The sequence below is a fragment of the Pseudomonas reactans genome (assembly GCF_013387025.1).
Classification (GTDB): Bacteria; Pseudomonadota; Gammaproteobacteria; order Pseudomonadales; family Pseudomonadaceae; genus Aquipseudomonas; species Aquipseudomonas reactans.
On record NZ_JACAQP010000006.1, the window covers coordinates 168,587 to 224,648 of the forward strand.

Genomic DNA, 56,062 nt, shown 5'->3' on the forward strand with positions numbered 1-56,062 from the left:
GCCTACCTGCTGAGCTTCCTGAAAATGCCTGGCCTGTTGCTGGCGTTGTTGATCGGGCACGGCAGCCTGCTGTTCCTGTACCTGTACGACATCCTGCGCGAATACCGCGCCGAGAAGATGATTGCCTTCGATTTCCTCAATCGTCGCAACGTCTTCCTCAGCCTGTTGGTGACGGGGTTCTTCTACAACTTCGGCATCTGGGTCGACAAAATCCTGTTCTGGTTCAACCCCGGCACCTCCAACGCGGTCATCGGCCCGCTGCGCGCCTCGATTCTCTACGACATGCCGATCTTCATCGCTTACCTGGCGATCATCCCCGGCATGGCCGTATTCCTGGTGCGCATCGAAACCGACTTCGCCGAATGGTACGACCGCCTGTTCCGCGCCATTCGCGACGGCGAGACCTTGCAGCACATCGGCTCGCTGAAAACCGAAATGACCCTCTCCATCCGCCAGGGCCTGCTGGAAATCTGCAAAGTCCAAGGCCTGACCGTGGTGCTGCTGTTCCTCTTCGCCCCACGCCTGCTGGAGTGGATCGGTATCTCCAGCTACTACTTGCCGCTGTTCTACATCGACCTGATCGGCGTGAGCATCCAAGTGGTGTTCATGGCGTTGCTCAACGTGTTCTTCTACCTCGACAAACGCCGCGTGGTGCTGGAGTTGTGCGTGCTGTTCGCCGTGCTCAACGCCGCCCTGACCCTGCTCAGCATGCACCTGGGGCCTAGCTTCTTTGGGTATGGGTTTACGCTGTCGTTGCTGGTGTGCGTGTTGCTGGGGCTGGCGCGGCTGTCGTCGGCGCTGGAAGATTTGGAGTATGAGACGTTTATGTTGGCGCGGTGATTGGCGGGTCGTGGATGTGAAAAAGGCACTTGCCCGGTTTGGGTAAGTGCCTTTTTTGTTGCTGAGCGTTTTGGCGATGAATCTTGACCTACTGACTTGTGAATTGATCGGCATCCGTTTGGAGCCTGTAGTAACCTTAAAGGCTGTCGATGCCTGTGAAAGGCGGTTTGTATAAAAATTGCATGCGAGTTATCAGTGTGCAGTATAAAAAGGAGTGGTTTTTTGGAAAGGATTTATTATTTTAAGAATTTGGTTATTGGTTTGGTTTTGTTTGCTATATGTGTTTACGCTTCCAAGTCGAGCGGGTATCAAGCTCTATATTTTATAGTGGCTTGTATAAGTACATTTTTATTTCCGCTTTCGAAACGCCTGATAGAAAACATCGCTTTCCGGTATGCAGGGAAAGACGTTTGGAGTTCCGCTCCACTCATGACGGGTGCTAGGAGTGGAGGCTACGCACTTTTATGGTTGTTGTGTTTCGGTTTTGCTATTCCGCTTGGAGGCGGGTATCTGATATGGCTGTGTGTAAAAAAATAACGCTGCCATAATGGCAGCATTATTTTTACAGGCTGGAAACGAATTTGTTTAGTTTTTCAGCGAAGTTATCATCGATAGCCGCTCCAGTAGCTGCAACAATAAAAGCAAATGCCAATATGCCCATTGGCGTTGTTGCGATAAAACCAAACGCAATTCCAACAAACGCTGTTGCAGCAAGGCCAAGCGCAATGGATTCGAGCTTCAAGAAAAATGGCTTCCAGTCACCTGACTCCATCGAGTTGGTAAATTCAATTATACTGTCTTTAGCGTCAATGACGGGGCCGACGTATCCCAAACCTTTGCTGAACTTGGTTGCCGCTTTGCCTATTGCTTCATAGTCTATTGAATCAATGTATTTAGCTGCTGCTGCTCTATCTTTAACGCTAAACTTTTTATCCAGCTCGTTTTTGTATTTGTCGAATGCTTTGAACGCCTCGTCTGCGCTACGTATTTTCTTTCCTTGAGCGCTATCGGCCAAATCACTCGCTAGCTTTGACGCGCTATCACCGAACCTAACCCCGGCTTCTGCGTAAAAATCTGATGTGAATTTAATGGCGGCTTCAATATCAACGACCTCGGTTCTTACCTTATCTTTATATCTCGCTGCAACATCAGTGACATCGTTGAGCCGCTTAACCCCATAAGCGGCATGAAGGGATTTCTGCCACTCGTCAAAACTGGTTTCTGGAGCGGCTATCCGATATGCCAAGCGCGCAGCCGCTTCTGTAATAAATTTAGTGACAGGCTGGTCGAAAAAGTCGCGTCTGTAAAAACTGTTTGCTACCGATTGAAGTGAAATAACATCCAGAGAGGTCTGCGAGATAACGTTCTCCATTGACCTGATCTCACTCCACAGGTTGGCAACTCGATCATCCGTTTTAATACCGTTGATGCGCTTGTCTGATTTTTCACTGACTTCCTTTTTAGCATTCGCCGCGACTTTTCGTCCTATCGCGCTATTCCCAAAATCGTCGCTGTAGCCGCCGCCCACTGGCCCACTTCCATACGTTTGTTCCTTATAAGCGGTGATTCTGACGGGGCCGATTTCCATTGCTTCGCTCATGACCGTTCCCCTTTACGAGTTCGTTTTGTCATGACTTGGCCACTCACGCAGCAACGGATGGAAATGGATAGTTCATTCAGTTGAGTGCCGAGAGGCCCAGGGCACTTGCTGCCCTAACGTAGGTAGAGCATGCGGCCCTCCCGGTTGTATCGCCGGGTGCAGGATATCCAGAACCGCTTTGCCCATTTCCCACAGATATTGCGCGGCAAAGGCGAACTTCGCCTTATTTGCGACGCATTTCATGATGAACGGCGGTGACATCGTGACTCTTCAGCTTGTGCTTGGGCATGCTTCCTGGACCATGACTCAGAAGTAAGAGCATTTCAGCCCCGGTCACATGGAGGACGTTGTTTTGTTGAATCCGCTAGTGGGAGCTTTTGAGAGGAAGAGGGGGGGAAGACGTCCAGAAATGAAATTGGACCGATTTTGGACGGAATGGGGTTAAGGAAAAGTCATTTTCCAAACCCCAGAAACCACAAAGCCCCGCATTGCGGGGCTTCGAGATATGGTGCCGGCACCAGGAGTCGAACCCGGGACCTACTGATTACAAGTCAGTTGCTCTACCAACTGAGCTATACCGGCGTGTTAGGGCGACGATTATAGCGATTGGCGAGGTTCTGTAAACCCCTGAATTCTGACTATTTTTGCAAATCTGCAGGTTTTTTCATCTGGCGCGGTTTCCGGGCTGTGGCGAGGCTTCTTTCGTCAGCTGCCGTCTGCGCAGTTGTCGGCGAATTTGCTGTAGTTCAGCACGCGTTTTTGGCCGTGGGAGTCGAGGTAGGTCATGTGGGCATTGACCACGCCGCAGGAGCCGGAGTTGTCCTGCGCGGTGGCGACGATGCGTTGGATGTCCGGTTTCGGCTTGGTGTCTGCGTGGGCGTTGAGGGTGAAGGCAAACAGGCTGGCGGCGATGAAGATGTTCCAGTTGTTGGGGTTCATGGTTGCGTCCTCGGTGCAGATCAACAGTGGGTGTGGGTCCTATTGAATGCTCGGGAGGTATATGGGGTGTGTCGTGAAGCGCGGGTTTTGTCTCGTTTTGTATGAGGCGTCTGCATAGTTACATGGGAATACGCATCAGGCTGAATTCTTGATAACTTGATCAAAAATTGCGCTAAATAATCATAACTAAATGATTTTTATCATAAAAATAATAAGCCATATAAATGGCGCCAAGCCGCTCATCTGAAACAAGTTAGTTAAAATCATCAAAATACTGACACTATCAAGGTGATATCACACAATGCGCGCCTTATTTATTCAACCACTCAGAGGGGGGAGCAGGACAGTGAGTCGCGCAGATGATATTTCCAAACTATACGACGCACTGAATGGCGCTCTCCGTGTTGATCGGCCTCAGGTCGATGAGCCGATTTCGCCTGGTCTGCAATGTTTGCTCGACCAGTTGAATCAGGGCGCAACCCAGCATCTTCAGCCGCCCGAATTGGTGGAAGGCCCGCTTGGTGAGGTGTACTCGGACCCATCGGCGCCCAAGGTTGTGGTGGTGGTCTCTGCCAAGGGTGGGGTTGGCCGCACGACGCTCGCGGCGGCAATCACCAGTGGTTTGCAGCGCCAGGGCCATCCTGCGCTCGCGCTGGACCTGGACCCGCAAGACGCCCTGCGTCATCACCTGGCGCCCGGTGTGAATATGGCGGGTGTCGGCGCGACCAGCCTGCTGAACAAAACCTGGGAAGCGTTACCGGTTCGGGGTTTTGCCGGATGTCGCATGGTGGCGTTCGGTGAAACCGACCCTGTGCAACAGCAAAGCTTGAATCGTTGGCTGGGCCAGGATCTGGAGTTTCTGACCAAGCGCCTGGGTGGGATGAAATTGAGTGGCCGGGACACGGTGATCATTGATGTGCCGGCGGGAAACAGCGTGTACCTGAGCCAGGCCATGTCGGTTGCCGACGTGGTATTAGTGGTGGCGCAAGCGGATGTCGCGTCATTTCGCAGCCTGGCTCAAATGGACAGTGTGCTTGCTCCTTACCTGGCTCACGCGAAATCGCCGTACCGTTTCTATGTGATCAACCAGGTTGACCCTGCTCATCGGTTCAGCGAGGACATGGTCGACGTGTTCAAGCTACGCCTGGGGGATGCCGTGCTTGGAACGGTCCAGCGCGACCCCTCGTTTATCGAGGCTCAGGCTTACGGGCGCGATCCCCTTGATCCGGTCAGCAACAGCGCCGGATGCCAGGACTTGAGCAGCCTCTGCCGTAGCTTGCTTGAGCGAATCAATTAAGCGCGTCTAGGGTCAAAGCATTGCTGGCCATTAAATTGACGATTTGCCGTTTGTCTAAAAAATATACAACTATCTCATCAAAATAATGACACTTTTGCTGTCCTGAAGCAGACTGCTTGCACTAGGGCGACCACAAAAAGACCTGCGGTAAGCAGTCGTATCAGCTGACCTTTTCACGTCTTTGAGCTTCGCCGTGATGAGGGGTTTGTTATGGGCATTACTGATGGTCTTTTAGCCTTGCTCGGCAAAGATGTTTGCCAGGATGAGCGTGGCATGGCGTCGCGTTTGCACTTCTTCGGCAGCATTCCCAGCCGAGACGATGGCGCTGCCAACGAAAGCGCCCAGCCCACGCCCACCTTGGCCTTGAGCCCGAAAGTGGTAGCGCTGGTGTCGATCAATGGCGGTGTTGGCCGCAGCACACTGGTCACCGCCCTGAGCAGTGGTCTGCAGCGCCAGGGCGAGTCCGTCGTGGCGCTGGACCTGGACCCGCAGAACGCCTTGCAACATCACTTCGGGGTCAGCTCGGCATTGCCGGGCATCGGGCGCACCAGTCTGGAGCATGGGCAATGGAGCCAACTCCAACAGCTCAGCTTTGCCGGTTGCCAGGTGATCACCTTTGGCGAGATCGATATCCCGCAGCAGGAAAGCCTGGAGCGCTGGCTCAAGCACGAGCCGCGTTGGCTGGCTCAACGCCTCGCATCCCTGGGCTTGAGCGCTCGACATACGGTGATCATCGATACCCCTTCCGGTAACAACGTTTACTTTCATCAAGCGCTGAGTGTTGCCGACGTGGTGCTGGTCATCGTGCAGGCGGATGCCGCTTGCCTGGGCACCCTCGACCATCTGGATGTACTGCTTGCCCCGCACTTGGAGGGTGAGCGCCCGCCCAGTGTGCAGGTGGTGATCAACCAAGTGGATGAACGGAATGCCTTCAGCCTGGACATGGTCGAGGCGTTCAAGCAGCGGCTGGGCAAAGAAACGCTGCACGTGCACCGCGATCTAGCGATTAATGAAGCGTTGGCCTTTGGTGTCGACCCGTTGGATAGCGTGGCGAAGAGGCTCGCGGGAGACGATATCAACGACCTCTGCCAGTTGCTGAAGGCTCCAGGAAAACGCACCTGAAGCGCGGTTTATACGCTTAACCCCAGATGCTTATGCACAATCGGTTGGATGGCCATGTCACGAAAAAGCCATTTTGTGGAGCCGTTCTCATCACGCCGCAACTGCCTGTTTTGTGTGCGTTTTATTTTATGAACAAAAAATGACCAGCGCGGTTTATGACCTGCAGCGCAGGTGGCTACAGGCCCCGTAAAGAATTCATCAACAGAGTTATCCACAGGCTGCGCTGCGACAATTTTGCCCCTTAATCGCGCTCGGCAAGCACCATCAAGTTGCGCGGTGTCAGTGCGGACTCGCAGAAGGTGCCTATCTCGACCTTGTAGCCGTTCTGGGCAAGGAATAATGCCCGATCCAACACCAGCCATAGTTCCAGTGGGCGCCGAAACAAACCTCGCACCAACTCCAGGTTTCTGACTTCGGCCAGACGGCGCCAGCCGTACGCTTCCAGCGCCGTCCAATCCTGTTTGCCTGTGGATAACCCTTTGAGACTTGCCAGCTCCTTGCAGTAGTCGGCAAAGGGTTTGTCCAGCCAGCTGGTGGGCAGGGAGGGTGTAGGCAGGTATTCGTCGACGCCGCGCAGTTCGCGTTGCAGTTGATCGAAGCCCAGGCGTCGCGCCATGGACGTGTCCCGTTGCAGACGTACCCGCTTGCCTGCGGTAATGGTTTCGCTCAGCGGCAGGCCTAGGTCATCGATCGACAGTTGTAGGCATGATGCGCGACCTGCATTGGACAGTGGCTGGTAGGTGTCCGCGTTGATGCGGTTGTAGCAGCAGGGTGCCAGTGCCAGCTGTTTGCAGCCGACGGTGCTGGCCAGTTGCAGCAGGCGCACATGCAAGTCGCCACAGGCATGCAGGGCGACGGGCGTATGTTCGGGGCCGATTGCCACGTCGGCCATCACGTCTTGCAGGCGATGGGTGACCGGCAGCCCATGATGGTCGCTCAAGGCCTGACCTGCGGCGATCAGCGCCGGGTCGTATTCCAGGCAGGTCAGTGCTTGATCGTTTTGTACCAGGCGACGGCCCAGATGACCCTTGCCAGCGCACCAGTCCAGCCAGTGCGTGGGCGTTTGCTTGAAATGCAGTGCGGCGCCGAAGGCTTCGATCTGTTCCCACTTACGGCCTGGAACATCGACGTTCAGCCGATGGCGAGCGGGTGCGAGGGGCTGTGTCGATAACTTATCCACAGCACTGAGCTGGCGAGCATGTGCGGCGAGTTGTGGAAAAGGTGCCGGCGCCGGCAGGTCATGGGGTAGGTTATGACTGGCTTCAGCGTCGTCCAACGAGCGTTGGCGCAGCCACTGGGCGAGATCGGGATGCTCTGTTTCCCAAGGGAGCTGACGATGGGTAAAGGGCCGTGGTTTCCACAGCCCTTGGTGCTCGATCAGGAACGCATCCAGTGCCTGGAAGCGTGCCTCAACGTCCTTGGCATGCATCGACGCGCAGCCAACGTTCCAGCAGTTTGAAGCCGCGTACCAGGATGTAAGCCATTAACAGGTAGAACAGACCGGCGGCGAAGAAAATCTCAACCGGCAGGTAGGTTCGGGCGATGATGGTCCGCGCCATGCCGGTCAATTCCAGCAGGGTTACGGTACTGGCCAGGGCGCTGGCCTTGAGCATCAGAATCACTTCATTGCTGTACGCCGGCAGGCCGATGCGCGAGGCGCGCGGCAGGATGATGTAGAACAGCGTCTTGAGTTTGGACATGCCCAGGGCTCGCGCCGCTTCAATCTCGCCTGGCGGAATGGCCTGGATTGCACCGCGCAGGATCTCGGCAATATAGGCCGCAGTGTGCAGGGTCATGGTGGCGGTGGCGCACCAGAACGGATCGCGCAGGTAGGGCCACATGAAGCTCTCGCGCACCGCGTCGAACTGCGCCAGGCCGTAGTAGACCAGGAACAACTGCACCAGCAACGGCGTGCCACGGAAGAAGAAAATGTAGGCGTAAGGCAGCGCGCTGACATACCAGCGTCGTGAGGAGCGCGCGATACCCAGCGGGATTGCCAGCAACAGGCCGGCGATGACTGCAATGGCCACAAGCTCAAGGGTCAGGATGGCGCCTTGGGCCAATTTGGGAAGCCACTTGATGATCACGGCCCAGTTCAGGCCCAAGTCGAAATGCGCCAGCCAACTGTAGTCGCCGCTCATTGGGTGCTCCTTGCAAAGCCGCGGGCGGCGCGTTTTTCCAGGAAGTGCATGCCGGTCATCGCCAGCACGGTCAGGCCCAGGTACATGAAGGCGGCGACCATGAAGAAGGTGAACGGTTGCTTGGTCACGGTCACGCCGATCTGCGCATGGCGCATGATTTCTTCCAGGCCGATCACCGACACCAGTGCGGTGTCTTTCATCAGGATCATGAACAGGTTGCCCAGGCCCGGCAGGGCGATGCGCCACATCTGCGGCATGATCAACCGGGTGAAGATCCTGAATTTCGACAGGCCCAATGCCACACCGGCTTCGCGGTGGCCCTTGGGAATGGCGAGGATCGCGCCACGGAACACTTCCGTGGCGTAGGCGCCGAAGCACAGGCCCAGGGCAATGACCCCGGCGGCAAAGGCGCTGAGGGAAAGGTCGGGGTTACCAAAAAACTCCCCGAGGGCACGCATCAGGTTGACCGTGCCGAAGTAAATCAGCAGCACCCACAGCAATTCGGGAATGCCACGAACGATGGTCGAGTACGCACCGCCCACCCATTGCAGTGGCTTGTACGGCGAAGTCTTGGCCAAGGCCCCGGCAAGGCCGAGCACCAGCCCCAGGCACAGGGCCGTGAGCGCCAGTTTGACGGTCATCAGCGCGCCAGCGGCGAGCGCCGGGCCGAATCCGTAGAGATCGAAATTCATGGTGTTTTCATATCGCGGCAGGCAGTGCAAAAAGCCGACGCGCTCAAGTGAGCGCGCCGGGCATACCGTTCAGATCATTCGATGCTGAAAGGGAAGTACTTGTCGTTGATCTTCTTGTAGGTGCCGTCTGCCTTGATCTCTGCCAGGGCTTTGTTCAGGCGCTCGCGCAGTGGGTCGCCCTTGCGTACGGCGATACCGATCTTGTCGCTTTCTACGACCGGGTCGCCTTTGAACTCGTAGGCCGAACCGTCTTTGCTCTTGAGCCATTCGTACTGCACGTACTTGTCGGCGAGGATACCGTCCAGACGACCGGAGGTCAGGTCGAGGTAGGCGTTTTCCTGGGTGTCGTACAGCTTGGCGGTGGTGTCCGGCAGCTTGTCTTCCAGGTAGGTGCCGGCCAGCGTCGCGCGTTGTGCGCCGATGGTCTTGCCCTTCAGGTAAGTCGCGTCGGTCTTGAAGTCCGCAGTGGCTTTAGGCGCGATGAATTGCAGCTTGTTGGAGTAGTACGGGTCGGTGAAATCGACGGCCTGCTTGCGCTCATCGGTGATCGACAGCGACGACACCAGGAAGTCGAACTTCTTGGCGTTCAGGGCCGGGATGATGCCGTCCCAGTCGGATACGTACACTTCGCACTTCTCGACTTTCATCTTGGCGCACAGGGCGTCGCCGATGTCTTTGTCGAAGCCGACGACGTTGCCGCTGGCGTCTTTATTGTTGAACGGCGGGTAGGCCGCTTCGATCCCCATTTTCAAGGTTTCTGCCATGGCCGTGGCGCTGAACGCCATCGAGACGGCCGCGGCCAGAAGGAATTTTTTATAGTTCTGCATGCATGTTGCTCCGTTAGCGGTTGCTGGACATGAATTGTTTGCAGCGCGCCGAAAGCGGGTTTTCAAACACCTGCTGTGGCGATCCTTGCTCTTCGACCAGGCCCTGGTGCAGGAACACCACCTCACTGGACACCTGGCGGGCGAAGCCCATTTCATGGGTGACCAGCAGCATGGTGCGGCCTTCTTCGGCCAGCGCGCGGATCACATTAAGTACTTCCTGAACCATTTCCGGGTCAAGCGCCGAAGTGGGCTCATCGAACAGGATGACTTTAGGCTGCATCGCCAGGGTGCGCGCGATGGCCGCCCGTTGTTGCTGGCCGCCGGACAATTGCGCGGGGTAAGCGTGGCGCTTGTCGGCGATGCCGACCTTGGCCAGCAGGGCTTCGGCCGTTTCGATGGCCTCGGCTTTGCTTTGGCCAAGCACACGACGAGGGGCCTCGATGATGTTGTCGAGGATGCTCATGTGCGGCCACAGGTTAAAGTTTTGAAACACAAAACCGATTTCGCTGCGCAGGCGGTTGATCTGCTTGCCGTCGGCGGCCATCAGTTCGCCGTTTTTCGCGGCCTTGAGCTTGAGTTCTTCGCCGGCCACCAGGATCTGGCCCTGGTGCGGGTTTTCCAGCAGGTTGATGCAGCGCAGGAAGGTGGACTTGCCGGAACCGGAGGAACCCAAAATCGAGATCACATCGCCGTCGCGAGCGGTCAGCGAGATACCTTTGAGTACCTCCAGCTCACCATAGCGTTTATGCAAGTTGCGGATTTCAAGCGCGGGCGTGGCCTCGGCCATGTGGGGTCCTCATTGTGTTCGTTGCAATCCTGCTGTTGGGCCGCCTTCCTGGCGAGGCGCCAAGCTAGCATAGCGTCTTGATGGCAGCCAACAGCATGGCCGGCGGTAAACAGGTGGTGTGCGGCAGGGTGTCGCATCGGCACAGCAGTGTGTCGCGCCATCAACAACCGAACATCCGTTTGAACCCGAAAAACCGCAGGCTTCGCGTAAAAAAGGGCGCGATGGTGCCAGCTTTGGCCGGGTGTTGGAAGGGTTAACCGGGCAAACGGTGCATATCAGCCCTTTTGTGGGGCGTCACGTACTTTTTGTGTGTGTTTATGGTGCGTTTATTCGTCCTGAATGTGAGTCGCACGGTAACGCTATAGCGGAATGCCATTGTTCTCAATGACTTGCGAGTCTTGTTGAAACGTCCTACAGCCCGCGTCAATCGCGGCTCTGTAACATTTTGGCGCAAATCTTGCGTAAAAAATAAAGAACGCCCCGTTGGTTTCTTTTCACGAGAGAGATCCCGGGCCGGGCGGACCGTTTTCGCAATTCCTCGTAAAGGTGTGTCAATGAGTAGTACGCAAAGCTCCAATGACCTCGAACAGGGGCTCAAACCGCGTCACGTCACCATGCTGTCGATTGCCGGCGTCATCGGTGCCGGTTTGTTTGTCGGCTCCGGCCACGCGATTGCTGCTGCCGGCCCGGCTGTACTGCTGGCGTACGCCGCGGCGGGTACGCTGGTGGTATTGGTGATGCGCATGCTGGCCGAAATGGCCGTGGCGTCACCAGACACCGGTTCGTTCTCCACTTACGCCGACCGGGCGATCGGTCACTGGGCCGGTTTCACCATCGGCTGGTTGTACTGGTGGTTCTGGGTGTTGGTGATTCCACTGGAAGCCAACGCCGCCGCGACTATCCTGCATGCCTGGTTCCCGGACGTGGCCATCTGGGCATTTACCCTGGTCATCACCCTGTTGCTGACCGCGACCAACCTGTTCAGCGTGAAGAACTACGGCGAGTTCGAGTTCTGGTTCGCGTTGATCAAAGTCGTGGCGATTGTGGGCTTCGTGATCCTCGGTCTGGCCGCTATTTTCGGCTTCCTGCCGACCAGCCAGGTCAGTGGCGTTTCGCACCTGTTCGACACCCAAGGTTTCATGCCCAACGGCATGGGTGCGGTATTGGCTGCGATCCTGACCACCATGTTTTCCTTCATGGGCACCGAGATCGTCACCATCGCCGCCGCTGAATCGAAGAACCCAGGCCAGCAGATCACTAAGGCCACCAACTCGGTGATCTGGCGCATTGGCTTGTTCTACCTGTTGTCGATCTTCATCGTGGTGTCCCTGGTGCCATGGAACGATCCGACCCTGGCGGCCGTAGGTTCCTACCAGACCGTGCTGGAACGCATGGGTATCCCGAATGCCAAGCTGATCGTCGACCTGGTGGTACTGGTTGCCGTGACCAGCTGCTTGAACTCGGCGCTGTACACCGCCTCGCGCATGCTGTTCTCCCTGGGCCGTCGCGGTGATGCACCGGCGGTGGCCAAGCGCACCAACAAGAGCGGTACGCCTTACTGGGCGGTGTTGTTGTCTACCGGCGCGGCGTTCCTGGCGGTATTCGCCAACTACGTGGCTCCGGCTGCGGTGTTTGAGTTCCTGCTGGCCAGCTCCGGCGCCATCGCGTTGCTGGTGTACCTGGTGATCGCCGTATCGCAACTGCGCATGCGCCAGAAACGCACGGCGGCGGGCGAGAAGATTGTCTTCAAGATGTGGCTGTTCCCAGGCCTGACCTACGCGGTAATGGTATTCATCGTGGGCACGCTGACCATCATGCTGTTCCAGGAAGCGCACCGCATCGAGATCATTGCGACCGGCGTGTTGAGCTTGCTGGTGGTGGCGGCGGGGCTGATTGTGGCGAGCCGTCGCAAGGCGCAGAGGGTAGGCGCTGCGGTGCTGAATTGATGTGCTGAAAAAACAAACAAGGGAGCCATTTGGCTCCCTTGTTTGTTTATGGGGTCAGTCAGATGAACTTGCCAGTGCTTGTGACGCCGCGACGTAATCCGCCTGGAACTGCGGCGACTCGATCCACGCCAGGGCTGCGGCCTCATCATCGGTCTCCGTAGCCCACTGCCGATACTCGATCAGCGCCGCCAGGATAAAGTCGGTGGCTTCTTCTTCGCCTTCCTGTTCCAGCACCAGTGCCAGCAGCGGGTGGGCCAGGAACGCGGCGCACAAGGCCTGTTGACTGGTGTCGCCGGCGCTACGCATCTCTACGAACAGCTCGGTCAAATCCACTGACTCAAGGTCAATGCGGCTGTCATCGCCGGCAAACGCATCCGGCTTGGTCGCGACGGCGCGCTGGGTACGGTTTTGCTTGGCCTTGGTCTTTGCCCGTTGGGCGCGTTTTTGCTGCTTGTTTGGCGAGGCCATGGGCTCAACGTCCTGGAGTGCTGGGTGGGATATTGAAGCGCAGGTTGGGGGAAATCCCAAGGGTATCTTCAGCGAATCGACCGTTTTGAAGCCACGCCAGTGCAACAGGCCACAACCGATCCTGATACTCGCTGCGAAAAAATGCGAAATGCCCGACTTCTTTTTCGCCTACATCTTCCGGTGTAATTCGCAGGTGTGTCCGCTCGCTGTTGTCGAAATAACCCAGTAGCCGTTCGATGGCGGCCACGGTCCCGAATGGGTCGTCGGTGATGCTGATGGCCAGTATCTGCGCGTTTACACGACTGAATGGCAGTTCGCCCAAGGCCCGCCCGCTAGGCCGTGTTTCGTAGCTGGGCGTCGGTGTGCTCCAGTCCCGCACCACGCCCGCAGGTGTGTCTTCCAGCCAGCCCAGGCGCTTGCCGGGGAAGTATCCGCAGAGGGCTGTCAGCAACGGCATTGCCACATGCCACTTGGCAAACATTCGCCAGCGTCCGCTCGCCGCGTAATCGCGCCAGTAAGCAAACTGTGCGCCCACCGTCACCATTCGCCGAATGACCCCGCCCGACACCCCGAGCCCCGCCGCGCAGCCACCGAAGCTGTGGCCGACGACATCAATCGGCTGTCCTGGAAACTCCCGTTGCGCGCGCTGCAGCATCGCCTCGAAATCCAGTGCGCCCCAATCCGACCATGAGGCCTTGAAGCCGCGCAATGAGCCGCTGCGGGACTCGCCGATGCCACGGTAGTCGTAGGTGATGACGTCAAAACCGTTGGCGAACAGGTAGGCGGCAAAGCGGGCGTAGTGACGGCAGCGGACGGAGGTGGCGGCGTTGATTATCACCACCGGTCGCGTGGGATCGGTTCTGATGTGGCGCCAGGTGAACCCACCGAGGCGGTGGCCGTCGGCGGCGGTCTCCTTGAAAGCTTCGCCGTGGTCGCGCGTAGATGAGGCCGAGGGTAATTGCAAAGAGGCGTCGTTCAAATTCATTGGGTTCTCGGCCTTTATAGGTTTCTTATTTTTTTAGTGACAGTTCACCAGTTTGCCAGTAGTTGCACCGCGTCTGGCAAGGTCATTAACCTTCAATACCCGCTGATAAAGCCATACATCCGAGAGGAACGACAGCAAGCCATGGACCGATTAGGCTGGCAGGCATCCATTAAGGAGGTCTCTATGAGCATGCCACTATCTCCCATCGTTTCAGAGTTTGAAACTGAAGAGCAGGCTGCCAGCTATGACCGTTGGTTCCGTGCCAAGGTGCAGGCTTCAATTGATGATCCTCGACCTAGTATTCCGCATGATAAGGCGATGGCTGAGGTTGAGAGGATGTTAGAAGAGAGGCGCAAGGCTCGCCGTGCTGCTTGTTAAGTGGCGACCCGAGGCTATTGTCGTTCCGCTCCACTCGACCTTACGCCAATAGATACATAGGCTTACACCTTTGCGATCTACCAAGGCGTTTTCATGACCCGCGATACCCTCGAACGCAACCAGATCCCTTTGTACTTCGTAGTCGTGCTGCTGGCTGCCGGTTTCGGTCTGTTCGTCCCCTCATTCGCCCACCACCTCAGCGCACTGGTCACACCCACCATCGCGGTTCTGATGTACGCAATGTTCCTGCAAATCCCCTTTCTGGACCTGCGTCAAAGCCTGAATAACAAGCGCTTCCTGTCAGCGTTGCTGTTCGCCAACTTCATCCTCATTCCGTTACTGGTATGGGCATTGACCCAAGGCCTCGCAGGGCGCCCGGCACTGCTGGTGGGGGCGTTGCTGGTACTGCTGACGCCGTGCATCGACTACGTGGTGGTGTTTACCCATATCGGCAAGGGCGATTCGCGGCTGATGCTCGCGGCGACTCCGGTGCTGTTGTTGCTGCAGTTGGCGCTGTTGCCGATCTATTTGAGCGTGATGCTTGGAGCGCAGTCCGACGTGGTTGTGGAAGTGGGTCCGTTTATCGAGGCGTTCTTCCTGCTGATCGTGGTGCCGATGGTTCTGGCAGTGCTAACGACTTCCCTGGCACGGCGATCATCACTCGTCAGTGCTTGGAACGGCGGCTGGGCGTGGATGCCGGTGCCAGCGATGGCGTTGGTGCTGTTTGTGGTGATCGGCTCGCAAATCACCTCGGTGGTGCGGGATATCAACCTGTTGCTGCCGGTAATCCCGGTGTACGTCGGTTTCCTGTTGTTGGCGCCGTTGATGGGCGCGCTGGCATCGCGGCTGTTTGCGCTGCCTGCGGTAACGGCCAGGGCGGTGACGTTCAGCGCATCGACGCGCAATTCGCTGGTGGTACTGCCCTTGGCGCTGGCGCTGCCTGAGGACGTGCGCGGGTTGGCGGCGACGGCAGTGATACTGCAAACCTTGGTCGAGTTGGTGGCTGAGTTGATTTACGTTCGATGGATCCCGAAATGGGTGTGGCCCGTGGGTCGGTAAAAACGGGAATATTCAGGTCTGTTCAGGCGCTATTCAGCAGGGCAGCCGGCACCATAAGTCGGCGCCCCTTACCTGACAGGTCTACCGATGGATCACCGCAATCGCTTTCGCCTGGAGTCCCTGGGCATTTTCCTGTTTGCCTTGCTGTTGTTCACCCTGGGTATCTGGGATCAGCAACCCCAAGGGTTTGACGGACGCTGGGCGCTGTTCCTGCAAGAAATGTTTCGCCATGGTGCGAGTCTTTTTCCGACCACCTACGGCCAGCCCTACGCGGATTACCCCGGCACCGCGACGTTCTTCAGCTATGTGTTTGCCAGACTGTTTGGCGCGCCGAACCACCTGGCGAATGTGCTACCCACCGCCCTGGCGTCGGCTGGGGTGGTCGCTGTGATCTATCGCCTGTTGGTCCCGGCGAATCGCCAGTGGGCGCTGCTTACTGTGCTGTTGACCTTGCTCACGACTCAACTGCTCGAAAAATCCCGCTCGGTCTGCCTGGATCAGATGGTGGCGTTGTTGTGTGTGGGAAGTTTCTACCTGCTGCACAGCGGCGGGCGCTGGAGGCGTCTTGCGGTTTTCCCGCTGTTCATCCTGGGCTTTGCGATACGCGGACCGCTGGGGTTGATCGAAGTCTGTGGCGTGGTCTGCGTGTACTGGGCGTTGGGAAAGCCTGGGGAGCGGGTGAAGCAGGTGCTGATTCACGGCGCCGCTGGCTTGGTGTTGCTGGCTGCCTGTTGGTGGCTGTTGGTGAAGTTGGCGCGCATCAGCGGGGGGGATGCGTTTGCCGATGAGGTGTTCAAGATGCAGGTGGGCGGACGTCTCGATGAAACCGGCGAGCCGTTCTATTTCTACTTCCAGCTGAGCCTGTACCGCTACTTCCCGGTGGTGCCGTTGGCGCTCGCCACAATGATTGCCCTACGGCATCGCTGGTCCGAGCGATTTGAAGGAGAGATGCAATTGGTGGTGCGCCTCGGTGCCTGCGGCTTGATGATCTTGCTCGGGCTGTCGGTGCCGCACTTCAAGCGCGCCTATTACATCCTGCCAATGGTGCCGATGTTTGCGGCTGTCGCGGCCTATGGGCTGCTACAGGCGCAAGGCTGGCTTGCGGGCATGCGCCGATGCTACGAAGGGCTGGTCGTGGCGCTGCCGACGTTAGGCGTGGTTGCAGTCTTGGTCTGTCGGCATGGGTGGCAGAAGCATGGTTACTGGCCTGACGTTTCGCTGCCGCTGCTGACCGGCGTACTGGTAGTGCTGCAGGTGGCGGCGTTGATCGCCTGGCGGCGTGCGGGGCGATTGGTGTGGCTCAGCCTGATCGCGTTGGTGGCGCAGTGGTTAGTGTTGGTGATGGTGGTGGAGCCATCCAAGGATATGCAGTTCGACACCCGCAAGTTTGTCGGCCAAGTGGAAGCGCTGCGTGTGAAGCAACCGGGGCCGCTGGTGTTTATCAATCTGGGCCGGGACACCTGGGCGGTGCGCTACATGATGAACTTGGACCATGACGAGCAACCGATCTTTATCGGAGGCAGCGAGATCGAGCGACTGGGAGCTTTGCCTCGGCCAGCCTGGGTGATTGTGTCGCGCAAGGAAACCGCGTTGCTGCAAGGAACGGATCTGGAATCGCTGGTACCAAGGTTTGAAGGGCGTCTGAGCGACAATCCGCTGATGGTGTTCTTGTTGAAGTGATAGAGGCTGTTCGTTTCGGGGTGGCGTAGGTCGCCCCAAGACAACGCAATAAATCCCAGGCAACAAAAAACCCGCACTAGGCGGGTTTCTTGATTGCTTTCACGTGATGTTGACACCACCTGAAAGCTGAAGGTGGTGCCCAGAGACGGAATCGAACCGCCGACACGGGGATTTTCAATCCCCTGCTCTACCGACTGAGCTATCTGGGCAACGGGGCGCATTAAACGGGTTTTTCAGGGGGTCGTCAAGCAAGTTTTCAAAAAATATTTAATTATTACCGTCGCTTACGTGCAGACCCCGGTTTTTGATCAATTATTGAGCAGGCGGCACGTAGCCGTCGGCCTTGGCGTAATCTTCGCCGGAAAAGAACTTGTCCATCTCGCCCGCCAGGTATTTACGGTCTTCGGCGTTCATCATGTTCAGGCGTTTTTCGTTGATCAGCAGGGTCTGGTGTTTCAGCCAGTCGGCCCAGGCTTTGGCAGAGACGTGCTCGAAAATGTCCTGGCCCTTGGCGCCCGGGTACGGAGGGCGTTCGAGGCCTGGCAATTCTTCTTTGTACTTGCGGCACATGATGGTGCGGGTCATGACGGAACTCCTGCATTCAATACGTCGGCCGCGCGCTTCAGCAGTTTTTTTACCGGGGCGGCAAGGCCCAGGCGCGGCGGGGTGGCGAGGTTATACCAGAGCCAGTCGGCCTCGGCCACGTGATGGGCGGTTTCCTCGACCTGGACCAGCCAGGGTTCGATGGCGAGTTGGAAGTGGCTGAAGGTGTGGATCAGCCCTGGCAGCGCCTGTTGCTTGCCCAGCTCCAGCGCGTGCTGGTGGGCCAGGTGTTCCAGGTCTTGCAGGTCATCCAGCTCCGGCAAACTCCACAGGCCGCCCCACAGGCCGGTGGAAGGGCGACGGTAAAGCAGGATTGCGCCCTCGGCATTCGCCAGCAACGGCATCAGTGTGCGCTTCTGCGGGATGGTCTTGCGCGGCTTGGGAATCGGGTAGCGCGTTTCCAGGCCGAGCATGTGGGCTTCGCAGCCTTTTTCCAGTGGGCACAGCAGGCAGCTGGGTTTGCTGCGGGTGCAGAGCGTGGCGCCCATGTCCATCATCGCCTGGGTGTAGGCGTTGACCCGATCATGAGGCGTAAAGCGTTCTGCAGTGGCCCACAGCTGCTTGGCCACCTTGGGCTCGCCTGGGTAGCCCTCTTGCGCGGTAAAGCGTGCCAGCACGCGTTTGACGTTACCGTCGAGGATTGGCGCCCGCAAGCCCATGCTCAGGCTGGCGATCGCACCAGCCGTGGACAAACCTATGCCGGGCAGCTCGGTGAGCTTCTCGACATCCTTGGGAAACTCGCCGCCGTATTCGGCCACGACAATCTTTGCGGTCTTTTGCAGGTTGCGCGCCCGGGTGTAGTAACCCAGGCCGGTCCACAAGTGCAGCACTTCATCTTCCGGCGCAGCGGCCAAGGCCTCTACCGTTGGCAGCGAAGCCATGAAACGGTCGAAATAGTTGAGCACGGTGCTCACCTGGGTTTGCTGCAACATGATCTCCGAGACCCATACCCGGTAAGGCGTGATGCCCTGTTGCCAGGGCAGGTCATGGCGACCGTGGCGGTCGTACCAGTCCAGCACCGCCGTTGAAAACTGCTCGTTTCTCATCGTTTGAACAGGCCTTTCAAAGCGTCTTTGAGCTGTGGATTAACCTTGTCGAGCTTCTCTTCCAGCTTCTCGTTCAGGCGGTTGCCGGCCGCCTTGATCGCGACCTGGCCGAGGCCGTCCTTGTCCAGGCGGCAGGCCTTGGCGCCCAGTTCCAAAGGGCCACGGCAGCGCAACGGCACTTCGATGCCCTGGAAGTTCGAGCCCACCTGGCAGGCCGGGTCCGGGGTTTCGCGCTGGTCGCCTTCGACGATGATGCCGACGCGGTAGTCCATGCCCAGCACGCGCAGGTCGACGTCGCCGTTACCGTTGACGGTCAGGCCCGGGATGCGCACTTTCAGGTCAGGGTTGCTGGCCACGCCGTTACGGAAGGTCAGGTTGCCCTTCAACTCCTGGAACGGCGTGTCCTTGCCTTGCGGTGTGCTGCTCAAGGTCTTGCGGTTGAGCAGGGCAATACCGGTGCACAGTTGCTGTTCAAGATTGGCGTTTAGCAACACGCCGTTGTTGATCACAAAGCTGGCGGTGCCGTTGAGGCTGTCGATCAGGGCTTTCTGGCTATTGCCGCGACCCGTGAGGTTGCTGTCGAGGGTGATCTGGCCCTTCACCGGCGGGTTTTGCCCCTGGGCTTGCAGGATGCGTTCGACCGGCACTTGCTTGATATGGCTTTGCAGCGCCAGTACCGGAATATCCTGGCGCACATCAAGGCTGCCGTTGGCCTGGAAAGTGCCGTTGTAGAGGCCACCGCTCAGGGTCTCGAGCTTGAGCTGGCCATTGACGCCCGACGTCTTGAGCGCTGCATTCTGGATCGGCAGCTTGCTCAAGGTCAGTTGGCCGAAAGCCAGGTCGGCATCCACATCCAGCGTGCGCAGGCGCGCCAGTGGCAGCAATTTGTCGGTGCTCCAGGCGCCTTTGGTCGGCGCGTCGGGCAGCGGCGTGGTGCCACCGGCCGCCATGGCACCGGCTTCGCTGTTCTGTACTTCGGCCTGACGGGCTGCGGCTGCGCCCTTGGCAGATTCAGACTTGGCCGGCAGGTAGTTGTCGGCGTTGAAGGTATCGCCCTTGAGCTGGACGCGCAGGGATTGCTTGGCAAAATCCTCCACGGCGAGGCGACCGGTGAAGGTGCTGCCGTCGAGTTTCAGGTTCAGGTCTTCCAGGGCCAGGCTGCTCGGCGTGCCCTTGAGGCGGCTGACCAGTTCGACCTTGCTCAGGCTGCCCTCGGCCATGGGTGGCAGCGGATGGCCAACGCCGTCGAGGAACTTGGCCAGGTCAAACTGAGCGATGGACAGCGCGCCGCTCAACTGCGCAGTCTTGTCCAAATCGTTGACCTTCAGCTCGCCCAAGGCGCGCAGCTGGTTGGCCGACAACTTCATGTTGGTCCATTCGGCGATATTGGCCGCCTGGTCCACCAGCAACTGGCCCTGGGTGGAGAACGTCACGGTCTTGCCTTGCAGCGGCTCGCCCGTGGCTTCGCCGCTGATCTTCATGTCTTCAAGCTGATAGCGCTTGAGCGCACGCTGGATGCGCAGGTTGCCGTTGAGCTCGGTCTTGACGCGCATCACCGGCTGGTTGCTGCCGAAGAACGCAGTGAGTTTCACCGGAATGCTGGCGCCTTCGTGCACGGCGCCGGCGCTCAGTTGAATGCTTTCGGCGCTGAACTGCTTGCCGGTCTGCTCGTCATTGTATTCGACGCGGGCGTTGTTGACCGTCAGGCTGTCGATGTCCAGGCGGATGGGCTTCGAGGGTTTTTCCGGTTCGGTCTCGGCAGGTTGCTCGGTCGAGCCAGGGCTGCCGACGGTCGCCTCGGTCACGTTCTTGCCGATGTCTTCCCAGTTGCCGTGGCCTTGCTTGTCGCGGGTGAGGCGCAGGTTGAGGCCTTCGACACGCACATCGCTCATCTGAACTTCGCGGCGCAGCAGCGGCAGCACGCGCACAGAGAGGCCGAGCATCTGCAGGTCGGCGAATGGCTGGGTCGGCGCGGTCAGGGTCGCCACGCTGGCTTCGTGCAGTTCCAGGCCAAGCCAGGGGAACAGGCTCCAGCCGATATCGCCATTGAGCGTCAGCTCGATGTGGGCCTTGTCGCGGGCAATCTGGCGAATCTCGTCTTTATAGTCGTTGGGATCGAAGAGATGGGTCAGGGCAAAGCCTAGAGCCACAATGATCAGCAACAGCCCGAGAAGTACCAGACCCAGGATTTTGCCGAACGCTTTCATGGGCGAGTCCTTGTATGTCGATTTCAAAATTTAGCCGCAGAGTATAACGCCCGACGGCCTGCGTCAGTGCCCCGATCGTTACATTGTATCCAGGGGCGGGGAAACGGGTTTTTGGCGTCAAACAAAACAGATTTCCTGAAAAAGGTGATATCAGTTTGGTTTTTCTGTCATCCACAGGTGCTAATCTGCGCAGGTTCGTCTGCCTTCTGCGACATAGCGTCGCGCTTAAATGGAGCTTTACTCAACAACAACGGCCAACGCTTTGCGTGCAAGGCCGAGGGAGAGAGCGCCTGACGGACACATACTAACAACTGGGGGAAACACCAATGAGCACTAGCACTGCGGCGGGTTCAACTGCCGCACAGCCTGCGTTCCTGTCCAAGGAGCGCATCATCGCCAAGCCCGGCTTCAACCGCTGGCTGGTTCCACCGGCCGCCCTGGCCATCCACCTGTGCATCGGCATGGCCTACGGCTTCTCGGTGTTCTGGCTACCACTGTCTAAGGCGCTGGGCATCACCAAGCCGGTCGCCTGCGCGCCGGACATGAGCTTCATCGCCCAAGTCTTCTCGTCCCAATGCGACTGGCCCATCTCCATGCTGGGCTGGATCTACACCCTGTTCTTTATCTTCCTGGGCTGCTCGGCAGCGATCTGGGGCGGCTGGCTGGAACATGCCGGGCCACGTAAGGCCGGTGTGGTATCGGCATTGTGCTGGTGTGGCGGCCTGCTGATCTCGGCGTTGGGTATCTATACCCACCAGATCTGGCTGATGTGGATCGGCTCCGGGGTCATCGGCGGTATCGGCCTGGGCCTGGGCTATATCTCGCCCGTGTCGACCCTGATCAAGTGGTTCCCGGACAAGCGTGGCATGGCCACCGGCATGGCGATCATGGGCTTCGGCGGCGGCGCGATGGTGGGTGCCCCGTTGGCAGCAGCACTGATGGGCCATTTCGCCACCCCAGACAGCGTGGGCGTGTGGCAGAGCTTCCTGGTAATGGCTGCGATCTACTTCGTGTTCATGATCGGCGGCGCCTTGTCTTACCGCGTTCCGCCTACCGGCTGGAAGCCTGAGGGTTGGACCGCGCCGGCGAAAAAGGCCAGCAACGCGATGATCACTCACCGTCACGTGCACGTGAACGTGGCGTGGAAAACTCCGCAATTCCGCCTGGTCTGGCTGGTGCTGTGCCTGAACGTATCCGCCGGTATCGGCATCCTCGGTATGGCTTCGCCACTGCTGCAGGAAGTGTTCGGCGGCAAGCTGCTGGGTGTGGATGTGCCGTTTGGCCAACTGGATGCGGGCCAATTGGCTTCCATCGCGGCCATCGCGGCGGGTTTCACCGGTCTGTTGAGCCTGTTCAACATCGGTGGCCGGTTCTTCTGGGCGTCGTTCTCCGACTACCTGGGTCGTAAAAACACCTACTTCGTGTTCTTCGCGCTGGGCTTTGCCCTGTACGCGTTGATCCCGAACCTGGGTCACCTGGGCAACGTCGCGCTGTTCGTGGCGGCGTTCTGCATCATCCTGTCGATGTACGGCGGTGGTTTTGCGACCGTTCCGGCCTACCTGGCCGACCTGTTCGGTACGCAGATGGTCGGTGCGATTCACGGTCGCCTGCTGACTGCCTGGGCTGCGGCCGGCGTGCTGGGTCCTGTGTTGGTGAACTACCTGCGTGAGTATCAGCTGAGCATCGGCGTTGAACGCGCCGCCGCCTACGACATCACCCTGTACATCCTGGCCGGCCTGCTGGTGTTGGGTTTCATCTGCAACCTGCTGGTCCGCCCGGTGGCCGACAAGTACTTCATGACCGACGCGGAACTGGCCGCCGAACAGGCACTGGGCCACGACAAAGGCGCGGACGCGACTACTTCCCTGGAGTGGAAAGCGGCTCCTGGCACCGTGCCGTTGGCGATTGCCGCCTGGCTGGTGGTGGGTATTCCGTTGGCGTGGGGTGTGTGGGTGACCCTGCAGAAGACGGCGGTACTGTTCCACTAAGTTGAATGCAGGCAGGTGCACCATCCTGGAGCACCTGCTTGTATGCACATGTCTATCCCCGACATTCCTCGCTTCAACTCGTCAGTCTTATCCCCTCCGATGTTTCTGTTTAGCGCCCGCGCCCCTATAATGGCTGCCTTTTTCGCCCAATGATTTTGCGGAGCTGGTGATGGCCGAACGTAAGGCGTCCGTCGAGCGCGACACTCTGGAAACCCAGATCAAAGCCTCGATCAACCTGGATGGCACCGGAAAGGCCCGATTTGATATCGGTGTACCTTTTCTTGAGCACATGCTGGACCAGATCGCCCGTCACGGGCTGATCGACCTGGATATCGTCAGCAAGGGCGACCTGCATATCGACGACCACCACACGGTGGAAGACGTCGGTATCACCTTGGGCCAGGCATTTGCCAAGGCCATCGGCGACAAGAAAGGCATCCGTCGCTACGGCCACGCCTATGTCCCGCTGGACGAAGCGCTGTCGCGCGTGGTCATTGACTTCTCCGGCCGTCCCGGCCTGCAGATGCACGTGCCCTACACCCGCGCCACCGTCGGCGGCTTCGATGTCGACCTGTTCCAGGAATTCTTCCAGGGTTTCGTCAACCACGCACTCGTCAGCCTGCACATCGACAACCTGCGCGGCACCAATACCCACCACCAGATCGAAACCGTGTTCAAGGCTTTTGGCCGCGCGCTGCGCATGGCTGTCGAGCTGGATGACCGCATGGCTGGGCAAATGCCCTCGACCAAGGGCGTCCTGTAATGCAGACGGTCGCGGTTATCGATTACGGCATGGGTAACCTGCACTCGGTGGCCAAGGCCCTCGAACACGTAGGGGCCGGCAAGGTGCTGATCACCAGCGATGCCAGCGTGATTCGCGAAGCTGACCGGGTAGTGTTTCCTGGCGTTGGCGCGATTCGCGATTGCATGGCCGAGATCCGCCGCCTGGGCTTTGATAGCCTGGTGCGCGAAGTCAGCCAGGATCGTCCGTTTCTCGGCATCTGCGTGGGCATGCAAGCCTTGCTCGACCGCAGTGAAGAGAACGACGGCGTCGACTGCATCGGCCTGTTCCCCGGCCAGGTGAAGTTCTTCGGCAAGGACCTGCATGAAGACGGCGAACACCTGAAAGTTCCGCACATGGGCTGGAACGAAGTCCGCCAGACTGTGGATCACCCGCTGTGGCACGAAGTGCCGGACATGGCGCGCTTCTACTTCGTGCACAGCTACTACATCGCTGCCGGTAAGCCGGGCCAGGTGGTGGGTGGCGGGCACTACGGCGTCGACTTCGCCGCCGCGTTGGCCGAAGGTTCGCGCTTTGCCGTGCAGTTCCACCCGGAGAAGAGCCATACCCATGGCCTGCAATTGCTGCAGAACTTCGCCGCCTGGGACGGACGCTGGTAAATGGCCAGGAAGCCGAAGTTGCCGATCTTGAACCTCACGCCTGAACAGGAGAGTGAGGCTACCCTCAAGATCAAGCGCTTCATGGAGGACCGCTTCGAGCTCAAATTGGGCTCGTTCGAGGTCGCCGAGATTCTTGAGCTGTTTTCCACCGAAGTGGCTCCGCATTATTACAACCGGGCGATTTTCGATACGCAGACGCTCCTTAAAGAAAGGTTCGAAAGCATCGAAAGCGACCTGTGGTCGCTTGAGAAACCCTGATTTCCCAAGCATTGCTGAATATCGAATAAGGTTTGCCAGATGCTGATTATCCCCGCTATCGATCTCAAGGACGGCGCCTGCGTGCGTCTGCGCCAAGGCCGCATGGAAGACTCCACCGTGTTCTCCGATGACCCGGTGAGCATGGCCGCCAAATGGGTGGAAGGGGGCTGCCGTCGTCTGCATCTGGTGGACTTGAACGGCGCTTTCGAAGGCCAGCCGGTCAACGGCGAAGTAGTGACCGCGATTGCCAAGCGCTACCCGAACCTGCCGATCCAGATCGGCGGCGGTATCCGCTCCCTGGAAACCATTGAGCACTACGTCAAAGCCGGCGTGAGTTACGTGATCATCGGCACCAAGGCCGTGAAAGACCCGGCGTTCGTCGCCGAAGCCTGCCGCGCGTTCCCTGGCAAAGTGATCGTGGGGCTGGACGCCAAGGACGGATTTGTCGCCACCGACGGCTGGGCTGAAATCAGCACCGTGCAGGTCATCGACCTGGCCAAACAGTTCGAAGCCGACGGCGTGTCCGCCATCGTTTATACCGACATCGCCAAAGACGGCATGATGCAGGGCTGCAACGTACCGTTCACCGCCGCGCTGGCCGCTGCGACCAAGATCCCGGTGATCGCTTCCGGCGGTATCCACAACCTGGGCGACATCAAGTCGCTGCTGGACGCCAAGGCGCCCGGCATCATCGGCGCCATCACCGGCCGTGCGATTTACGAAGGCACCTTGGATGTCGCTGAAGCCCAGGCTTACTGCGACGCCTACAACGGCTGAGGACTGACCATGGCGCTGGCCAAACGCATCATCCCTTGCCTGGACGTCGACAACGGTCGCGTGGTCAAGGGCGTCAAGTTCGAGAACATCCGCGATGCCGGCGACCCGGTGGAAATCGCCCGTCGCTACGATGAGCAAGGTGCCGACGAGATTACCTTTCTCGATATCACCGCCAGCGTCGACGGCCGTGACACCACGTTGCATACCGTGGAGCGCATGGCCAGCCAGGTGTTCATCCCGCTGACTGTGGGCGGTGGCGTGCGTACCGTGCAAGACATCCGCAACCTGCTCAATGCCGGCGCGGACAAGGTCTCGATCAATACCGCCGCCGTGTTCAACCCGGAGTTCGTCGGCGAAGCCGCGCAGCATTTCGGTTCGCAATGCATTGTGGTTGCCATCGACGCCAAGAAAGTCTCTGGCCCTGGCGAAACCCCGCGCTGGGAGATCTTCACCCACGGCGGTCGCAAACCCACCGGCCTGGATGCGGTGGAGTGGGCGATGAAGATGGAAGGCCTGGGCGCGGGTGAAATCCTGCTGACCAGCATGGACCAGGACGGCATGAAAAACGGCTTCGACCTGGGCGTGACGCGCGCCATCAGCGATGCGCTGGGGATCCCGGTGATCGCCTCCGGCGGCGTCGGCAACCTGCAGCATTTGGCCGATGGCGTCATCGAAGGCCACGCCAGCGCGGTGCTGGCGGCGAGTATTTTCCACTTTGGCGAATACACCGTTCCCGAGGCAAAAGCGTACATGGCGGCGCGCGGTATCGTCGTTCGCTGAATGCTGCTGGACACCATGGCAAGTGCGCGGCACTCTTTGCGCTTGCCATGGATTCCGGTAGCCCTTCATGTTCAAACATCTTCTGCTTGCCCTCGCCAGTACGTCCATCTTTTTGGCGGGCCCGGCCCACGCCGAGGAGCTGTCTGACACTTCCCTGGTGTTGCTGACGGAAAACTTCCCGCCGTACAACATGGCGAAAAACGGCAAGAATTTCGCCAAGGAAGACAACATCGAAGGCATCGCCGTGGATATTGTGCGCGAGACCTTCAAGCGTGCCGGCATTTCCTACAACCTCACCCTGCGTTTTCCTTGGGAGCGCATCTACAAACTCGCCCTGGAAAAACCGGGTTATGGCGTGTTCGTGATGGCGCGCCTACCGGACCGTGAAGCCCTGTTCAAGTGGGTCGGCCCCATCGGCCCGGACGATTGGGTGCTGCTGGCCAAGGCTGACAGCAAGATCCAGCTGACAGACCTTGAGCACGCACGGCGCTACAAGATTGGCGCCTACAAAGGCGATGCCATTGCAGAAACGCTGGACAAGCAGGGACTAAATCCGGTCGTTGCCCTGCGTGACCAGGACAATGCGCAAAAGCTCGTGGATGGCCAGATCGATCTGTGGGCTACCGGCGACCCGGCGGGCCGCTACCTGGCCCGTCAAGTCGGAGTAACCCAACTCAAGACGGTCTTGCGCTTCAACAGTGCCCAGTTGTACCTGGCGCTGAACAAAGATGTGTCGGACGAGGTAGTGGCCAAATTGCAGGTGGCGCTCGATCAGTTGCGTAAAGACGGCGTTGTGGACCGAATCATGGCGCACTATCTCTAGCCCTTAACGCGGCTTGAGCAGGTCTTCTCGTAGAGTCGAGCGCTGATCGGCCTGATCGAACGCATAGGTGCAGACCTTTATCGGCTGGTTATGAGTTGAAATGAACTGTGCATATTTTTCTGCTGGAGCGTCCGGAGCCTGATTCTGCGGGGGCATGCCGTAGAGGTCGAGGGCTTCATCCAGGTCGTCGCTTTCGGTAGGCGGCAGTGGTTGGTAGCCTTCTGGCATCATGCAATCGGTCTCGGTTATCGGGCCATATTTGTAGATGACGCGGTTTATGAAAGGCGGTGCCATGTGCCAGAGCACGGTGTAGTTCTGCAAGACATGTTTGTCGAGTACGACCTTTACGTCCGGTTCGCGGGCAGTTGCTGGATCTGCCAGTTCCACGGCCAAGGTCACGGCGTTTCGCATCGAGTTCCAGCTCACGCCCTGGTCTGACTCGACTCCCAGGATGCATAACATGTGCATGCCGATCTGGGGGCCGATGACATCGCGGATAACGGCATCTTTGCTTGGGAGCGGAACGCTGTAGTTGACCGGGCTTTCGCATTCACGGGCCTGGCGTGTGACTTTGTAACGGTATAGCGCGGTGTTGGTGGTAAACGCCACGTTCCAGCGCGGTGTGATGCTCTGGCCTTGGTCTTTGGCAGTTTTCACGAAGTATTGCTGTATCGGTTCGGGGTTTGTGACGGTGATCGAGGTGGCGGGGTAGAGGTCGCAGGTCTGCGCGTCGGCAGTCAGCACGCCCTTGACGAAGCACTGGTTGAGAAACGTGACAGGGCTGCCGTAGTTGCTGTCGGCATGCCAGCTCGCCTGGCCATTCTTGACTTCGCACGGCGTGTCGCGCTGGCATTTTTTTTCGACGTCGCGGCCGATGGTGGTCGTGCTGACGATGCCGAACAGGGTGTTGGTGGCGCGGTCCAGCAGCGGCCCGCCGAATGCGCCTGGCTCTATACCCTGGCATTGGTTTTTCATGGTCGCGCGCCAGACAAACGGCTGCTCAACTATCTCTTCGGAGCTTTGTTGAATGCACGCCGACAGGTGCAGCGTGTTCCAGGCCGGTGCGCTCAGGGCCAGGATGTTGGTGCCGTCGGCGGGCACTGCGTCCGCCAGCTTCAAGGGTTCGATACCGTCGCTGATCAACTTGGCCAGTGGGCTTTCGAGTTCGATCAGTGCCAGGTCGACTCCTTGACTGCTGCCCCATTTCAGGGTTTTGAGTGGGTAGATCTTGAGCTTTTCCAGGGTGTCATCGAAGTAATTGAACGTGATGCTGCCCTTGAGCGGCAGGTCCTTGGTCACCGCACCGCTGACGCGGTGAATGCAGTGGCTGCTGGTGATGACATAGGCGGGGCCGGAATTGCCGCGTTCATCGCGGGTATCGAGCAGCGTCGCGGTACAGAGCGCGAGGGAGTCATTCCTGATACGGCCAACGCCGCTCCAGTGGTTGTGTTGTCGGGTAGCGTTCTTGAGCAGTCGTGGCGGGTTGGCGTTGGCGAGGCCCTCGCCGAAATCGCTGGGGGTTGCCCACAAAGCCAACGGCAGGGTTGCCAGCAGCGCGCAGGACAAAAGCGAGTAAGGTCTATTCATGGATCGATCCGTTGACGTGAGGTGGCCCAGAGAACCCTGGGGCTGGTGTCAACTATCAAAGGATCGACAGTGGAAGGGGCTGTACTTATTTGCCGAGTGTCAGCGGTAAGTCCCATCTTTGCCGTGCCCGGCCATTGCCCGGTTACTGCGCACGCTGATCATCAGCTTGATATCAATCCACTCCACGCCCTGGGCCTTGAGCTTGGGCAATTCGCGCTCCAGCACCGCCAGGGTTTGTGGATAAGGGTGACCGATCATCACTGCGGAGCCTTGTTTGTGGGCCAGCTTGATCGCGGTCTGCAACTGCGTAGTGATCGCCGCTTCGGTGCGCTCGTCATCGAGGAATACATCCCGCGACACGCTGGCCAGGCCAATTTTCTGTGCCTCGGCTGCGGCGACGGTTTGTGCGCTGGTACGGCTGTCGACAAAGAACTTGTTGCGCCGTTGCAGTTCGGCCATCAACCAGGCCATTGCAGCCGGTTGTGCAGTCATGCGGCTGCCCATGTGGTTGTTGATACCGGCGGTGTAGGGCACGGCTTTGAAAGCGGCGTCCAGGCGCTTGCCGAGTTCTTCGATGGGCAGCTCGGGGTGCCAGGCGAACGGACCGGTGGCCGGATCCATGGGCATATGCAGGATCACGATCTTGCCGGCCTTGTGCGCTTCGCGGGCGAATTCGGCAGCGTGAGGCGTGTCAGGCATGATTGCAGTGGTGACAGGCCCTGGCAGGGCCAGCACACGCCGATCCCTGGGCAGGTTCTGCCCAAGGTCGTCGATGATGAGGGTCAGGTAGGCTTTATGCGGCTCGCTGGCCGGGGTCGCGTGGGCGACTCCAGCCAGGCTGCACAGCACAGCGATGATCAGGGCAAAACGCATATCAACGGCTGCGCGTGATGCTCAGGCCCTTGAGCAGGCTCAGCGCCTGGGCCAGCTGGTAATCGTCGTCCTGCGGCATCGGCTTGGCTTTCTTGCCGCTGCCGGTTGGCTGGTCGGCACCGCCGTTGCCGTTGCCCAGGTGACCTTGCAGGTCTGCCTCTTTGTAGTACTCGCTGTCGATCTCGTTGGTGATCTTGGCCTTGCGCACTTCGATGTCCGGCACGATGCCCTGGGCCTGGATCGAACGACCATTCGGCGTGTAATACAGCGCGGTGGTGATTTTCAGCGCGCGCTCGTTGTTCAGCGGCAGCACGGTTTGTACCGAGCCCTTGCCGAAGCTGGTGGTGCCCATCAATACACCGCGTTTCTGGTCTTGCAGGGCGCCGGCGACGATCTCAGACGCCGAGGCGCTGCCGCCGTTGATCAGCACGGCCAGTGGCACGTTTTCGCTGAGGTCGTTGCCGGTGGCCGAGAAGCGCAGCTCGGAGTTGGCGATACGGCCCTTGGTGTAGACAATCAGCCCTTTGGTGATGAAGTGGTCGACCACTTCAACCGCCGACTGCAGCACGCCGCCTGGGTTGTTGCGCAGGTCGAGCACGATGCCGTTGAGTTTCTTGCCATTGTCTTTGCGCAGCTTGGCCAGGGCCTTGGCCACTTCGTCACCGGTCTTGACCTGAAACTGGGTGATGCGGATGTAACCGTAGCCCGACTCCAGCAGTTGGCTCTTCACGCTCTTGACCACAATGGTCGCGCGGGTCAGCGTCACGTCGAACGGGTTGCCGCCGTCGCGCACCAGGGTCAGGGTGATTTTCTGGCCGATCTTGCCGCGCATCTTATCGACGGCTTCGGTCATGGTCTGGCCACGGGTCGGCTGGCCGTTGATCTTGACGATGAAGTCACCGGCCTGGATACCGGCCTTGGACGCCGGGGTGTCATCGATCGGCGAGACCACCTTGACGTTGCCGTCTTCGGAACCGACTTCAATGCCCAGCCCGCCGAACTCACCGCTGGTGCTTTCCTGCAGTTCGGCGAAATCTTCCGGGCCCAGGTAGGCGGAGTGCGGGTCGAGGTTGCTGAGCATGCCCTTGATGGCATTTTCCAGCAGGGTCTTGTCATCTACGGGTTCGACATAGGCGGCTTTGATCCGGTCCATGACCTCGGCAAAGGTGCGCAGCTCGTCCAGCGGCAACGGCGCCTTGGTGGTCGCGGCCGTGCTGGCCGGGGCAGCCTGGTCGGCGAAAGCCAGGGGCGCGCCGATCACCAGGGCGATCGTCAGGGCCAGCGAAGTGAGGCGGGACAAATGCAGCATGTCGAACGAACTCCTAATGTAGATGCGCCCCTATCCTTGGGAGCGGCACCATTGTGCGGGATCGCTCGGGCGACCCTGCTGACGAATAGCGAAGTACAGCGCCGGCGTATCCTGGCCACCACTGTTACCGACAGTGGAGATGGATTCACCGGCTTTTACAACGTCACCTGCCGACTTGAGTAAAGTCTGATTGTGGCCGTAAAGGCTCAAATAGCCATTACCGTGGTCAAGAATCACCAACAAACCGGCGCCGCGAAGCCAATCGGCGAACACCACGCGCCCACCGTGGACGGCGTGCACCTGGCTGCCGGCGGAGGCGCTGATCATCACGCCATCCCACTTCGCGCGGGTGTCATCGCCACGGGTTTCCCCGAAGCGTGCCAGTAATCGACCATCAACGGGCCATGGAAGTTTGCCGCGGGCTGAAGCAAAAGGGCCGCCGAAGTTCTCACCGGCGCTGGAAACCAGCGGGCCAGGCGCTGCATGTGCCGGTTTACGCGGTGCCGGCGCGTCCGAGGTGGCAGCCAGTTCGGCCTCACGCTGGCGCTTTTTTTCGGCTTCCTGCTGGGCGATCAGCGCTTTCTGCCGCGCTTCTTCGGCCTCACGTGCCTGGCGGGCCAGGGTTTCTTCGATGGTCTTGAGCACTTTGGCCAGGTCGGCCTGGTCCTGCTCGCGGGCCTGCAGCTTGGCGTCACGGGCCTTTACGTCATCATTGAGTTTGGCCAAGGCCAGTTGGCGTTCCTTGCGGACCTTGTCCAATTCGTTGCGCTGAGTGTCGAGGGCGACTTTCTGGTCTTGCAACTGGGATTGTTGGTTGCCGATCTCCTGTTCGACATTGACCAACTGGCGCAGGGTCTCATTGAAGCTTTTCAGTTGCTCCAGGCGGGCCTTGCTCAGGTAGTCGTAGTAGGTCAGGGTGCGCGCGAATTTTTCAGGGTTCTGCTGGTTGAGCAGCAGCTTGAGGTATTCCTGGCGGCCGTTCTGGTAGGCGGCACGGGCCTGGATCGCGATCAGGCGTTGTTGTTCAACGCGTGCGCTCTGGAGTTTTTTTTTCTCAGCGTCGAGTCGCTCCAGTTCCGACTCGCTCTTCTTTAATTCTTTTTGCAGCTCCTGGACCTGTTTCTCCAGCTTGCCCATCTCGGTTTCCGTGCCGCGCAGGTCTTTCTGCACCCCGGATTTCTCTTCCTGGAGCTTGCCGAGCAGTTTTTTCAGCTCGGTAATGTCCTGACGCGTAGCGTCCAACTGTTGTTGGGTTTGTGCGCGCTCATCGGCAAACGCCGGTTGGAGCAGGCAGACAAGAGCAAGGGTAATCAAGGCGCGAAGCATAGAGGCGGGCGACACCAGGGAAATGGACGGCCTAGTATGCCCGCCAAGCGCAGCAAAAAAAACGCCTCAAAGCCAACTGCTTTGAGGCGTTCGTCATAAAAAGCCGTTTAAGGCGATTTAATCGGTTGGTTTAAGGGTTTAAACAAAATCGACGAAACGCCTTGAAACGCTCCGCTTGAACGGAGTTTTGGTTCTGGGAATAGACTCTCGAACCCGCACATAAGGTAGTCGGCCCGATCGGTAATGCCCCGTATTCATGAACTCAAAGGCCAGAAAACTTGGCTTGATCACGGCTTGCCCGACTTGCGTAGCCTCGACCGGGCTCTTCGGTCCTGTTCGCTTGAGGAAGTGACGACAGGCAAGGACATTGCTGATGCTGTTGAAGTCGTGGCTTCCAACTTGGGATTTACCGATTCAGCGTCCTCAGAAATTCGTATCGTTTCTCCGTTGGGAGAAGTGTTGATCCGGCGTGTAACCCTGCGGCACATAGTTGAAAAGCGACAAGATGCCAGAGAGCGATATGTAAAGTTCGCGCTGGATACACTGACCGGGCCTCTGGAAATTTGGCGTGTCGCTTACAGTGATGGCTCGACTCGTTTGGCCTTCATTGGCGCTTATGAAACCAAACGGCAAATGCTGGTGGTTGTGAATATCCAGGCAGGCAATCTGCTGTGGAATTTCATGCAGACCGATGCCAAGGCCTTGAACAAGCACCGTCATGGCGAACTGATCTACAGGCGCTACCAACTTTTATAGCAGGCAAAGAAAAGGGCAGTTCGAGAGAACTGCCCTAAATGACGTGCTTGATATTCATATACACACCCTCAAGCGGGGGTGTGGAGGTCTCACCCTACGCTGATGTCCAGCCATCGACGGGGTTCCTACGCCAGTTATCGCCGCTGGAGGCAACTGGTTTCGCGCTCAGGTCTATTATTGACGGGCTGCTCGCATTGAGCAACCCCTGAAGTATTTCAGACCAGGATTGAGGTGCCAGTCATCTCCACCGGCTTCTCCAACCCCATCAGCATCAGCATGGTCGGCGCCACATCCGCCAGCACGCCGCCATCACGCACCTTGAAAGCACGCTTGCCGACATAGATGAACGGCACTGGCTCGGTGGTGTGAGCGGTGTGAGCCTGGCCGGTGGATTCGTCGGACATCTGCTCGCAGTTGCCGTGGTCGGCGGTGATCAGTGCTTCGCCGCCGACCTTTTCCAGGGCGTCGACGATACGGCCGACGCACAGGTCCAGGCATTCCACGGCCTTGGTCGCGGCTTCCAGGTTGCCACTGTGGCCGACCATGTCGCCGTTGGCGTAGTTGACCACAATCACGTCGTAACGCTGGTGTTCGATGGCGTCGACGATCTTGTCGGTGACTTCCGGTGCGCTCATTTCCGGCTGCAGGTCGTAGGTGGCGACCTTTGGCGATGGGATCAAGATGCGTTCTTCGCCTGGGAACGGCTCTTCGCGGCCACCGGAGAAGAAGAAGGTCACGTGGGCGTATTTTTCGGTTTCGGCAATGCGCAGCTGGGTCTTGCCGTTTTTCGCCAAGTAATCGCCCAGCACGTTGTCCAGGCTGCCCGGGGCAAAGGCGGCGGGGGCCGGGATGCTGGCGGCGTACTGGGTCAGGCCCACGTACTGCACTTTCGGCTGGCGGGCGCGTTCGAATTCCTTGAAACCGTCTTCGACAAACACACGGCTCAGCTCGCGGGCGCGGTCGGCGCGGAAGTTCATGAACACTACGGCGTCGCCGTCTTCTACTTTCACCGGCTCACCAATGGTGGTGGCCTTGACGAATTCGTCGCTCTCGCCACGGGCGTAGGCGGCTTCCAGGCCTTCCTGGGCGGTGGCGGCGTGGAATTCGGCCTGGCCGTCGACGATCAGGTTGTAGGCCTGGGAGACGCGGTCCCAGCGGTTGTCACGGTCCATGGCGAAGTAACGGCCCACCAGGCTGGCGATGCGCCCCTTGCCCAGCGCTGCGAAGGTGGCGTCGAGCAGTTCGATGGACGACTGCGCGCTTTTCGGCGGGGTGTCGCGGCCGTCGAGGAAGGCGTGCAGGTAGATCTTGTCGGCGCCGCGTTTGAAGGCCAGTTCGGCCATGGCGACCAGGTGGTCCTGGTGGCTGTGGACGCCGCCATCGGACAGCAGGCCCATGAAGTGCACGGCCTTGCCGGCGGCTACTGCTTTATCTACCGCGGCGCAGATGGTGGGGTTCTCGAAGAACTCGCCATCGCGGATCGCTTTGGTCACGCGGGTGAAGTCTTGGTATACCACTCGTCCGGCGCCGAGGTTCATGTGGCCGACTTCCGAGTTGCCCATCTGGCCGTCCGGCAGGCCTACGTCCATGCCCGAGCCGGAGATGAGGCCGTTGGGCACGGTGGCAGTCAGGCGGTCGAGTACCGGCTTCTTGGCCGCGTATACCGCGTTGTCGTGGTGGCTTTCACTGTGTCCGAAGCCATCGAGAATTATCAGGACCAAAGGTTTAGGCGTAGTAGTCATAGATCCTCTCGCGGCGGTAATAAAGGAAGACAATTGAAAAGGGAGTGGCAGTTTAAAGCGAAGTTCCGACCACGTCACCGCTTTACGGGGGTTGGCCCCCCCTGACGGCTGTGTATACTTACCGCCATTTTAACGCCCTGGAACCTCCTTGATGGTTGATCACCTGATTGCATTTGCCACTGCCCACTACCTGCTTGTGGGTGCCTTCGTCATCCTGCTGGCGCTGCTGATCGCTCACGAATTGAGTCGCGGTGGCCGCAGCCTGAGCACGGCGGAGCTGACCGCGCTGGTCAACAAGGACGAGGCCGTTGTCGTGGACATCCGCCCAGCCAAGGATTTCGCCACCGGCCACATCGTCGGTGCCCTGAACATTCCGCAGGACAAACTGATCGCGCGCCTGGCCGAGCTGGAAAAGCACAAGGCCAAGACCATCATCCTGGTCGACGCCCAAGGCCAGCACGCCGGCACCCACGCCCGCGAAATGCTCAAGACCGGTTTCACCGCTGCCAAGCTGTCCGGTGGCATCAGCAGCTGGCGCGCCGATAACCTGCCGCTGGTGAAGTGATATGACCCAGGTTGTCGTGTATTCCAGCGATTGGTGCCCTTACTGCATGCGAGCCAAGGCTTTGCTTGAGAAAAAGGGCGTTGCCTTCGAAGAGATCAAGGTCGACGGCAAACCCCAGGTGCGCGCCGAAATGGCCCAGAAGGCGGGGCGCACGTCCGTGCCGCAGATCTGGATCGGCGCCAAGCACATCGGTGGTTGCGACGACCTGTTCGCCCTTGAGCGCGCCGGTAAACTCGATGCGCTGCTGCTCGTCTGACTCCTAAACCCTAAAAGACCCCAAGATCACAAGGATCTGCGATGACTGACCAACAGAACACCGAAGCTGCAGAAGCCCAAGCGCCACAGTTCTCGCTGCAGCGCATCTATGTGCGTGACCTGTCGTTCGAAGCGCCGAAAAGCCCGGCCATCTTCCGCCAGGAGTGGACCCCAAGCGTTGCGTTGGACCTGAACACCCGCCAAAAAGCTCTGGAAGGCGACTTCCACGAAGTGGTGCTGACCCTGTCCGTGACCGTCAAGAATGGCGAAGAAGTGGCCTTCATCGCTGAAGTGCAACAGGCCGGCATCTTCCTGATCCAGGGCCTGGACGAAGCGTCCATGAGCCACACCCTGGGCGCGTTCTGCCCGAACATCCTGTTCCCTTATGCCCGCGAGACGCTGGACAGCCTGGTCACCCGTGGCTCGTTCCCTGCGCTGATGCTGGCTCCGGTGAATTTTGATGCCTTGTACGCCCAAGAGCTGCAGCGCATGCAACAGGAAGGTTCGTCGACGGTTCAGTAAACCGTCGATGTAAAAAAGCGCCCTAACCGGCGCTTTTTTATTGGACACGATCTTTGTAGGAGCGAGCTTGCTCGCGAAAAACGTCAACGATGACGCGGGCATTCTGGATGCGCGCGCTGTTCTGGAGTTTTTCGCGAGCAAGCTCGCTCCTACAGTGAAAAGGCGGTGTTATTTGAAGCCGAGTTGGCGCCAGCCTTCGTAGACTGCAACCGCCACGGTGTTGGACAGGTTCAGGCTGCGGCAGCCCTCGCGCATCGGCAAGCGCAGGCGGTGCCCGTCGGGCAGGGCGTCAAGCACCTCGGCCGGCAGGCCCCGGCTTTCCGGGCCGAACAGGAAGGCATCACCTTCGGCAAAGCTGACATCATGGAACGGCTGCGAGCCCTTGGTGGTGAACGCGAACAGCCGCGGATGCCCCAGGCTTTCCAGGCAACTGGCCAGGTCGGCGTGGCGCTTGAGTGTGGCGTACTCGTGGTAGTCCAGACCAGCACGGCGCAGGCGCTTGTCGTCCATGTCGAAGCCCAAAGGCTCGATCAAATGCAGGTGGCAGCCACTGTTGGCGCACAGCCTGATAACGTTGCCGGTATTCGGCGGAATTTCTGGTTGAAAAAGGATGACGTGAAACATGCACGGCTCCGAAGGTAAAGATGCGCTGCATTCTACCCCCGAAGAGGACCCAAGACCGAAGCTAATGCCACGGGTCATGGGCTCTTTGGCAATTGTCGGCTTGATGGTGGGCCTGATGATCGGCCGCCTGACCACGCCGGACCCGGTCGAGCTGCAACAGGTCGAGACCGCAGCGGACGGCGTAGTGGTGTGGTTCAACAGCGAACCCAAGCTGCACGGCGAGCATATCGACGGCACCGTGGCGCTGCTGTTCGACGCGCAAGGCAAGGCAGCCAGTGGGCAACTCAAGATCAATGACAAGGATGTGAACTGGCGCGTGCGCAAGACCGATGGCGGCCTGCTACTGAACCTGGTGGCAGCTCGGCCGTTGCGCGGGGAATGGAAAGGGGAAAAGACTGAAGGCCGCTGGCGGCTGGAGATCTATCTCCAAGAGCAATAAAAGAGGGAGTTCCCGGCCTGCCTGTACCAGGGCTCCCAAAACGGGGTGAAGCTGTTAAAGCTTCGGTGTTAAAGAGGGAATCCCCGGCCTGCCTGTACCGAGGTTCCCCAAAGCGGTGTGGAGCGCGACGCGATTCGCATCAAGCACCCCGGGTGTAAAGAGGGGATTCTCGGCCTGCCTGTACCAAGGTCCCCGAAACTGGGTAGTACAAGGGTTATTGCAGGGCGCGTGCCAGAGTCGCCGAAGTGTGCCAAAAAATTTCTCCAGAAAGCGCAAAGCCCCGGAATACGGGGCTTTGGTGTTTTTGGCTTTCAGATTTTTATCAATAAGACTGAGACTTTAGGTGTTGGATCCATGCCCAATGCCGGTTCATGGTGCATTGAAGCGGTGCACCTTTAGCCCTCGTCACCCTCGTCATCGTCACCACCGTCGACCTTCATCCCCAGTTCCTTGATCTTGCGAGTCAGGGTATTGCGGCCCCAGCCCAGCAACACGGCGGCATCGCGACGGCGACCGGCGGTGTGCTTCAGGGCGGTTTCGATCATGATCCGCTCGAACGCCGGCACGGCGCTGTCCAGCAGGTTCGACTGACCGCGTGCCAGGGCCTGGTCGGCCCATTGGCGCAAAGCCTGCTCCCAGTTGGTCACGGGGGCGGAGTCCTGCGGCAGGCTCAACAGCTCCGGCGGCAGGTCGCTGATGTGCACTTCGCGCCCGGACGCCATCACCGTGATCCAGCGGCAGGTGTTCTCCAGCTGGCGCACGTTGCCCGGCCACGGCAGGTTCTTCAGGTATTCCTCGGTCTCGCTTTTCAGCAGCTTCGGCTCGACGGCCAGCTCCTGGGCAGCGCGGCTGAGGAAATGGCGGGCCAGGGTGGGAATATCTTCGCGACGGTCCGACATCCGTGGAATGTGAATGCGGATCACGTTGAGGCGATGGAACAAGTCCTCACGGAATTTGCCCGCGTGGACCAGAGTTTCCAGATTCTGGTGGGTCGCCGCGATGATGCGCACGTCGACCTTGACCGGCGTGTGCCCGCCGACCCGATAGAACTCACCGTCGGCCAGAACGCGCAGCAGGCGTGTCTGAGTGTCGGCTGGCATGTCGCCGATTTCATCGAGGAACAGCGTGCCGCCGTCCGCCTGTTCAAAGCGGCCACGGCGCAGGTTGGCTGCGCCAGTGAACGCGCCTTTTTCATGGCCGAACAGCTCGGACTCCATCAGGTCCTTGGGAATCGCCGCCATGTTCAGCGCAATGAACGGCGAGGCCGCCCGTGGGCTGTGGCGGTGCAGTGCATGAGCGACCAGCTCTTTACCGGTGCCCGATTCGCCGTTGATCAGCACGGTGATGTTGGAATGGCTCAAGCGCCCGATAGCGCGAAACACTTCCTGCATCGCCGGCGCTTCGCCGATGATTTCCGGGGTGCGGGTCAGGGCCGGTGGGGCTTCCTGGCTCTGCTGTTCCTGGGCGTGCTGGTTGGCGCGCTTGACCAGCGCCACCGCCTCGTCCACGTCGAACGGCTTGGGCAGGTATTCAAAGGCGCCGCCCTGATAGGACGCGACAGCGCTGTCCAGGTCCGAGTGCGCGGTCATGATGATCACCGGCAGGCGCGGGTGCTGTTCGCGGATGCGCGCCAGCAGGTCCAGGCCACTGGCGCCGGGCATGCGGATGTCGGAGATGATCACGTCGGGCTGCTGCCGCGCCAGGCGGCTCATCACGCCGTCGGCGCTGTCGAAGCTCTGGGTGGTCATGCCTTCCTGTTGCAAGGCTTTCTCGAGGACCCAGCGGATAGAACGGTCGTCATCGACGATCCAGACAGTTTCACTACGGCTCATGTCGATGGGGCTCCTTGTTCCAGTGGCAGAAAGATCGAGAAGGTGGTGTGGCCAGGATGGCTCTCACATTCGATCAGGCCCTGATGCTGGCTGATGATGTTCTGGGTAATGGCCAGGCCCAGCCCGGTACCGTCCGGGCGACCACTGACCATGGGAAAGAAAATGGTTTCCTGGAGTTCCGCAGGAATGCCCGGGCCGTTGTCGATGATCTCGACCTTGGTCACCAGGCGATGGCGCACGTGGCCGATGGTGAACTGGCGCAGGGCGCGGGTGCGCAGGCTGATGCGGCCCAGGCGCAGCTCGTTCTGGCTGCTGATGGCCTGCATGGCGTTGCGTACGATATTGAGCACCGCCTGGATCATCTGTTCGCGGTCGATCAATACGTCGGGAATGCTTGGGTCGTAGTCGCGCACCAAGGTGATGCAGCCTTGGCTTTCCGCCTCGACCAGTTGGCAGACACGCTCCAGCACTTCGTGCACGTTGGTCATCGCCAGCGACGGCAGCTTGTTGGAGCCGAGCATGCGGTCCACCAGGTTACGCAGTCGGTCGGCTTCTTCGATGATGACGTTGGTGTAGTCCTTGAGGTTCTCGTCCGGCAGCTCGCGGGCCAGCAATTGGGCCGCGCCACGGATGCCGCCGAGTGGGTTCTTGATCTCATGGGCCAGGCCGCGCACCAGCATCTTGCTGGTCTCCTGCTTGGACAGCTGCGCTTCTTCCTTGGTGATGCGCAGCAGTCGGTCGCGGGGATGCACTTCCAGCAGCAACAGGGTGGCGCCGTTGCTCAGGATTGGGGTCACGGCGTAGTCGACGGTCAGCGTCTGGCCGGTAAGGGCCGTGAGCATCGCTTCGCGTTTGGTGAACGGGTGTGCCTGCTCCACCGCCTGGCGCAACGAACTCAAGGCTTCGGCCGACTCGGTGAACAATTCGCTGATGAACTGCCCATGGCTGCGCTGGCCGCTGATGGCCAGAAGCATCTCCGCCGCCGGGTTCATGTACTCAAGACGCAGATCGTCATTGAGCAGGATGGTCGCGGTGGTCAGGTTGTCGAGTAGCAAACGGTGCAGTGCATCGCTGATGGTCATCAGGACCTCTTTTGGAGCAAGGCGCGGGCTTGAGGCACACGCTGATACAAGGAAAATGCAAAAACCAAACCAAGGCTCCGAAAAGAAGCGTGCAAGCCCTGAAATGGGGGGTTTAGGCGCGAAACTGTGGCGTTCTGCCAGCTTGCTCGGGAAGTTTCGAACCAAAATGGGCTGGACAGGTGGGAAGGGTGCAGCCTATCGCACCAATATAGTGCGATTTTGTGAAGGTTGTTCAGGAAGTGGTGAGCGGACCGTTTTCTATATGAGGTGAAAACGATCCGCAGCGATCAGTGTTGCTCTGACAGCGGCATGCCCGGTGTGCCCGCGTAAAACACCAGAAGCTCAACCGGAGTATCTCCGGTGACGCCGCGATGTTCGGTGCCCACCATCTCGGCCAGGGTTTGGCCTTGCCTCAAGGTGCGCGTAGCCCCACTGCTGCGGGCTTCAACGGTCAACTCACCCGAGACGATGTAGGCGGCGTTGGGCATGGGGTGGGTGTGCCAGGGCAGTTGTGTGCGCGCAGGGATCTTCAGGCGTATCAGCGTGAGCTGCGCCGGGCCGGAAGGGTAGGCTTTGTAGGGTGTGCCATCCCACGACTCGCTGCGTTCAAGCAAAACCTCTTTCTCGATCTGTGCCGCATCCCTTGCCTGTGTGCCGCAGCCCAGCAGCGACAAGCCTACTGCAGCAGCAATCAAGCACTTGAAGGTGTCCATGGTTCCATCCTGTTCAGTGAGTGAACGCTCAGGCTATGGCTGCCGGCCCAGGTGAAGATGCAGGACGGTTCTTCAAATCAGGTAGGCCGAATGCAGAGCTCGGCTGTTGCACGGATCATCGCCAACTGACGCAGCGGATCGTTCAGCGGCTCATGCACGGCTTCGGCCAGCCATTGTGGGCACTGCGGATCGGTGCGCTGCGGGGTGAAGTCAGCCAACTGCTGCAGCAGGCGTTTTTGCAGTTCGTCCAACTGCGGGCGGATCTGTTTCACCAGGTCGGGGCGCGGGTCGTCAGGCGCCTTGCCCTGGAACTGCCAGTCGGACAGGTGGGTGTACTGCACCAGTTTGTTCGCCTCGATCTGCGCCGAGAAAAACTGCTCGACGGTGGCAGGTGCCAATGTGTAGCTCGGTGCCTGGGCGACGACGCTGGCGATCACTTCTTGTTCGCGCTTTTTGTCCTCTACCGGCTTGTGGCTGTCCCATTTGCTTAGCGCTACCTGGTCGGCGATCTCCAGGCGTTCGGCGATGCTGTTGAGCAGCGGGGCGAGCGTGGCGGGCGCCGCAGAGGCGTTGGCGCTGATCAATAGCAGGGCAAAGGCGATTCGAAGTTTCAAGGTCGGTGTCCTGGTCGAGTGGTTGGGCGAGGCCTCAATAGTGAGGCTGTCAGGCTTTTATGTCAGGCAAAAAAAAGACCTCCCGAAGGAGGTCTTTTTCATCACGCTACGTTAAATAGCGCTACCGGATCAGCAGCTGTAGTACAGCTCGTATTCCAGTGGGTGTACGAAGGTGCGAACCTTGATTTCTTCTTCGCTTTTCAGGCCGATGTAAGCGTCGATGAAGTCGTCGCTGAACACGCCGCCTTTGGTCAGGAACGCACGACCCTTGTCCAGCTCTTCCAGGGCTTCTTTCAGGCTGCCGCACACTTGTGGGATCTCTTTGGCCTCTTCAGGCGGCAGGTCGTACAAGTTTTTGTCGGCGGCGTCGCCTGGGTGGATCTTGTTCTGGATACCGTCCAGGCCGGCCATTACCAGGGCTGCGAAGGCCAGGTACGGGTTGGCTGCTGGATCCGGGAAGCGAGCTTCGATACGGCGAGCGCGAGGGCTGGACACGTAAGGAATACGGATCGAAGCGGAACGGTTACGCGCCGAGTAGGCCAGCATTACCGGGGCTTCGAAACCTGGGACCAGACGCTTGTAGGAGTTGGTCGACGGGTTGGTGAAGCCGTTCAGGGCCTTACCGTGCTTGATGATACCGCCGATGAAGTACAGGGCAGTGTCGGACAGGCCGGCATAACCTTCGCCAGCGAAGGTGTTCTTGCCATCTTTGGCGATGGACAGGTGAACGTGCATACCCGAACCGTTATCGCCGTACAGAGGCTTCGGCATGAAGGTAGCGGTACGGCCGTAAGCTACGGCAGTGTTGTGTACGCAGTACTTCAGGGTTTGAACTTCGTCAGCCTTGGCAACCAGGGTGTTGAACTTCACACCGATTTCGTTCTGACCGGCAGTGGCCACTTCGTGGTGGTGCACTTCGATGACCAGGCCCATGTCTTCCATGGCGTTGCACATGGAGGTACGGATTTCGTGGTCGTGGTCGAACGGCGGAACTGGGAAGTAGCCACCTTTGATGCCTGGACGGTGGCCATGGTTGCCGCCTTCCACGTCTTGGTCGGACATCCAGGAGCCTTGTTCGGAGTAGATCTTGAACATGGAACCGGAGATGTCGGACTTGAACTTCACTTGGTCGAAGATGAAGAATTCTGGCTCTGGGCCTACGAATACGGTGTCACCGATACCGGTGGACTTCAGGTATTCCTCGGCACGCTTGGCGATCGCACGTGGGTCGCGGTCGTAGCCTTGCATGGTCGAAGGCTCGATCACGTCGCATACCAGGATCAGGGTCGGCTCTTCGGTGAACGGGTCGAGTACGGCAGTGCTGTCGTCCGGCATCAGGATCATGTCGGAGGCTTCGATGCCTTTCCAGCCAGCGATGGAGGAACCGTCGAACATTTTGCCTTCTTCGAAGAAAGCTTCATCCAGCGCGTCGCGAGCCGGCATGGTCACGTGGTGCTGAGTGCCTTTGGTGTCCGTGAAGCGCAGATCAATCCATTTAACGTCATGATCTTTGATGAGTTGAACCGACTTCGACATAGTGTCCTCCGGGTGGCTTCGGGCTGGGGTAGTGGAGTTAGCCCTTAGAATGTGGGTGATGCCGGCGCGGATAGTCCGCCATGGCAACCTGCCTCACAAGAGAGCAAATTGCATGCCAGTGCGCCAACATGGGTTTTCTGCTCCAAAAACGCCCCTATAAAGGTGCATTGCGACAAAAGCCCAAAAATAGCGCACCGCAATGTAGCGCAAAGGCGCATAAATGCACCTCTTTAGTGCGTTGCGCTTGCGATGCATATTAACTGGTTAAACCTTGAGCGATTTCCGCTATAATCCGCGCCCCCCTTTTTCAGCAGGCCCGGCGCGCGCTGTTTCCATGAAATTAATCGTTAAAGTCTTCCCCGAGATCACCATCAAAAGCCGACCGGTACGGACGCGTTTCATCCGTCAATTGGCCAAGAACATCCGTGCCGTGCTCCGCGATCTGGACCCGGCTGTGGTGGTGAACGGCGTGTGGGACAACCTCGAGCTGGAAACCCGCGTCACCGAGCCCAAAGCCTTGAAGGACATGACCGAGCGCCTGAGTTGCATGCCTGGCATCGCGCATTTCCTGCAGGTGGATGAGTACCCGCTGGGCGACTTCGACGACATCACCGAGAAGTGCAAACAGCACTACGGCAGTGAGCTGGAAGGCAAGATCTTTTCGGTGCGCTGCAAGCGTGCCGGCAAGCACACTTTCAGCTCCATGGATGTCGAGAAATACGTCGGCAGCAAGCTGCGTCGCGAGTGCGGCGCCGCCGGAATTTCCCTGAAAGCGCCGCAAATTGAAGTGCGCATGGAAATTCGCGACCAACGGTTGTTTGTCATCCACAGCCAGCACAACAGCATCGGCGGCTACCCGCTGGGCGCCCTGGAACAGACCCTGGTCTTGATGTCCGGTGGTTTCGATTCCACGGTTGCCGCTTACCAGATCATGCGCCGTGGCCTGATGAGCCACTTCTGCTTCTTTAACCTGGGCGGGCGTGCACACGAATTGGGCGTGATGGAAGTCGCGCACTTTATCTGGAAGAAGTACGGCAGCTCCCAACGCGTGCTATTTGTGAGCGTACCGTTCGAGGAAGTGCTGGGCGAAATTCTCGGCAAAGTCGATAACGGTCATATGGGCGTGGTATTGAAGCGTATGATGTTGCGCGCCGCGTCGCAGATTGCCGACCGCTTGCAGATCGACGCGCTGGTGACTGGCGAGGCGATCTCCCAGGTGTCCAGCCAGACGCTGCCGAACCTGTCGATCATCGACTGCGTTACTGAGAAGCTGGTGTTGCGCCCGCTGATCGCCAGCCACAAGCAGGACATCATCGACCTGGCAGAAGAAATCGGCACCGCCGACTTCGCCAAGCACATGCCCGAGTACTGCGGGGTCATCTCGGTAAACCCCAAGACCCACGCCAAGCGTCATCGCGTGGAGCATGAAGAGAAAGAATTCGACATGGCGATTCTGGAGCGTGCGCTCGAGAACGCCAAACTGGTCCCGATCGATCGCGTAATCGACGAACTGGGCCAGGATGTGAAGATCGAAGAAGTCAGCGAAGCCCTGGCCGGCCAGATCGTCGTCGACATCCGTCACCCGGATGCCGCTGAAGATGAGCCGCTGGAAATTCCTGGCATCGACGTACAAACGCTGCCGTTCTATGCATTGAACGCGCGTTTCAAGGAACTGGATAACAGCCGTCAGTACCTGCTGTATTGCGACAAAGGCGTGATGAGTCGCCTGCATGCCCACCATTTGCTCAGTGAGGGGCATGCCAATGTGCGCGTTTATCGACCGAGCTAAGAGCCCGGGGCTGTTTGCCTGTGGCCTGCGTCACCGGCCCCCCGACTCTGCCGTCAAGCTGTAACGGCAAGGCCTGACTCTACTGTTAATCGCTGCCACGACCTGTCAGCACACCGAATCCTCTGATCGAGATACACAAGTGATCGAAAATCTACGTAACATCGCCATCATTGCTCACGTTGACCATGGTAAAACCACCCTGGTAGACAAACTCCTGCGTCAATCCGGCACCCTGGAGCGCAACGAGCTCAACGACGAGCGCGTGATGGACTCCAACGACCAGGAAAAAGAGCGCGGTATTACCATCCTGGCTAAAAACACCGCTATCAACTGGAACGGCTACCACATCAACATCGTGGACACCCCGGGCCACGCCGACTTCGGCGGCGAAGTAGAACGCGTAATGTCGATGGTTGACTCCGTTCTGCTGCTGGTTGATGCCCAAGACGGCCCTATGCCGCAAACCCGTTTCGTGACCAAGAAGGCGTTCGAAGCCGGCCTGCGTCCGATCGTGTGCATCAACAAGGTTGACCGTCCAGGCGCGCGTCCGGACTGGGTTCTGGACCAGATCTTCGACCTGTTCGACAACCTGGGTGCTACCGAAGAACAGCTGGACTTCAAAGTCGTCTACGCCTCGGCCCTGAACGGTATTGCCGGTCTGGACCACACCGACATGGCTGAAGACATGACCCCGCTGTACCAGTCGATCGTCGACAACGTACCAGCCCCGGCTGTTGACCGTGACGGCGCGTTCCAGATGCAGATCTCCGCACTGGACTACAACAGCTTCCTGGGTGTTATCGGCGTTGGCCGTATCGCTCGTGGTCGCGTCAAGCCGAACACCCCGGTTGTCGCTATCGGCGCCGACGGCAAGAAGCGCAACGGTCGTATCCTGAAGCTGATGGGTCACCACGGTCTGCACCGCATCGACGTTGAAGAAGCGGCAGCTGGCGACATCGTGTGCATCAGCGGTATGGACTCGCTGTTCATCTCCGACACCCTGTGCCACCCGGACACCGTCGAGGCGATGAAGCCTCTGACCGTTGACGAGCCAACCGTTTCCATGACCTTCCAGGTAAACGACTCGCCTTTCTGCGGTAAAGAAGGCAAGTTCGTGACTTCCCGTAACATCAAGGAACGTCTGGACAAAGAGCTGCTGTACAACGTTGCACTGCGCGTTGAAGAAGGCGACTCGGCTGACAAGTTCAAGGTATCCGGCCGTGGTGAGTTGCACCTCTCGGTACTGATCGAAACCATGCGTCGCGAAGGCTTCGAAATGGGCGTTGGTCGTCCAGAAGTGATCATCCGTCAGGTTGACGGCGTGAAGCAGGAACCGTTCGAAAACGTCACCATCGACACCCCGGAAGAATCCCAGGGCAAGGTGATGGAAGAGATGGGTCTGCGTAAAGGCGACCTGACCAACATGGTGCCGGATGGCAAAGGCCGTGTGCGTCTGGAATACAACATCCCTGCGCGTGGTCTGATCGGTTTCCGTAACCAGTTCCTGACCCTGACCAACGGTGCTGGCATCCTGACCTCGATCTTCGATCGCTACGACACCATGAAGTCCGGCGACATGTCCGGCCGTCAGAACGGTGTTCTGGTATCGGTAGAAACCGGCAAGGCGCTGACCTACTCCCTGGAAACCCTCCAGGCGCGTGGCAAGCTGTTCGTTGAACACGGTCAAGAGATCTACAACGGTCAGATCGTTGGTCTGAACAGCCGTGACAACGACATGGGCGTCAACCCAACCAAAGGCAAGAAGCTCGACAACATGCGTGCTTCGGGCAAAGACGAAACCATCGCTCTGGTTCCACCTGTTCGCTTCACCCTGGAACAGGCCCTGGAATTCATCCAGGACGACGAGCTGTGCGAAGTCACGCCTAAGTCGATCCGTCTGCGTAAGAAGATCCTGGACGAAGGCGAGCGTACCCGCGCTGCCAAGAAAGCCAAGAACTGAGTTAACTCAGGCTGAATGAAAAACGCCCCCGGTCGAAAGGCCGGGGGCGTTTTTTTGTGCCTGAAATGTATGCCATAGGGGCTTATTTGTAGGAGCGAGCTTGCTCGCGAAGAACGTCCAGGCACCGCTAGCTACCTGAAGCGCTGCGCTATCGATGGCGGTTTTCGCGAGCAAGCTCGCTCCTACAATGTTCTGCGATCAAAATTTGTCGAGGGTCTTGAACTTGGTCTCGCGCACCACTTCCTTCGGTTTGTACGCGCAATACCCTGGGCGCGGCCCGATTTTCGGGTGGTTGCGGCACGTATCCGGGCGTTTGTCATAAATAGTGCAGAAGCGCGTCTTACGATCCAGGAACAGGCAATCGTTGTTGCTCATGCGCTGCAGGGTAAAAATCTCGGATTTGGAATTGAAGCGCTCGACGATGCCTTCCTTCTGCAACCGCTTGGCGATGTTCTTCGCCGGGTCGCCGAGTTCGAACTCATCGACCAGGCCGATGCGGATCAGGTCCTTGACCTTCACTTCGACCGGCAGCGTGCAGCAGCTGGACACGCAACCACCGCACATGTGCGCGGAATATTTCTGCCACGTTTCGAGACGGTCGAGTTCCGCGGCGGCGATCAATTGAGGCTTCATCAGGGTTCCAAAAGGTGGGGCTGTATCCGGGCGCGCGATCATACCGGGATTGGTGATTTTTTGAACAATATTTTGTGGGTTTCGGCCAGAAGGCGCGCGTTTGCCAAAAGCAGGCACGGCCAATGCATCAAAACCCTGCAAAGGTAAATGCGTTAAAAAAGTGCCGAACCAGAGCGTCTACCGTCTGTCAGACCGTCTAGGCTCTAGCAACTCCTTCTATCTCGCCCGAGGTCGCAATTGATGTCTCAGGAACCACTTGCACGAGAAGCAGAGGTAGCCGCATTTCGCGATGCCGTCTTGACCAAACTCACCTACGCGGTGGGCAAGGACCCGGATCACGCCTTCGACCACGACTGGTTCGAAGCCATTGCCCTGGCCGCACGCGACCAGATGGTCGACCACTGGATGGACCACACGCGGCGCATCTACCGCAAAGGCCAGAAGCGGGTTTACTACCTTTCCCTCGAATTCCTCATCGGCCGCTTGCTCTACGACAGCCTGAGCAACCTCGGCGTGCTGGAAATCGCCCGCGAAGCCCTCTCGGAGCTGGGCGTCGACCTTGAGCGCATTCGCTTGTTGGAGCCCGATGCCGCACTGGGTAACGGTGGTCTAGGCCGCCTGGCGGCGTGCTTCATGGAAAGCATGTCGACCCTGGGCGTGGCCGGCCACGGTTATGGCATTCGTTATGAACACGGCCTGTTCCGCCAGGCGATTGTCGATGGTTGGCAGCAGGAGCAGACCGAACACTGGCTGGATTTCGGCAACCCCTGGGAATTCGAGCGCCCTGAAGTGGTGTACCCGATCGGCTTTGGGGGCAGCGTCGAAACCCTGGATGACGGCACCGGCAAGATGATTCAGCGGTGGACGCCGAACGAAACCGTGCGCGCCATTGCCTATGACACGCCAGTCGTCGGCTGGCGCGGTGCCAGCGTCAACACCCTGCGCCTGTGGCGTGCCCGGGCGGTGGAAGACCTGCATTTGGAGCGTTTCAACGCCGGTGACCACCTGGGCGCCGTCGCCGAAGTGGCCCGTGCCGAAAGCATCTCCCGAGTGCTTTACCCGGCCGACAGCACCGAAGCGGGGCAGGAATTGCGCCTGCGCCAGGAATACTTCTTCGTCGCCGCCTCCCTGCAAGACCTGCTGCGTCGCCACAAGAACATGCACGGCTCAGTACTCAGCCTGGGCGAACACGCGGCGATCCAACTCAACGACACCCACCCGTCCATTGCCGTGGCCGAGTTGATGCGCCAATTGGTCGACCTGCATGACATTCCCTGGGAAGCCGCGTGGGATGTGACGGTCGAAACCCTTTCCTACACCAACCACACGCTGCTGCCTGAAGCGCTGGAAACCTGGCCGGTCGGCTTGATGGAACGCATGCTGCCCCGGCACATGCAGATCATCTACCTGATCAATGCCCAGCACATCGATTCGTTGCGCGCCAAGGGTATCCATGACTTTGACGTGCTGCGCGCCGTGTCGCTGATCGAAGAAGACAACGGCCGACGCGTGCGCATGGGCAACCTGGCGTTCCTGGGTTCCCACAGCGTCAACGGCGTGTCCGGCCTGCACACTCAATTGATGCGCAGCACCGTGTTCTCCGAGCTGCACAAGCTGTACCCGGAGCGCATCAATAACAAAACCAACGGCATTACCTTCCGTCGCTGGTTGTACCAGGCCAACCCTAAGCTTACGTCCATGCTGGTGGAAGCGCTCGGCCCGGACATTCTCGACAAGCCCGAAGAACGGCTGGTGGAGCTAGAGCCATTTGCCGAAAAACAGACGTTCCGCAAGGCCTTTGCCGAGCAGCGTCTGCACAGCAAGCGGGCGCTTGCGGACATCATTCATGAGCGCCTGGGCATTGCGGTCAACCCGGCGGCGATGTTCGACGTGCAGGTCAAGCGGATCCACGAATACAAGCGTCAACTGCTCAACCTGCTGCACACCGTGGCGTTGTACCAGGCGATCCGCGCCGAACCGGGCACCGACTGGGTGCCGAGGGTGAAGATCTTCTCCGGCAAGGCGGCGGCCAGTTATCACCAGGCCAAGCTGATCATCAAACTGACCAACGACATCGCCCGCACGGTCAACAACGACCCGACCGTACGCGGTTTGCTCAAGGTGGTGTTCCTGCCCAACTACAACGTCAGCCTGGCGGAAAGCATCATTCCGGCGGCGGATTTGTCGGAGCAGATCTCCACCGCCGGCTTCGAAGCCTCGGGCACCAGCAACATGAAATTCGGCCTCAACGGCGCGCTGACCATCGGCACCATGGACGGCGCCAACGTGGAAATGCATGAGCGTGTGGGCGCCGAGCATATGTTTATCTTCGGCCTCAGTGCGCAGCAGGTCGAAGCCCGTAAACACGCGGGTGAGTTCAACGCAGGTCCTGATATCGCGGCATCTCACCGGTTGAACGACGTGCTGCAAGCGATCCGTGGCGGGGTGTTCTCGCCGGATGATCCGGGCCGTTATGTGGGGCTGATCGACGGGTTGATCGACTACGACCGCTTCCTGGTGTGTGCCGACTTTGATTCGTACTGGGACGCCCAGGCGCGAGTCGAGGCGCATTGGCATGACTCAAAGGCCTGGTGGCGTTCGGCGGTGCTGAATACGGCGCGTATGGGCTGGTTCAGTTCGGATCGGACGATCAGGGAGTACGCGACCGAGATCTGGAAAGCCCTCGACTAGATCCCCTGTAGGAGCGAGCTTGCTCGCGAAAAGCGTCAACGATAACGCGTGCATTCAGATTTAACGCGGTATCTTTGCGTTCTTCGCGAGCAAGCTCGCTCCTACAGTGCCGGTTGGCTTAGGGATATCGACCATGCAATGGATTTTCATGCTGATTGGCCTGGTGCTCGGCTGGACGCTCGACGAGTCGTTCAGTGATGCGGGCATTGGTGCGCTGCTCGGGTTGGGCATTGGCCAGGCGATTCGCCTGGCGCAGCTGTCGGCCAAGTCGGACCAGCAGGCGCGTCAGTTGGAAACCACGCAGAAGTCGCTGATTGCACTGGGCGAACGCCTGCGGCAGTTGGAAGTCCCTACGCCTGCAAGCAGCATGAGGATTGAACCCTCTGTTCCCGAATCGGCACCTGTCGCCAAGTCACCCGAATTGGTGTGGGAGCTGCCTGCCGAATTGGCACCCGTTGCCCGGGTCCCGGAGCCGAGCCAGCCGCTGTTGGATGACGTGTGGACGCCAGCGCCGACGTCTAAAGAACCCGCAACCCCTCGCGGCCCCAACCTGATCGAACGTGCCATCGAGGGTGCGCGCAATTGGCTGCTCGGCGGCAACACCGTGCTGCGCGTCGGCGTGGTGCTGTTATTCCTCGGCCTGGCCTTCCTGCTGCGTTATGCCACCGAAGGCATGGTGGTACCGATCGAGTTGCGTTACGCCGGTGTTGCCGCCGCTGCGCTGGGCCTGTTGGGTCTGGGCTGGTGGCTGCGGCTGCGTAACAGCAGCTACGGCTTGATGCTGCAAGGCGCGGGGATTGCGGTGTTGTACCTCACCGTGTTCGCGGCGATGCGTTTGCATCCGCTGATCGATCCGGGCGCGGCAATGGGGTTGTTGGTCGCCGTCACGGTATTTTCAGCGATCCTGGCGATCACCCAGGATGCGCTCGGCCTGGCCTGTGCGGCAGCGTTGGGCGGTTTTGCGGCGCCGATCCTGGTATCGACCGGCGCCGGAAGCCATGTGGCGCTGTTCAGCTACTTTGCGTTGCTCAACGCCGGCATCCTCACGATTGCCTGGTTCAAGGCCTGGCGCCTGCTGAACGTGATCGGTTTTGTAGGCACCTTCGGGATCGGTTTCGCCTGGGGCATGCGCTCCTACACGCCGGAGCTGTTGTGGAGCACCGAGCCGTTCCTGATCCTGTTTTTCGCGATGTACCTGGCCATCGGCCTGTTGTATGCCCGGCGCAAATTGCTGGAGGTGGGCGAGGGCGACAGCCTGGGTACGCAATTGCGCAAGGGCGATTATGTCGACGGGACCCTGCTGTTCGGCCCGCCGCTGGTGGGCTTTGGCTTGCAGTTCGCGCTAGTGCAACACCTTGAGTTCGCCGCTGCGTTCAGTGCGCTGGGCCTGGGCATCCTTTACATGGTCTTGGCGCGTGTACTCAGTGGCGGGCGCGCCGTGCTCCTGACGGAAACCTGCCTGGCCCTGGGTGTGATCTTCGCCAGCCTGGCCATTCCCTTGGGCCTTGATGCGCGCTGGACGGCTGCCGCGTGGGCCGTCGAAGGCGCCGGGATCTTCTGGCTCGGTCTGCGCCAGCATCGCCCTGTGGCGCGGGCGTTCGCCTTGTTGCTGCAACTGGGCTCGCTGCTCGCCTTTCTCAGCGAACTGCGCGACGGCCAGGACACCTTGCTGCAGGGGCCTCCACTAGGGGCGTTGTTGCTGGGTGCGGCATTGTTGTTCAGCTTTTATCAATTACACAAAGCCGCGCCGGAGCAGACACGGCGTTGGGAGCGCCTGGGCGCTCCAGGGCTCGCCGTACTCGGCCTGGGTTGCGCCTATCTGTTGGCGCCGCTGTTGTTTTCGACCCAAGGCAGCATCGTCGGTTGGGCGGTTGCTGGTCTCGCGACCGTGTGGGCGGGTCAGCGAATCGGCTCGCCCGTGGTGGTGTGCTGTGGGGTTGCGGTGCAGGTGCTTGCGGGCGCGCTGTTTGCGCTCGACCCTGTGGACAATGCCTGGACACCGCTGATCATTGCCTTGGCCGCGATGCTCGGCGCCTGGCGCTTGCCACGTGGCCGTTTGTCTGCAGGTCTGTTGGCCTGGGGCGTGGCGTGGTGGGTGCTGGCGGTGATCATTGAAGTGTGGCGCTTGGCACCCGTGGCCTTGCACGCAGCGCTGTTGCTGCTGGCGGCTGCGTTGAGCGGGGTGATCTGGACGGCACTGGCGCTGCGTTTGCGCTGGGTGGCGTTGGGTATCGCCAGCACGTTGCTGATGCCTGCGGCGGGTCTCGTGCTGTGGGGCGTGTGGACCGAGTATTACCACCCAGCCGCGCAGTTCGGCTGGCTGGCCTGGCTGGCGGTGTTCGTGGTGCATTTCATCTCGCTGCGGCGTTTGGCGGCTCTGGTGCCTGGAAAAGTCTTGAGCGCGGCTCATGTGCTGGGCTGCTGGATGTTGATCGGCGTGCTGGCGCTGGAACTGCGTTACGGCTTGCTGGTGCTGTCGAGTGAGTACAACGCCTGGCGCTGGCTGGGCTGGGCGATTCTGCCAAGCCTGTACCTGGTGCTCGCCGCCGCGCCACGCAGTTGGCCGTGGCCTGTTTCCGCGTACCCAAGGGAATACAGTGTGCTCGCCGCATTGCCCCTTGCGGTGCTGATGCTCGGTTGGTTCTGGCTGGCGAATATCTTCAGTGACGGCACGGCCGAGCCGCTGCCCTATGTGCCGCTGCTCAACCCGCTGGACCTGGGCCTGTTGTTCGCGCTGCTGGGCATTTACCTGTGGTCGCGCAGTGTGGCGCCGCAGCGCGGGCCGCGTGTCGAGTTGATCGCTCAGGGCGTGGCCGGCATTTCGCTGTTTGCCTTCTTTACCGCGCTGGTGATGCGCACCGCCCACCATTGGGGCGGCGTGCCGTTTCATCTGGATGCGCTGCTGGCGTCCATGCTGGTGCAGGCGGGCCTGTCGATCGTCTGGACCCTGATCGCCCTCGGCCTGATGATCGGCGGCCACCTGCGTCATCGTCGCGAAGTGTGGCTGATCGGCGCGGCACTGATTGCGGTGGTGGTGGCCAAGCTGTTCTTTGTCGAACTGAGCAACCGCGGCGGCTTGGCGCGGATCGTGTCGTTTATCGGCGTGGGCGGTTTGTTGCTGGTGGTGGGTTACTTTGCGCCGCTGCCGCCTAAACGCGTTGAAAAATGAGGGAGCATCTTCTTGATGGGTAAGCTGAGTCTGAGTGGGTTGACGGTATGGATGCTGTGCTCGGCGGCGTTTGCTCAAGAGCGTCCGGCGGATTTCGCCACCCAAGTGCCGCTGGTCGTGAGCGGCACGGGTCCCTGGTATCGCCTGGAGCTGCCATTGGCGGTTCAACTAAATGCACGCCAGGCCGATCTCAGCGATGTGCGGGTGTTCAACGCTGCCGGTGAACCCCAGGCCTATGCGCTGCCGCGCCAGTCCGCGCAACGCTCCGAGACTCGCAACGTCACCGACGTGAAGTGGTTCCCACTGTACGCCGCCGACACTCAAACAGCCTTGCCCGACGTGGTGATGAAGGCCACCACCACAGGCACCTTGGTGGAAATCACTCCATCCACTGCACCGAACCCCGGCAATCAAGTGCTGCGCGGCTGGGTGTTGGACGCCAGTGCGATCAAAGCGCCTTTGCAGCAATTGAGCCTGGACTGGAGCCATGAGCAGGAGGGCTTCCAGCGTTTCAGCATTGAAGCCAGTGATGACTTGCAGCACTGGCAAGCCTGGGGCGATGGGCAAGTGGCGCGTTTGTCATTTGCCGACGAGCGGGTCGAGCAGCATGACGTGAGCCTGCCGGGGCAATCGGCGCGTTACCTACGCTTGGTCTGGCAAGGCCAGGCGGCGCCATTGCTGACCTCTGCCCAGTTGGTGAGTGCCACCCGCAGCAGCTTGCCCATGCCTTTGATGTGGTCGCAACCCTTGACGGGCACGCGGCTCAAGGCCGGGGAATACAACTGGCAGTTGCCCACGGGGCTGAGTCTTGAGCGGCTGCGCATCGAGTTGAAACAACCCAACACCCTGGCGCCGGTGACATTAGCCGGGCGCAGGGACAGCAAGCAGGCCTGGCAACCCCTGAGCAATGGCGTGCTGTATCGCCTGACCCAGAATGGCCGGGACGTGGTACAGGATGAGTTGCAGTTGCCGGGCCAGACGGTGGCCGAGCTCAAACTGACCGTAGATGAGCGCGGTGGCGGCCTGGGTGTCGAGGCGCCGGCGCTGCGCTTTGCGGTACGCGCTACGCAGTTGGTGTTCCTGGCGCGGGGTGAGCCGCCGTTCACGCTGGCGCTGGGCAACGCGTCGGTCAAGGCGGCGAACCTTCCGCTCTCGACCCTGATTCCCGACTACCGCGCCGAGCGTCTCAAGACGTTGGGGCAGGCCAAGGTCAGCGGAGAAGTCGCCACTGCGGCCCCCGTGCTCCAGCCCACTGCCGATACCGCAACAGACTGGAAAAAACTCGGCCTCTGGGCCGTGTTGCTGCTCGGCGTGGCGGCACTGGGCGCCATGGCCTACAGTTTGCTGCGCAAGCTGCCGGTGGCACGTTAAATAAAGTCCATGAACTCTATTGGGTTTAAATCCTCTGATAGGAGGAAATACGCCCCGACTCGCGTTAAACTGCGCGGGTTTTCAAGCCCCCCATTTTCCGGAGCCTTACATGTCCCGCGTTACCTTGAGTCGCTATTTGATTGAGCAGACCCGCAGCAACAACACGCCTGCCGATCTGCGCTTCCTTATCGAAGTGGTGGCGCGTGCTTGCAAGGAAATCAGCCACGCCGTGTCCAAAGGCGCACTGGGTGGTGTCCTGGGCAGCATGGGCACCGAAAACGTGCAGGGCGAAGTGCAGAAGAAACTCGACGTGATTTCCAACGAGATTCTGCTCGAAGCCAACGAATGGGGCGGCCACCTGGCCGGCATGGCGTCCGAAGAAATGGACAATGCCTACCAGATTCCGGGCAAATACCCGAAAGGCGCCTACCTGCTGGTGTTTGACCCACTGGACGGCTCGTCCAACATCGACATCAACGCTCCGGTTGGTACGATCTTCTCGGTACTGCGTTGCCCGAACGAATACCTGAGCCAGAACGAGCCGCTGAACGAGAAAGCGTTCCTGCAGCCAGGTACCCAACAGGTTGCTGCCGGCTACGCCATCTACGGCCCACAGACCATGCTGGTGCTGACCTTGGGCGACGGCGTCAAGGGCTTCACCCTGGACCGCGAAATGGGCAGCTTCGTACTGACCCACGAAGACATCACCATTCCTGCTTCTACTCAGGAATTTGCGATCAACATGTCCAACCAGCGCCACTGGGAAGAACCTGTGACCCGCTACGTGGGCGAGTTGATGGCCGGTGAAGAAGGCCCGTTGAAGAAAAACTTCAACATGCGCTGGGTCGCTGCGATGGTTGCCGACGTGCACCGTATCCTGACCCGTGGTGGCCTGTTCATGTACCCACGCGACAGCCGCGAGCCGTCCAAGCCAGGCAAACTGCGCCTGATGTACGAAGCCAACCCGATGTCCTTCCTGGTTGAGCAAGCCGGCGGCGCGTCCACCGACGGCCACCAGCGCATTCTCGACATCCAGCCTGAAGGCCTGCACCAGCGTGTGGCGGTGTTCCTGGGTTCGAAGGAAGAAGTTGAGCGGGTGACGGCGTATCACAAGAAGTAACGTGATGCGATAAGTGGCTGGCGTTGTTGTGAGCCGGTTCACCCTTGAAGAAGCCCCGAAACGTTTCAGCGTTTTCGGGGCTTTTTTGTTTTCGCTCATCGGGAACCAGACACCTCTTTTCCCTTCTAAGCTTCTGGCAGATACCCACGCTGCTTCGTCCCTCCAGGAGTTTTTCCATGTCGTTACGCCGTCTCGCTTTGCTGGCTTTTTGCGTGCTGTTGGCCGCTTGCAGCAAGGTCAACCAAGAAAATTATCAAAAATTGTCGGCTGGCATGGCCAAGGCTGAAGTGGAGTCGTTGCTGGGCAAGCCAACCGATTGCTCCGGCGCGCTGGGCATGTCCAGTTGCACCTGGGGCGATAAAAACAGCTTTATCAGCGTTCAATATGCCGGTGACAAGGTTCTGATGTTTTCCGGGCAAGGCCTGAAGTAAACCGGGGCGAGAGCCTGCGGGAGAAGAAGAATGATCCGTTTTGTTTTGTTCCTTTGTGCCAGCCTGTTTTTGGCGGGCTGCGCCAGCCATTCTGGCGATGATCTGCAACCCAAGACAGCGAGCAACGTCAATCTCAAGCGTTACCAGGGCACCTGGTATGAGTTGGCTCGATTGCCGATGTACTTCCAGCGCAACTGCGCGCAGTCCGAAGCCCGCTACACCTTGTTGCCCGATGGCGACATGTCGGTGTTCAACCGCTGCCTGACGACCGAATGGAAGTGGGAAGAAGCCAAGGGCACCGCCACCCCGCAAGTGCCGGGCAAGACCGACAAGCTCTGGGTGGAATTCAACAATTGGTTCACCGCGCTGTTACCGGGCGTTGCCAAGGGTGATTACTGGGTGCTGTACGTCAGCGATGACTACAAGACCGCGATTGTGGGTAGCCCGAGCCGGCGCTATATGTGGATCCTGTCGCGCAC

General features: G+C 59.4%; 52 protein-coding genes and 2 tRNA genes (2 of these 54 cut by a window edge). 28 read left to right on the forward strand and 26 right to left on the reverse strand.

Annotation, left to right across the window (positions count from 1 at the left end; genetic code table 11):
* A protein-coding gene (gene pelG, locus HX793_RS07225; RefSeq protein WP_016979094.1) for an exopolysaccharide Pel transporter PelG crosses the window boundary here: on the forward strand, positions 1–840 show its 3' portion. 531 nt of this gene lie to the left of the window's left edge; 840 of the gene's 1,371 nt are visible here — the last part of the coding sequence; the start codon falls outside the window, past its left edge; its stop codon occupies positions 838–840.
* A gap of 195 nt (positions 841–1,035) precedes the next feature.
* The gene (locus HX793_RS32105) at positions 1,036–1,377 is read left to right on the forward strand and encodes a colicin E1 family microcin immunity protein (protein ID WP_369682366.1); all 342 of its coding nucleotides are present in this window, start codon (positions 1,036–1,038) and stop codon (positions 1,375–1,377) included.
* A gap of 25 nt (positions 1,378–1,402) precedes the next feature.
* Here the strand turns inward: HX793_RS32105 and HX793_RS07235 are convergent, their stop codons facing one another.
* From HX793_RS07235 to HX793_RS07245, 3 genes are all read right to left on the reverse strand, one after another.
* On the reverse strand, positions 1,403–2,440 hold the full coding sequence (locus HX793_RS07235; RefSeq protein WP_177051734.1) for a colicin-like pore-forming protein: 1,038 nt from the start codon (positions 2,438–2,440) through the stop codon (positions 1,403–1,405).
* Between the two features lie 506 nt (positions 2,441–2,946).
* A tRNA-Thr gene (locus tag HX793_RS07240) sits at positions 2,947–3,022 on the reverse strand.
* A 123-nt stretch (positions 3,023–3,145) separates the two neighbouring features.
* The gene (locus HX793_RS07245; protein WP_177051733.1) at positions 3,146–3,379 is read right to left on the reverse strand and encodes a DUF2790 domain-containing protein; all 234 of its coding nucleotides are present in this window, start codon (positions 3,377–3,379) and stop codon (positions 3,146–3,148) included.
* A 346-nt stretch (positions 3,380–3,725) separates the two neighbouring features.
* On the opposite strand from HX793_RS07245, the gene bcsQ (HX793_RS07250) reads away from it, so the two are divergent.
* Both bcsQ (HX793_RS07250) and bcsQ (HX793_RS07255) read left to right on the forward strand, forming a co-directional pair.
* Complete coding sequence (gene bcsQ, locus HX793_RS07250) at positions 3,726–4,676, forward strand: cellulose biosynthesis protein BcsQ (RefSeq protein ID WP_308936651.1); 951 nt, start codon at positions 3,726–3,728, stop codon at positions 4,674–4,676.
* Positions 4,677–4,886: 210 nt separating this feature from the next.
* Positions 4,887–5,798, forward strand: a complete 912-nt coding sequence (gene bcsQ / locus HX793_RS07255) for a cellulose biosynthesis protein BcsQ (RefSeq protein WP_177094551.1) — start codon at positions 4,887–4,889, stop codon at positions 5,796–5,798.
* Positions 5,799–6,039: 241 nt separating this feature from the next.
* Here bcsQ (HX793_RS07255) and HX793_RS07260 read toward each other — a convergent pair whose 3' ends face one another.
* From HX793_RS07260 to HX793_RS07280, 5 genes are all read right to left on the reverse strand, one after another.
* Positions 6,040–7,227, reverse strand: a complete 1,188-nt coding sequence (locus HX793_RS07260) for a methyltransferase (protein WP_177094553.1) — start codon at positions 7,225–7,227, stop codon at positions 6,040–6,042.
* Positions 7,208–7,897 carry an ABC transporter permease gene (locus tag HX793_RS07265; protein WP_177051938.1) on the reverse strand — a complete coding sequence of 230 codons (690 nt, stop codon included), beginning with the start codon at positions 7,895–7,897 and terminating at the stop codon, positions 7,208–7,210. Before HX793_RS07265 ends, HX793_RS07260 begins: the two co-directional genes overlap by 20 nt.
* Before the next feature lie 38 nt (positions 7,898–7,935).
* Positions 7,936–8,631: an ABC transporter permease gene (locus tag HX793_RS07270; protein WP_016979103.1), complete on the reverse strand. Its 696-nt coding sequence runs from the start codon at positions 8,629–8,631 to the stop codon at positions 7,936–7,938.
* A 74-nt stretch (positions 8,632–8,705) separates the two neighbouring features.
* The gene (locus tag HX793_RS07275) at positions 8,706–9,458 is read right to left on the reverse strand and encodes an ABC transporter substrate-binding protein (protein WP_016979104.1); all 753 of its coding nucleotides are present in this window, start codon (positions 9,456–9,458) and stop codon (positions 8,706–8,708) included.
* A gap of 13 nt (positions 9,459–9,471) precedes the next feature.
* Positions 9,472–10,245 (reverse strand): ABC transporter ATP-binding protein, encoded by a 774-nt coding sequence (locus HX793_RS07280; RefSeq protein ID WP_016979105.1) that lies wholly within the window; start codon positions 10,243–10,245, stop codon positions 9,472–9,474.
* 554 nt (positions 10,246–10,799) lie between these two features.
* Here HX793_RS07280 and gabP point away from each other — a divergent pair.
* Positions 10,800–12,191 (forward strand): GABA permease, encoded by a 1,392-nt coding sequence (gabP, locus tag HX793_RS07285; protein ID WP_016979106.1) that lies wholly within the window; start codon positions 10,800–10,802, stop codon positions 12,189–12,191.
* Positions 12,192–12,245: 54 nt separating this feature from the next.
* Here the strand turns inward: gabP and HX793_RS07290 are convergent, their stop codons facing one another.
* Both HX793_RS07290 and HX793_RS07295 read right to left on the reverse strand, forming a co-directional pair.
* Positions 12,246–12,659, reverse strand: coding sequence for a hypothetical protein (locus HX793_RS07290; protein WP_177094555.1), 414 nt, complete (start codon positions 12,657–12,659; stop codon positions 12,246–12,248).
* A gap of 4 nt (positions 12,660–12,663) precedes the next feature.
* Positions 12,664–13,644 (reverse strand): alpha/beta hydrolase family protein, encoded by a 981-nt coding sequence (locus HX793_RS07295; protein ID WP_177094558.1) that lies wholly within the window; start codon positions 13,642–13,644, stop codon positions 12,664–12,666.
* Between the two features lie 183 nt (positions 13,645–13,827).
* On the opposite strand from HX793_RS07295, the gene relB reads away from it, so the two are divergent.
* From relB to HX793_RS07310, 3 genes are all read left to right on the forward strand, one after another.
* The gene (relB, locus tag HX793_RS07300; protein ID WP_177094559.1) at positions 13,828–14,022 is read left to right on the forward strand and encodes a type II toxin-antitoxin system RelB family antitoxin; all 195 of its coding nucleotides are present in this window, start codon (positions 13,828–13,830) and stop codon (positions 14,020–14,022) included.
* Between the two features lie 93 nt (positions 14,023–14,115).
* Positions 14,116–15,081: an arsenic resistance protein gene (locus HX793_RS07305; protein ID WP_177094561.1), complete on the forward strand. Its 966-nt coding sequence runs from the start codon at positions 14,116–14,118 to the stop codon at positions 15,079–15,081.
* Between the two features lie 87 nt (positions 15,082–15,168).
* Positions 15,169–16,761, forward strand: coding sequence for an ArnT family glycosyltransferase (locus HX793_RS07310; protein WP_177094563.1), 1,593 nt, complete (start codon positions 15,169–15,171; stop codon positions 16,759–16,761).
* A 133-nt stretch (positions 16,762–16,894) separates the two neighbouring features.
* On the opposite strand, the gene HX793_RS07315 is transcribed toward HX793_RS07310, so the two are convergent.
* The 4 genes from HX793_RS07315 to HX793_RS07330 all read right to left on the reverse strand — a co-directional run bounded on the left by HX793_RS07315 (position 16,895) and on the right by HX793_RS07330 (position 20,617).
* Positions 16,895–16,970, reverse strand: a tRNA-Phe gene (locus HX793_RS07315).
* 103 nt (positions 16,971–17,073) lie between these two features.
* On the reverse strand, positions 17,074–17,346 hold the full coding sequence (locus HX793_RS07320) for an oxidative damage protection protein (RefSeq protein ID WP_016979112.1): 273 nt from the start codon (positions 17,344–17,346) through the stop codon (positions 17,074–17,076).
* Positions 17,343–18,410, reverse strand: a complete 1,068-nt coding sequence (mutY, locus tag HX793_RS07325) for an A/G-specific adenine glycosylase (RefSeq protein WP_016979113.1) — start codon at positions 18,408–18,410, stop codon at positions 17,343–17,345. Before mutY ends, HX793_RS07320 begins: the two co-directional genes overlap by 4 nt.
* Positions 18,407–20,617 carry an AsmA family protein gene (locus HX793_RS07330; protein WP_177094565.1) on the reverse strand — a complete coding sequence of 737 codons (2,211 nt, stop codon included), beginning with the start codon at positions 20,615–20,617 and terminating at the stop codon, positions 18,407–18,409. Before HX793_RS07330 ends, mutY begins: the two co-directional genes overlap by 4 nt.
* Before the next feature lie 326 nt (positions 20,618–20,943).
* Between HX793_RS07330 and HX793_RS07335 the strand changes: the two genes are divergently transcribed.
* From HX793_RS07335 to HX793_RS07365, 7 genes are all read left to right on the forward strand, one after another.
* Complete coding sequence (locus tag HX793_RS07335; RefSeq protein WP_021492193.1) at positions 20,944–22,605, forward strand: OFA family MFS transporter; 1,662 nt, start codon at positions 20,944–20,946, stop codon at positions 22,603–22,605.
* A 169-nt stretch (positions 22,606–22,774) separates the two neighbouring features.
* Positions 22,775–23,368 carry an imidazoleglycerol-phosphate dehydratase HisB gene (hisB, locus tag HX793_RS07340; protein WP_003218037.1) on the forward strand — a complete coding sequence of 198 codons (594 nt, stop codon included), beginning with the start codon at positions 22,775–22,777 and terminating at the stop codon, positions 23,366–23,368.
* On the forward strand, positions 23,368–24,006 hold the full coding sequence (gene hisH / locus HX793_RS07345) for an imidazole glycerol phosphate synthase subunit HisH (protein ID WP_177094567.1): 639 nt from the start codon (positions 23,368–23,370) through the stop codon (positions 24,004–24,006). Before hisB ends, hisH begins: the two co-directional genes overlap by 1 nt.
* Positions 24,007–24,264, forward strand: coding sequence for a DUF2164 domain-containing protein (locus HX793_RS07350; RefSeq protein ID WP_016979117.1), 258 nt, complete (start codon positions 24,007–24,009; stop codon positions 24,262–24,264).
* Positions 24,265–24,303: 39 nt separating this feature from the next.
* Positions 24,304–25,041 carry a 1-(5-phosphoribosyl)-5-[(5-phosphoribosylamino)methylideneamino]imidazole-4-carboxamide isomerase gene (hisA, locus tag HX793_RS07355; protein ID WP_003187784.1) on the forward strand — a complete coding sequence of 246 codons (738 nt, stop codon included), beginning with the start codon at positions 24,304–24,306 and terminating at the stop codon, positions 25,039–25,041.
* Positions 25,042–25,050: 9 nt separating this feature from the next.
* Entirely contained in the window at positions 25,051–25,821 is a 771-nt protein-coding gene (hisF, locus tag HX793_RS07360) for an imidazole glycerol phosphate synthase subunit HisF (protein ID WP_003171107.1), read from the forward strand.
* 67 nt (positions 25,822–25,888) lie between these two features.
* On the forward strand, positions 25,889–26,644 hold the full coding sequence (locus HX793_RS07365; RefSeq protein WP_177094569.1) for a substrate-binding periplasmic protein: 756 nt from the start codon (positions 25,889–25,891) through the stop codon (positions 26,642–26,644).
* Between the two features lie 3 nt (positions 26,645–26,647).
* Here HX793_RS07365 and HX793_RS07370 read toward each other — a convergent pair whose 3' ends face one another.
* The 4 genes from HX793_RS07370 to HX793_RS07385 form a co-directional block, all read right to left on the reverse strand.
* Positions 26,648–28,231 carry a trypsin-like peptidase domain-containing protein gene (locus HX793_RS07370; protein WP_177051716.1) on the reverse strand — a complete coding sequence of 528 codons (1,584 nt, stop codon included), beginning with the start codon at positions 28,229–28,231 and terminating at the stop codon, positions 26,648–26,650.
* 99 nt (positions 28,232–28,330) lie between these two features.
* A complete protein-coding gene (locus tag HX793_RS07375; RefSeq protein WP_122721918.1) occupies positions 28,331–29,104 on the reverse strand; it encodes a divergent polysaccharide deacetylase family protein in 774 nt (257 codons plus the stop codon).
* 1 nt (position 29,105) lies between these two features.
* Positions 29,106–30,413: a S41 family peptidase gene (locus HX793_RS07380; protein WP_177051714.1), complete on the reverse strand. Its 1,308-nt coding sequence runs from the start codon at positions 30,411–30,413 to the stop codon at positions 29,106–29,108.
* 30 nt (positions 30,414–30,443) lie between these two features.
* Positions 30,444–31,739, reverse strand: coding sequence for a murein hydrolase activator EnvC family protein (locus HX793_RS07385; RefSeq protein WP_095014342.1), 1,296 nt, complete (start codon positions 31,737–31,739; stop codon positions 30,444–30,446).
* Between the two features lie 243 nt (positions 31,740–31,982).
* Between HX793_RS07385 and HX793_RS07390 the strand changes: the two genes are divergently transcribed.
* On the forward strand, positions 31,983–32,495 hold the full coding sequence (locus tag HX793_RS07390) for a PBECR2 nuclease fold domain-containing protein (protein ID WP_080589285.1): 513 nt from the start codon (positions 31,983–31,985) through the stop codon (positions 32,493–32,495).
* A 215-nt stretch (positions 32,496–32,710) separates the two neighbouring features.
* On the opposite strand, the gene gpmI is transcribed toward HX793_RS07390, so the two are convergent.
* A complete protein-coding gene (gene gpmI / locus HX793_RS07395; protein WP_016979124.1) occupies positions 32,711–34,237 on the reverse strand; it encodes a 2,3-bisphosphoglycerate-independent phosphoglycerate mutase in 1,527 nt (508 codons plus the stop codon).
* Between the two features lie 151 nt (positions 34,238–34,388).
* On the opposite strand from gpmI, the gene HX793_RS07400 reads away from it, so the two are divergent.
* From HX793_RS07400 to secB, 3 genes are read left to right on the forward strand one after another with little or no spacing between them, the layout of a single operon-like run.
* Positions 34,389–34,802 (forward strand): rhodanese-like domain-containing protein, encoded by a 414-nt coding sequence (locus HX793_RS07400; protein WP_010213877.1) that lies wholly within the window; start codon positions 34,389–34,391, stop codon positions 34,800–34,802.
* A 1-nt stretch (position 34,803) separates the two neighbouring features.
* Positions 34,804–35,058 (forward strand): glutaredoxin 3, encoded by a 255-nt coding sequence (gene grxC / locus HX793_RS07405; RefSeq protein WP_016979125.1) that lies wholly within the window; start codon positions 34,804–34,806, stop codon positions 35,056–35,058.
* Between the two features lie 41 nt (positions 35,059–35,099).
* Positions 35,100–35,579 (forward strand): protein-export chaperone SecB, encoded by a 480-nt coding sequence (gene secB / locus HX793_RS07410; protein ID WP_010213875.1) that lies wholly within the window; start codon positions 35,100–35,102, stop codon positions 35,577–35,579.
* Positions 35,580–35,747: 168 nt separating this feature from the next.
* Here the strand turns inward: secB and HX793_RS07415 are convergent, their stop codons facing one another.
* Positions 35,748–36,203: a tRNA (cytidine(34)-2'-O)-methyltransferase gene (locus HX793_RS07415; RefSeq protein ID WP_010213874.1), complete on the reverse strand. Its 456-nt coding sequence runs from the start codon at positions 36,201–36,203 to the stop codon at positions 35,748–35,750.
* On the opposite strand from HX793_RS07415, the gene HX793_RS07420 reads away from it, so the two are divergent.
* The gene (locus HX793_RS07420) at positions 36,202–36,642 is read left to right on the forward strand and encodes a hypothetical protein (RefSeq protein WP_177061752.1); all 441 of its coding nucleotides are present in this window, start codon (positions 36,202–36,204) and stop codon (positions 36,640–36,642) included. The two genes, HX793_RS07415 and HX793_RS07420, sit on opposite strands and share 2 nt — an antisense overlap.
* Positions 36,643–37,037: 395 nt before the next feature.
* Here the strand turns inward: HX793_RS07420 and ntrC are convergent, their stop codons facing one another.
* The 5 genes from ntrC to glnA form a co-directional block, all read right to left on the reverse strand.
* Positions 37,038–38,474 (reverse strand): nitrogen regulation protein NR(I), encoded by a 1,437-nt coding sequence (gene ntrC / locus HX793_RS07425; RefSeq protein ID WP_016979129.1) that lies wholly within the window; start codon positions 38,472–38,474, stop codon positions 37,038–37,040.
* Positions 38,471–39,556 (reverse strand): nitrogen regulation protein NR(II), encoded by a 1,086-nt coding sequence (gene glnL / locus HX793_RS07430; protein WP_016979130.1) that lies wholly within the window; start codon positions 39,554–39,556, stop codon positions 38,471–38,473. The genes ntrC and glnL overlap by 4 nt, the downstream gene beginning before the upstream one ends.
* A 287-nt stretch (positions 39,557–39,843) precedes the next feature.
* Positions 39,844–40,269, reverse strand: coding sequence for a cupin domain-containing protein (locus tag HX793_RS07435; protein ID WP_016979131.1), 426 nt, complete (start codon positions 40,267–40,269; stop codon positions 39,844–39,846).
* A 77-nt stretch (positions 40,270–40,346) separates the two neighbouring features.
* Positions 40,347–40,883: a chorismate mutase gene (locus HX793_RS07440; RefSeq protein WP_016979132.1), complete on the reverse strand. Its 537-nt coding sequence runs from the start codon at positions 40,881–40,883 to the stop codon at positions 40,347–40,349.
* A 129-nt stretch (positions 40,884–41,012) separates the two neighbouring features.
* Positions 41,013–42,419 carry a type I glutamate--ammonia ligase gene (gene glnA, locus HX793_RS07445; protein WP_016979133.1) on the reverse strand — a complete coding sequence of 469 codons (1,407 nt, stop codon included), beginning with the start codon at positions 42,417–42,419 and terminating at the stop codon, positions 41,013–41,015.
* 334 nt (positions 42,420–42,753) lie between these two features.
* On the opposite strand from glnA, the gene thiI reads away from it, so the two are divergent.
* Together thiI and typA are read left to right on the forward strand one after the other, a co-directional pair.
* Positions 42,754–44,208, forward strand: a complete 1,455-nt coding sequence (thiI, locus tag HX793_RS07450) for a tRNA uracil 4-sulfurtransferase ThiI (protein ID WP_016979134.1) — start codon at positions 42,754–42,756, stop codon at positions 44,206–44,208.
* Between the two features lie 139 nt (positions 44,209–44,347).
* On the forward strand, positions 44,348–46,168 hold the full coding sequence (typA, locus tag HX793_RS07455; RefSeq protein ID WP_010213863.1) for a translational GTPase TypA: 1,821 nt from the start codon (positions 44,348–44,350) through the stop codon (positions 46,166–46,168).
* Between the two features lie 198 nt (positions 46,169–46,366).
* Here typA and HX793_RS07460 read toward each other — a convergent pair whose 3' ends face one another.
* Positions 46,367–46,801, reverse strand: coding sequence for a YkgJ family cysteine cluster protein (locus HX793_RS07460; protein WP_017734855.1), 435 nt, complete (start codon positions 46,799–46,801; stop codon positions 46,367–46,369).
* Positions 46,802–47,041: 240 nt separating this feature from the next.
* Between HX793_RS07460 and HX793_RS07465 the strand changes: the two genes are divergently transcribed.
* From HX793_RS07465 to HX793_RS07490, 6 genes are all read left to right on the forward strand, one after another.
* Positions 47,042–49,492 carry a glycogen/starch/alpha-glucan phosphorylase gene (locus HX793_RS07465; RefSeq protein ID WP_016979136.1) on the forward strand — a complete coding sequence of 817 codons (2,451 nt, stop codon included), beginning with the start codon at positions 47,042–47,044 and terminating at the stop codon, positions 49,490–49,492.
* 133 nt (positions 49,493–49,625) lie between these two features.
* The gene (locus HX793_RS07470) at positions 49,626–52,661 is read left to right on the forward strand and encodes a DUF2339 domain-containing protein (RefSeq protein WP_177094571.1); all 3,036 of its coding nucleotides are present in this window, start codon (positions 49,626–49,628) and stop codon (positions 52,659–52,661) included.
* Positions 52,662–52,676: 15 nt separating this feature from the next.
* A complete protein-coding gene (locus tag HX793_RS07475; RefSeq protein WP_177094573.1) occupies positions 52,677–54,032 on the forward strand; it encodes a DUF3999 domain-containing protein in 1,356 nt (451 codons plus the stop codon).
* A gap of 109 nt (positions 54,033–54,141) precedes the next feature.
* Positions 54,142–55,152: a class 1 fructose-bisphosphatase gene (locus HX793_RS07480; protein ID WP_033897713.1), complete on the forward strand. Its 1,011-nt coding sequence runs from the start codon at positions 54,142–54,144 to the stop codon at positions 55,150–55,152.
* A gap of 176 nt (positions 55,153–55,328) precedes the next feature.
* The gene (locus HX793_RS07485; protein WP_033897714.1) at positions 55,329–55,583 is read left to right on the forward strand and encodes a lipoprotein; all 255 of its coding nucleotides are present in this window, start codon (positions 55,329–55,331) and stop codon (positions 55,581–55,583) included.
* A 30-nt stretch (positions 55,584–55,613) separates the two neighbouring features.
* On the forward strand, positions 55,614–56,062 hold the 5' portion of the coding sequence (locus HX793_RS07490; protein ID WP_038841684.1) for a lipocalin family protein. It continues 121 nt past the right edge of the window; the window shows 449 of its 570 coding nt (coding positions 1–449); it begins with the start codon at positions 55,614–55,616; the stop codon falls past the right edge of the window.

What these genes read in the sequence shown, in the direction of transcription:
- HX793_RS07235 (WP_177051734.1), bottom strand. Translation starts at nt 2,440, where the DNA reads ATGAGCGAAGCAATGGAAATCGGCCCCGTCAGAATCACCGCTTATAAG.
- HX793_RS07245 (WP_177051733.1), bottom strand. Translation starts at nt 3,379, where the DNA reads ATGAACCCCAACAACTGGAACATCTTCATCGCCGCCAGCCTGTTTGCC.
- bcsQ (WP_177094551.1), top strand. Translation starts at nt 4,887, where the DNA reads ATGGGCATTACTGATGGTCTTTTAGCCTTGCTCGGCAAAGATGTTTGC.
- HX793_RS07260 (WP_177094553.1), bottom strand. Translation starts at nt 7,227, where the DNA reads ATGCATGCCAAGGACGTTGAGGCACGCTTCCAGGCACTGGATGCGTTC.
- HX793_RS07270 (WP_016979103.1), bottom strand. Translation starts at nt 8,631, where the DNA reads ATGAATTTCGATCTCTACGGATTCGGCCCGGCGCTCGCCGCTGGCGCG.
- HX793_RS07275 (WP_016979104.1), bottom strand. Translation starts at nt 9,458, where the DNA reads ATGCAGAACTATAAAAAATTCCTTCTGGCCGCGGCCGTCTCGATGGCG.
- HX793_RS07280 (WP_016979105.1), bottom strand. Translation starts at nt 10,245, where the DNA reads ATGGCCGAGGCCACGCCCGCGCTTGAAATCCGCAACTTGCATAAACGC.
- gabP (WP_016979106.1), top strand. Translation starts at nt 10,800, where the DNA reads ATGAGTAGTACGCAAAGCTCCAATGACCTCGAACAGGGGCTCAAACCG.
- HX793_RS07290 (WP_177094555.1), bottom strand. Translation starts at nt 12,659, where the DNA reads ATGGCCTCGCCAAACAAGCAGCAAAAACGCGCCCAACGGGCAAAGACC.
- HX793_RS07295 (WP_177094558.1), bottom strand. Translation starts at nt 13,644, where the DNA reads ATGAATTTGAACGACGCCTCTTTGCAATTACCCTCGGCCTCATCTACG.
- relB (WP_177094559.1), top strand. Translation starts at nt 13,828, where the DNA reads ATGAGCATGCCACTATCTCCCATCGTTTCAGAGTTTGAAACTGAAGAG.
- HX793_RS07305 (WP_177094561.1), top strand. Translation starts at nt 14,116, where the DNA reads ATGACCCGCGATACCCTCGAACGCAACCAGATCCCTTTGTACTTCGTA.
- HX793_RS07310 (WP_177094563.1), top strand. Translation starts at nt 15,169, where the DNA reads ATGGATCACCGCAATCGCTTTCGCCTGGAGTCCCTGGGCATTTTCCTG.
- HX793_RS07320 (WP_016979112.1), bottom strand. Translation starts at nt 17,346, where the DNA reads ATGACCCGCACCATCATGTGCCGCAAGTACAAAGAAGAATTGCCAGGC.
- mutY (WP_016979113.1), bottom strand. Translation starts at nt 18,410, where the DNA reads ATGAGAAACGAGCAGTTTTCAACGGCGGTGCTGGACTGGTACGACCGC.
- HX793_RS07330 (WP_177094565.1), bottom strand. Translation starts at nt 20,617, where the DNA reads ATGAAAGCGTTCGGCAAAATCCTGGGTCTGGTACTTCTCGGGCTGTTG.
- HX793_RS07335 (WP_021492193.1), top strand. Translation starts at nt 20,944, where the DNA reads ATGAGCACTAGCACTGCGGCGGGTTCAACTGCCGCACAGCCTGCGTTC.
- hisB (WP_003218037.1), top strand. Translation starts at nt 22,775, where the DNA reads ATGGCCGAACGTAAGGCGTCCGTCGAGCGCGACACTCTGGAAACCCAG.
- hisH (WP_177094567.1), top strand. Translation starts at nt 23,368, where the DNA reads ATGCAGACGGTCGCGGTTATCGATTACGGCATGGGTAACCTGCACTCG.
- HX793_RS07350 (WP_016979117.1), top strand. Translation starts at nt 24,007, where the DNA reads ATGGCCAGGAAGCCGAAGTTGCCGATCTTGAACCTCACGCCTGAACAG.
- hisA (WP_003187784.1), top strand. Translation starts at nt 24,304, where the DNA reads ATGCTGATTATCCCCGCTATCGATCTCAAGGACGGCGCCTGCGTGCGT.
- hisF (WP_003171107.1), top strand. Translation starts at nt 25,051, where the DNA reads ATGGCGCTGGCCAAACGCATCATCCCTTGCCTGGACGTCGACAACGGT.
- HX793_RS07365 (WP_177094569.1), top strand. Translation starts at nt 25,889, where the DNA reads ATGTTCAAACATCTTCTGCTTGCCCTCGCCAGTACGTCCATCTTTTTG.
- HX793_RS07370 (WP_177051716.1), bottom strand. Translation starts at nt 28,231, where the DNA reads ATGAATAGACCTTACTCGCTTTTGTCCTGCGCGCTGCTGGCAACCCTG.
- HX793_RS07375 (WP_122721918.1), bottom strand. Translation starts at nt 29,104, where the DNA reads ATGCGTTTTGCCCTGATCATCGCTGTGCTGTGCAGCCTGGCTGGAGTC.
- HX793_RS07380 (WP_177051714.1), bottom strand. Translation starts at nt 30,413, where the DNA reads ATGCTGCATTTGTCCCGCCTCACTTCGCTGGCCCTGACGATCGCCCTG.
- HX793_RS07385 (WP_095014342.1), bottom strand. Translation starts at nt 31,739, where the DNA reads ATGCTTCGCGCCTTGATTACCCTTGCTCTTGTCTGCCTGCTCCAACCG.
- HX793_RS07390 (WP_080589285.1), top strand. Translation starts at nt 31,983, where the DNA reads ATGCCCCGTATTCATGAACTCAAAGGCCAGAAAACTTGGCTTGATCAC.
- gpmI (WP_016979124.1), bottom strand. Translation starts at nt 34,237, where the DNA reads ATGACTACTACGCCTAAACCTTTGGTCCTGATAATTCTCGATGGCTTC.
- HX793_RS07400 (WP_010213877.1), top strand. Translation starts at nt 34,389, where the DNA reads ATGGTTGATCACCTGATTGCATTTGCCACTGCCCACTACCTGCTTGTG.
- grxC (WP_016979125.1), top strand. Translation starts at nt 34,804, where the DNA reads ATGACCCAGGTTGTCGTGTATTCCAGCGATTGGTGCCCTTACTGCATG.
- secB (WP_010213875.1), top strand. Translation starts at nt 35,100, where the DNA reads ATGACTGACCAACAGAACACCGAAGCTGCAGAAGCCCAAGCGCCACAG.
- HX793_RS07420 (WP_177061752.1), top strand. Translation starts at nt 36,202, where the DNA reads ATGCACGGCTCCGAAGGTAAAGATGCGCTGCATTCTACCCCCGAAGAG.
- HX793_RS07415 (WP_010213874.1), bottom strand. Translation starts at nt 36,203, where the DNA reads ATGTTTCACGTCATCCTTTTTCAACCAGAAATTCCGCCGAATACCGGC.
- ntrC (WP_016979129.1), bottom strand. Translation starts at nt 38,474, where the DNA reads ATGAGCCGTAGTGAAACTGTCTGGATCGTCGATGACGACCGTTCTATC.
- glnL (WP_016979130.1), bottom strand. Translation starts at nt 39,556, where the DNA reads ATGACCATCAGCGATGCACTGCACCGTTTGCTACTCGACAACCTGACC.
- HX793_RS07435 (WP_016979131.1), bottom strand. Translation starts at nt 40,269, where the DNA reads ATGGACACCTTCAAGTGCTTGATTGCTGCTGCAGTAGGCTTGTCGCTG.
- glnA (WP_016979133.1), bottom strand. Translation starts at nt 42,419, where the DNA reads ATGTCGAAGTCGGTTCAACTCATCAAAGATCATGACGTTAAATGGATT.
- thiI (WP_016979134.1), top strand. Translation starts at nt 42,754, where the DNA reads ATGAAATTAATCGTTAAAGTCTTCCCCGAGATCACCATCAAAAGCCGA.
- HX793_RS07460 (WP_017734855.1), bottom strand. Translation starts at nt 46,801, where the DNA reads ATGAAGCCTCAATTGATCGCCGCCGCGGAACTCGACCGTCTCGAAACG.
- HX793_RS07465 (WP_016979136.1), top strand. Translation starts at nt 47,042, where the DNA reads ATGTCTCAGGAACCACTTGCACGAGAAGCAGAGGTAGCCGCATTTCGC.
- HX793_RS07470 (WP_177094571.1), top strand. Translation starts at nt 49,626, where the DNA reads ATGCAATGGATTTTCATGCTGATTGGCCTGGTGCTCGGCTGGACGCTC.
- HX793_RS07475 (WP_177094573.1), top strand. Translation starts at nt 52,677, where the DNA reads ATGGGTAAGCTGAGTCTGAGTGGGTTGACGGTATGGATGCTGTGCTCG.
- HX793_RS07480 (WP_033897713.1), top strand. Translation starts at nt 54,142, where the DNA reads ATGTCCCGCGTTACCTTGAGTCGCTATTTGATTGAGCAGACCCGCAGC.
- HX793_RS07485 (WP_033897714.1), top strand. Translation starts at nt 55,329, where the DNA reads ATGTCGTTACGCCGTCTCGCTTTGCTGGCTTTTTGCGTGCTGTTGGCC.